The sequence below is a fragment of the Enterococcus spodopteracolus genome (assembly GCF_030441955.1).
Classification (GTDB): Bacteria; Bacillota; Bacilli; order Lactobacillales; family Enterococcaceae; genus Enterococcus_B; species Enterococcus_B spodopteracolus.
On sequence record NZ_JARJHD010000011.1, the window covers coordinates 1 to 57,671 of the forward strand.

The 57,671-nt window shown below is 39.0% G+C and carries 49 protein-coding genes and 1 pseudogene (1 of these 50 running past the window's edge); 40 read left to right on the forward strand and 10 right to left on the reverse strand.

The features are described from left to right. The 9 genes and pseudogenes from P3R27_RS11295 to rsiV form a co-directional block, all read left to right on the forward strand. On the forward strand, nucleotides 1-596 hold a 596-nt coding region (locus P3R27_RS11295), incomplete at its 5' end, for a DUF3324 domain-containing protein (RefSeq protein WP_301399079.1). Further along, nucleotides 583-6,120: a WxL domain-containing protein gene (locus tag P3R27_RS11300; protein ID WP_284592379.1), complete on the forward strand. Its 5,538-nt coding sequence runs from the start codon at nucleotides 583-585 to the stop codon at nucleotides 6,118-6,120. The genes P3R27_RS11295 and P3R27_RS11300, both read left to right, overlap by 14 nt. A gap of 361 nt (nucleotides 6,121-6,481) precedes the next feature. Then, a complete protein-coding gene (cls, locus tag P3R27_RS11305) occupies nucleotides 6,482-8,011 on the forward strand; it encodes a cardiolipin synthase (RefSeq protein ID WP_034690354.1) in 1,530 nt (509 codons plus the stop codon). A gap of 260 nt (nucleotides 8,012-8,271) precedes the next feature. After that, nucleotides 8,272-9,768, forward strand: coding sequence for a phytoene desaturase family protein (locus P3R27_RS11310; protein ID WP_034690352.1), 1,497 nt, complete (start codon nucleotides 8,272-8,274; stop codon nucleotides 9,766-9,768). Between the two features lie 15 nt (nucleotides 9,769-9,783). Beyond that, complete coding sequence (locus P3R27_RS11315) at nucleotides 9,784-10,863, forward strand: glycosyltransferase family 2 protein (protein ID WP_080693184.1); 1,080 nt, start codon at nucleotides 9,784-9,786, stop codon at nucleotides 10,861-10,863. Between the two features lie 9 nt (nucleotides 10,864-10,872). After that, on the forward strand, nucleotides 10,873-11,364 hold the full coding sequence (locus tag P3R27_RS11320) for a glycosyl-4,4'-diaponeurosporenoate acyltransferase CrtO family protein (RefSeq protein ID WP_126133898.1): 492 nt from the start codon (nucleotides 10,873-10,875) through the stop codon (nucleotides 11,362-11,364). Between the two features lie 88 nt (nucleotides 11,365-11,452). Continuing rightward, nucleotides 11,453-11,692, forward strand: a pseudogene (locus tag P3R27_RS11325) (type II toxin-antitoxin system RelB/DinJ family antitoxin); the annotation flags it as partial. 1,163 nt (nucleotides 11,693-12,855) lie between these two features. Further along, nucleotides 12,856-13,368 carry an RNA polymerase sigma factor gene (locus tag P3R27_RS11335; protein ID WP_034690344.1) on the forward strand — a complete coding sequence of 171 codons (513 nt, stop codon included), beginning with the start codon at nucleotides 12,856-12,858 and terminating at the stop codon, nucleotides 13,366-13,368. Nucleotides 13,369-13,386: 18 nt separating this feature from the next. Continuing rightward, on the forward strand, nucleotides 13,387-14,253 hold the full coding sequence (gene rsiV / locus P3R27_RS11340; RefSeq protein ID WP_126133899.1) for an anti-sigma-V factor RsiV: 867 nt from the start codon (nucleotides 13,387-13,389) through the stop codon (nucleotides 14,251-14,253). 149 nt (nucleotides 14,254-14,402) lie between these two features. Here the strand turns inward: rsiV and P3R27_RS11345 are convergent, their stop codons facing one another. From P3R27_RS11345 to P3R27_RS11355, 3 genes are read right to left on the reverse strand one after another with little or no spacing between them, the layout of a single operon-like run. After that, nucleotides 14,403-14,642, reverse strand: a complete 240-nt coding sequence (locus tag P3R27_RS11345; RefSeq protein ID WP_126133900.1) for a hypothetical protein — start codon at nucleotides 14,640-14,642, stop codon at nucleotides 14,403-14,405. Nucleotides 14,643-14,658: 16 nt separating this feature from the next. Then, the gene (locus P3R27_RS11350) at nucleotides 14,659-15,168 is read right to left on the reverse strand and encodes a hypothetical protein (protein WP_034690341.1); all 510 of its coding nucleotides are present in this window, start codon (nucleotides 15,166-15,168) and stop codon (nucleotides 14,659-14,661) included. Further along, a complete protein-coding gene (locus P3R27_RS11355) occupies nucleotides 15,131-16,522 on the reverse strand; it encodes a Y-family DNA polymerase (protein WP_126133901.1) in 1,392 nt (463 codons plus the stop codon). Before P3R27_RS11355 ends, P3R27_RS11350 begins: the two co-directional genes overlap by 38 nt. 553 nt (nucleotides 16,523-17,075) lie before the next feature. Here P3R27_RS11355 and aroF point away from each other — a divergent pair. The 11 genes from aroF (at nucleotide 17,076) to P3R27_RS11410 (ending at nucleotide 26,511) form a co-directional block, all read left to right on the forward strand. Then, entirely contained in the window at nucleotides 17,076-18,095 is a 1,020-nt protein-coding gene (gene aroF / locus P3R27_RS11360; protein ID WP_034690337.1) for a 3-deoxy-7-phosphoheptulonate synthase, read from the forward strand. A 14-nt stretch (nucleotides 18,096-18,109) separates the two neighbouring features. Beyond that, nucleotides 18,110-19,174: a 3-dehydroquinate synthase gene (gene aroB, locus P3R27_RS11365; RefSeq protein ID WP_126133902.1), complete on the forward strand. Its 1,065-nt coding sequence runs from the start codon at nucleotides 18,110-18,112 to the stop codon at nucleotides 19,172-19,174. Then, nucleotides 19,175-20,341 (forward strand): chorismate synthase, encoded by a 1,167-nt coding sequence (gene aroC, locus P3R27_RS11370; RefSeq protein WP_301356815.1) that lies wholly within the window; start codon nucleotides 19,175-19,177, stop codon nucleotides 20,339-20,341. Nucleotides 20,342-20,354: 13 nt separating this feature from the next. After that, nucleotides 20,355-21,434 (forward strand): prephenate dehydrogenase, encoded by a 1,080-nt coding sequence (locus tag P3R27_RS11375; RefSeq protein ID WP_126133904.1) that lies wholly within the window; start codon nucleotides 20,355-20,357, stop codon nucleotides 21,432-21,434. A 4-nt stretch (nucleotides 21,435-21,438) separates the two neighbouring features. Then, a complete protein-coding gene (aroA, locus tag P3R27_RS11380) occupies nucleotides 21,439-22,722 on the forward strand; it encodes a 3-phosphoshikimate 1-carboxyvinyltransferase (protein WP_126133905.1) in 1,284 nt (427 codons plus the stop codon). Further along, nucleotides 22,722-23,228 (forward strand): shikimate kinase, encoded by a 507-nt coding sequence (locus tag P3R27_RS11385; protein ID WP_034690324.1) that lies wholly within the window; start codon nucleotides 22,722-22,724, stop codon nucleotides 23,226-23,228. The genes aroA and P3R27_RS11385 overlap by 1 nt, the downstream gene beginning before the upstream one ends. Further along, a complete protein-coding gene (pheA, locus tag P3R27_RS11390) occupies nucleotides 23,225-24,091 on the forward strand; it encodes a prephenate dehydratase (protein WP_034690322.1) in 867 nt (288 codons plus the stop codon). Before P3R27_RS11385 ends, pheA begins: the two co-directional genes overlap by 4 nt. A gap of 138 nt (nucleotides 24,092-24,229) precedes the next feature. Further along, complete coding sequence (locus P3R27_RS11395) at nucleotides 24,230-24,403, forward strand: addiction module toxin, HicA family (RefSeq protein WP_080693183.1); 174 nt, start codon at nucleotides 24,230-24,232, stop codon at nucleotides 24,401-24,403. Between the two features lie 39 nt (nucleotides 24,404-24,442). Then, nucleotides 24,443-24,898 (forward strand): type II toxin-antitoxin system HicB family antitoxin, encoded by a 456-nt coding sequence (locus P3R27_RS11400; RefSeq protein WP_126133906.1) that lies wholly within the window; start codon nucleotides 24,443-24,445, stop codon nucleotides 24,896-24,898. A gap of 124 nt (nucleotides 24,899-25,022) precedes the next feature. After that, complete coding sequence (locus P3R27_RS11405) at nucleotides 25,023-25,532, forward strand: type 1 glutamine amidotransferase domain-containing protein (protein ID WP_010736264.1); 510 nt, start codon at nucleotides 25,023-25,025, stop codon at nucleotides 25,530-25,532. Nucleotides 25,533-26,178: 646 nt separating this feature from the next. Beyond that, entirely contained in the window at nucleotides 26,179-26,511 is a 333-nt protein-coding gene (locus tag P3R27_RS11410) for an arsenic metallochaperone ArsD family protein (protein WP_126133907.1), read from the forward strand. A 79-nt stretch (nucleotides 26,512-26,590) separates the two neighbouring features. Here the strand turns inward: P3R27_RS11410 and P3R27_RS11415 are convergent, their stop codons facing one another. Together P3R27_RS11415 and P3R27_RS11420 are read right to left on the reverse strand one after the other, a co-directional pair. Then, nucleotides 26,591-27,757 (reverse strand): galactokinase, encoded by a 1,167-nt coding sequence (locus P3R27_RS11415; protein WP_301356814.1) that lies wholly within the window; start codon nucleotides 27,755-27,757, stop codon nucleotides 26,591-26,593. Beyond that, nucleotides 27,754-28,794 carry an aldose epimerase family protein gene (locus P3R27_RS11420; protein WP_126133909.1) on the reverse strand — a complete coding sequence of 347 codons (1,041 nt, stop codon included), beginning with the start codon at nucleotides 28,792-28,794 and terminating at the stop codon, nucleotides 27,754-27,756. Before P3R27_RS11420 ends, P3R27_RS11415 begins: the two co-directional genes overlap by 4 nt. A gap of 228 nt (nucleotides 28,795-29,022) precedes the next feature. Here P3R27_RS11420 and P3R27_RS11425 point away from each other — a divergent pair, with 228 nt between their 5' ends. The 5 genes from P3R27_RS11425 (at nucleotide 29,023) to P3R27_RS11445 (ending at nucleotide 32,756) form a co-directional block, all read left to right on the forward strand. Further along, entirely contained in the window at nucleotides 29,023-29,928 is a 906-nt protein-coding gene (locus P3R27_RS11425) for an AraC family transcriptional regulator (RefSeq protein WP_034690316.1), read from the forward strand. A 68-nt stretch (nucleotides 29,929-29,996) separates the two neighbouring features. Beyond that, on the forward strand, nucleotides 29,997-30,674 hold the full coding sequence (locus P3R27_RS11430) for an NAD(P)H-dependent oxidoreductase (protein ID WP_126133910.1): 678 nt from the start codon (nucleotides 29,997-29,999) through the stop codon (nucleotides 30,672-30,674). Further along, nucleotides 30,674-30,841: a hypothetical protein gene (locus P3R27_RS11435; protein WP_010736259.1), complete on the forward strand. Its 168-nt coding sequence runs from the start codon at nucleotides 30,674-30,676 to the stop codon at nucleotides 30,839-30,841. The genes P3R27_RS11430 and P3R27_RS11435 overlap by 1 nt, the downstream gene beginning before the upstream one ends. A 118-nt stretch (nucleotides 30,842-30,959) precedes the next feature. Next, on the forward strand, nucleotides 30,960-31,859 hold the full coding sequence (locus tag P3R27_RS11440) for a LysM peptidoglycan-binding domain-containing protein (protein WP_126133911.1): 900 nt from the start codon (nucleotides 30,960-30,962) through the stop codon (nucleotides 31,857-31,859). 189 nt (nucleotides 31,860-32,048) lie between these two features. After that, nucleotides 32,049-32,756 (forward strand): GntR family transcriptional regulator, encoded by a 708-nt coding sequence (locus P3R27_RS11445; protein ID WP_126133912.1) that lies wholly within the window; start codon nucleotides 32,049-32,051, stop codon nucleotides 32,754-32,756. 430 nt (nucleotides 32,757-33,186) lie between these two features. On the opposite strand, the gene P3R27_RS11450 is transcribed toward P3R27_RS11445, so the two are convergent. Further along, nucleotides 33,187-34,386, reverse strand: coding sequence for an enolase C-terminal domain-like protein (locus P3R27_RS11450; protein WP_034690245.1), 1,200 nt, complete (start codon nucleotides 34,384-34,386; stop codon nucleotides 33,187-33,189). 273 nt (nucleotides 34,387-34,659) lie between these two features. On the opposite strand from P3R27_RS11450, the gene P3R27_RS11455 reads away from it, so the two are divergent. Beyond that, nucleotides 34,660-36,489, forward strand: coding sequence for a glucose PTS transporter subunit IIA (locus P3R27_RS11455; RefSeq protein ID WP_126133913.1), 1,830 nt, complete (start codon nucleotides 34,660-34,662; stop codon nucleotides 36,487-36,489). Nucleotides 36,490-37,085: 596 nt separating this feature from the next. Here P3R27_RS11455 and P3R27_RS11460 read toward each other — a convergent pair. After that, nucleotides 37,086-37,442, reverse strand: coding sequence for a winged helix-turn-helix transcriptional regulator (locus P3R27_RS11460; protein WP_034690242.1), 357 nt, complete (start codon nucleotides 37,440-37,442; stop codon nucleotides 37,086-37,088). 204 nt (nucleotides 37,443-37,646) lie between these two features. On the opposite strand from P3R27_RS11460, the gene P3R27_RS11465 reads away from it, so the two are divergent. The 3 genes from P3R27_RS11465 (at nucleotide 37,647) to P3R27_RS11475 (ending at nucleotide 40,590) form a co-directional block, all read left to right on the forward strand. Beyond that, complete coding sequence (locus P3R27_RS11465) at nucleotides 37,647-38,786, forward strand: S-(hydroxymethyl)glutathione dehydrogenase/class III alcohol dehydrogenase (protein WP_126133914.1); 1,140 nt, start codon at nucleotides 37,647-37,649, stop codon at nucleotides 38,784-38,786. Further along, nucleotides 38,767-39,609, forward strand: a complete 843-nt coding sequence (gene fghA / locus P3R27_RS11470) for an S-formylglutathione hydrolase (protein WP_284592383.1) — start codon at nucleotides 38,767-38,769, stop codon at nucleotides 39,607-39,609. The genes P3R27_RS11465 and fghA overlap by 20 nt, the downstream gene beginning before the upstream one ends. Before the next feature lie 384 nt (nucleotides 39,610-39,993). After that, complete coding sequence (locus tag P3R27_RS11475) at nucleotides 39,994-40,590, forward strand: YitT family protein (RefSeq protein ID WP_051536295.1); 597 nt, start codon at nucleotides 39,994-39,996, stop codon at nucleotides 40,588-40,590. A gap of 28 nt (nucleotides 40,591-40,618) precedes the next feature. Here the strand turns inward: P3R27_RS11475 and P3R27_RS11480 are convergent, their stop codons facing one another. Then, nucleotides 40,619-40,876: a VOC family protein gene (locus tag P3R27_RS11480; RefSeq protein ID WP_126133915.1), complete on the reverse strand. Its 258-nt coding sequence runs from the start codon at nucleotides 40,874-40,876 to the stop codon at nucleotides 40,619-40,621. A gap of 97 nt (nucleotides 40,877-40,973) precedes the next feature. Beyond that, nucleotides 40,974-41,768: a DUF6597 domain-containing transcriptional factor gene (locus tag P3R27_RS11485; RefSeq protein ID WP_126133916.1), complete on the reverse strand. Its 795-nt coding sequence runs from the start codon at nucleotides 41,766-41,768 to the stop codon at nucleotides 40,974-40,976. A 1,089-nt stretch (nucleotides 41,769-42,857) separates the two neighbouring features. Here P3R27_RS11485 and P3R27_RS11490 point away from each other — a divergent pair. The 7 genes from P3R27_RS11490 to P3R27_RS11520 all read left to right on the forward strand — a co-directional run bounded on the left by P3R27_RS11490 (nucleotide 42,858) and on the right by P3R27_RS11520 (nucleotide 51,834). Then, complete coding sequence (locus tag P3R27_RS11490) at nucleotides 42,858-44,333, forward strand: AcpB/EbpR/MafR family transcriptional regulator (protein ID WP_126133917.1); 1,476 nt, start codon at nucleotides 42,858-42,860, stop codon at nucleotides 44,331-44,333. Nucleotides 44,334-44,600: 267 nt separating this feature from the next. Further along, nucleotides 44,601-47,618, forward strand: a complete 3,018-nt coding sequence (locus tag P3R27_RS11495; protein WP_301356998.1) for a BspA family leucine-rich repeat surface protein — start codon at nucleotides 44,601-44,603, stop codon at nucleotides 47,616-47,618. A gap of 32 nt (nucleotides 47,619-47,650) precedes the next feature. Then, nucleotides 47,651-48,169: a hypothetical protein gene (locus tag P3R27_RS11500; protein ID WP_126133919.1), complete on the forward strand. Its 519-nt coding sequence runs from the start codon at nucleotides 47,651-47,653 to the stop codon at nucleotides 48,167-48,169. A gap of 25 nt (nucleotides 48,170-48,194) precedes the next feature. After that, nucleotides 48,195-48,776: a hypothetical protein gene (locus P3R27_RS11505; protein ID WP_126133920.1), complete on the forward strand. Its 582-nt coding sequence runs from the start codon at nucleotides 48,195-48,197 to the stop codon at nucleotides 48,774-48,776. A 41-nt stretch (nucleotides 48,777-48,817) separates the two neighbouring features. Then, nucleotides 48,818-49,168, forward strand: coding sequence for a hypothetical protein (locus P3R27_RS11510; RefSeq protein ID WP_034690236.1), 351 nt, complete (start codon nucleotides 48,818-48,820; stop codon nucleotides 49,166-49,168). 229 nt (nucleotides 49,169-49,397) lie between these two features. Further along, entirely contained in the window at nucleotides 49,398-50,543 is a 1,146-nt protein-coding gene (locus P3R27_RS11515; RefSeq protein WP_034690235.1) for a pectate lyase-like adhesive domain-containing protein, read from the forward strand. Between the two features lie 124 nt (nucleotides 50,544-50,667). Continuing rightward, on the forward strand, nucleotides 50,668-51,834 hold the full coding sequence (locus P3R27_RS11520) for a hypothetical protein (RefSeq protein WP_034690234.1): 1,167 nt from the start codon (nucleotides 50,668-50,670) through the stop codon (nucleotides 51,832-51,834). A 264-nt stretch (nucleotides 51,835-52,098) separates the two neighbouring features. On the opposite strand, the gene P3R27_RS11525 is transcribed toward P3R27_RS11520, so the two are convergent. Beyond that, on the reverse strand, nucleotides 52,099-53,616 hold the full coding sequence (locus tag P3R27_RS11525) for an AcpB/EbpR/MafR family transcriptional regulator (protein ID WP_126133921.1): 1,518 nt from the start codon (nucleotides 53,614-53,616) through the stop codon (nucleotides 52,099-52,101). Between the two features lie 265 nt (nucleotides 53,617-53,881). On the opposite strand from P3R27_RS11525, the gene P3R27_RS11530 reads away from it, so the two are divergent. The 4 genes from P3R27_RS11530 to P3R27_RS11545 form a co-directional block, all read left to right on the forward strand. Beyond that, entirely contained in the window at nucleotides 53,882-54,277 is a 396-nt protein-coding gene (locus P3R27_RS11530; RefSeq protein ID WP_126133922.1) for an EF2685/EF0750 family sortase-dependent surface protein, read from the forward strand. Further along, nucleotides 54,274-55,077 carry a WxL domain-containing protein gene (locus P3R27_RS11535; RefSeq protein WP_034690227.1) on the forward strand — a complete coding sequence of 268 codons (804 nt, stop codon included), beginning with the start codon at nucleotides 54,274-54,276 and terminating at the stop codon, nucleotides 55,075-55,077. Before P3R27_RS11530 ends, P3R27_RS11535 begins: the two co-directional genes overlap by 4 nt. A gap of 78 nt (nucleotides 55,078-55,155) precedes the next feature. Beyond that, nucleotides 55,156-56,238: a WxLIP family cell surface protein gene (locus P3R27_RS11540; RefSeq protein ID WP_126133923.1), complete on the forward strand. Its 1,083-nt coding sequence runs from the start codon at nucleotides 55,156-55,158 to the stop codon at nucleotides 56,236-56,238. A 13-nt stretch (nucleotides 56,239-56,251) separates the two neighbouring features. Continuing rightward, nucleotides 56,252-57,671, forward strand: the 5' portion of a protein-coding gene (locus tag P3R27_RS11545; protein ID WP_034690225.1) for a WxL domain-containing protein. Its footprint extends 3,452 nt past the window's final position; only the first 1,420 of its 4,872 coding nucleotides appear in the window; its start codon is at nucleotides 56,252-56,254; the stop codon falls past the right edge of the window.

Sequence of the window (57,671 nt, forward strand, 5' to 3'; positions counted from 1 at the left end):
AAGAAGTCAAAGAAAATACAACTGACGAAACAACTGATGAAGAAGGGGTCGCCATCCAGAATGAGTTTGCGTATATCATCGGTGTAGTTGTGAGCAACAAACAAGATGCTGTACAACCTGATTTAGAGTTGTTAGATGTTTTTGCCGATCAACTCAACTATCGCAATGTCATCAGTGCGAATCTACAAAACTTCACCCCAACATTTGTGAATCGCTTAGAAGTTGAAGCTACGGTTCAAAAAGTGGGGGAAGAAGAAATTTTATACCAAGCCAGTCAAGAACAGATGCAAATGGCGCCAAACTCCAATTTCAATTTTCCGATTTCTTTAGAAGGCGATCGTTTTCGCAGTGGTGAATATTTGTTAAAAATGACGGCACGCTCTGGAGAAGAGGAATGGCAATGGGAACGGAAGTTTACCATTGATGTGGATGAAGCGAGAGCATTGAATCGTGCAGATGTCACAATTGATACAGGTATTAATTGGTGGATCGTTGCAGCGATTAGTCTGATCATCCTATTGTTGTTGATCATTGTTTGGTTATTGTTGAAAAAGAAAAAAAATGAAAGGGATGATTCGGTTAATGACAACGAGTAGATATCATAAATTAGTTGTTTTATGTACAAGTATTTTTTGTGTCCAAACCGTTGCACTCCCTACATCTGTGCTATTTTCAACTTCTGTAGAAGCAGTAGATGTGCAAGAAGTTACAACAGACAGCAGTATGCTTGCGAATGACTATTTAGATGGGTTGAGGGAAGTGACGGAGGTCCCTTTACGTTTTTCTCCCAGCAACCTGCGAGTTACAGGTGAGGTAACAGAACCTGTATCCGTATCTTTTTATGCGAATAAACCAACACAAGAAGCCAAGATTCGTTTACCTAAAGAAGCAGTTGTGGATAAAGAGAGATTACCCGCTGGATTGACTATTACAGAAACAGTGGAAGAGAATCATTGGCTACTCCACTCAGAGGCTCCAAGGGAAACATTTACGTTACCACTTATTTTTCAAGAAGTAGGAACTTATGAAGCGTCTGTTGAAGAGGCGAAAACGACCATTTCTATCGATTCACCGACTACTTCTCTTGAACAAACAGAAGAAGAGCAAAAAAGTTTTGAACAAAAAGTTGATAATAGAACAGATGATGCTACAGAAGAGAGTCAACATGAACTATCAGAACCAGAAAATAATGATCCGTTTGTGGCGGAAACTGATGAACACGCAGATGATGAAGCTGAGTCGTCAATAGAAAAGAAAGAAGCAACAGTAAACGAGTTTTCCGGTCAGATAGCGGAAGTTTCGACAATGGTAGAATTTCGCGAAGCCATTGCTGATCCGGATGTTTCAACGATTTCTGTTCAAGCGAATTTGACTGAAAGTACAGCCAATATCATGACGATCGACCGACCAATCAAGATACAAGGAAACGGTCATACACTGACTTTTGGGAACAATGGTTTTTATTTTCAATTCGCAGAAGTGAGTGAACCTACGACCTTTCGGATAGAGGACGCAACCGTGACAAAAACCGGTGCTACTCCTTTAGTCAACGCAACAACAGAAGTTAGTCGCAATTGGACATTAGAAATAGAAGATGTGGCAGAAGTCAATGCCAATACGATGCGACTAGCATCAATTCCAGAAGGAACGGTTCAATTTACAGGTGGGACGAGTAACTTCACACGTACAAGTTCTGCACAAACTTTCATTGAAGCAAAAGAAGTCAAGGCAATCAATCAAGCGCAGGTGACGATCAGTCGTGGAAATGCCACGATTTTTCTAGCAGCTGCGACGGTTTCCGAACCTAAACTAACAATCGAAACCGGCGCAACTGTAACAATTACTACGACTTCGGGTGTAGCCAACGCGATTGATTTCAGAGGAGAAAATGCGGAAATCACACTCCAATCTGCTGGAAATTTAACGATCAATACAGTAGGAACGACTGCTACTCCTACTAACACAAGTAATAATACGATTGCTATGACTGGATCAGGACCGAAAGTCACCGTTCGTGATAAAAGTAATTTGACGACGACAAGTACTGCAGCCAAAAGAGGGTTACATCTATCCGGGAATAATCCCCAGGTAATTGTGAATGATTCGAAATTATCTGTGACCTCAGCCACACAGTCAGCCATGAATCTATCAGGGAATACTCCTCAAGTGATCGTGGATAGCTCAGAACTATCAGTTACCTCTACTACCCAATCAGCAGTAAATCTATCAGGGGAGGAGCCAACATTTTCTGTAACGAATAGTCATACTGATATTCGTTCTGAAACAGGAGCCACACTTGCCTTGACAGGTGTATCACCTAAAGTCAACTATGTGGGATCTACAGGGAGTTTAACAAGTACCACCGGACAACGATTGAATTTGATCGGCGATAATCCCCAGTTATCATTGGATCAGACCCAATTATCAATGGGAGCTACTAGTGGTCGAGGGATTTATTTACAAGGAACGACGCCACAAGTGTTACTAAAACAAAGTACGATTGAAATAACAGATAGCCAACCTTCACAAGGAATGATTTTACAAGGAGCAGACGCGCTGTTGGATTTAACAGAACACAGCGAACTGACAATTAATGGTGCCGGAACGGGAACATTTGAAAACATCCAAATTGGCGCCAATAACCCTCGTCCAGAACTCTCACTGACCGGTGCGTCTAAAGTGACGGTTGCTACTACGAGTGGTACAGGTGGTGCTTCGGATACGGCGAATAATGGGTTACATTTACGTGGTGAGCAACCAAAAATGACGCTATCAGAAGAATCAGAACTAAATGTTTCAGTTATTTCCAATGCGCGCCGAGGGGTCTATTTAAATGGTGCAGAGGCTGATCTGACAATCAAAGATAGCCAGCTTAATATAAATACACAAAGTGGGCAAGGGATTAATATAAATGGAAGCGATGCACGATTTCATGCGATAAACAGCAAAACATCCATCGAAACAGTGGCTGGTCAACGCATGAATTTGATTGGAGCTTCACCTGTCTTAAATTTGGATAACAGTCATCTGACGATGAAAACAATGACTGGTCGAGGAGTTTATTTGCAAGGAGCAACGCCACAAGTATTGTTAAATGAGAGTACGATTGAAATGACAGATACAGGTGCTTCTCAAGGAATGATTTTGGAAGGGACCGATGCTTTACTTTCTTTGAAAAAGAATAGTACCTTCACAGTTTCTGGTGGTGGAACAGGTACTACCGAAAATATTCAAGTTGGGAACAATAATGCGAGACCTAAGATAGACTTAGAAGGTGGTTCAAAATTAGGTGTAACCACTACCAGTGGAACAGGTGCAGGATCTGCTACAGCCAATAATGCCGTTCATCTCAGAGGAAATGAACCAGAACTAAATATAACAGATGGAGCGAGCATTTCAATTGATATTACTTCTGGCAATCGACGTGGAATAGTATTAACTGGAAATAATTCAACGACACTTGTTGATTCTAGTGATGTAAATTTAAAGCTAGAGGGTAGTGGCGTCGGTTATGCTGCAACAGGAACTACCAATAAATTAGCCATCTCAAAGAGCCAGTGGGAGGCGAACGGAGCCGCCGGACACAATATTCATATGGTCGGCAACAATAGTACAGTCTTACTTGATCACTCTGATGCTGTTTTTGAAGCAGCCAGCTCTGGTGGAAATATTTGGTTAGCAGGAGCAGATTCAGTACTTGCTATAGAAAATGGTGCCCGAGTAAATGCAACATCAGATAATGCGAACAGTATAGCCATACATGGCGCACGTGCATTATTACAAATGAGTGGGTCTGAATCAAAGATGGAGATTATTAGTAATGTTGCAGCAGCCGAATTAAACGCAGCCGTTTTTTTAGGTGCTCCGAGTACGGGTGGGGGTGCTACAAACTCTAATGCTGAAGTTAGATTGACAGAAGGCGCAAAATTGAACATCCATGCAAATCGTGCCTCGGCATTAAGTTTGCTCAGTGCCAATGGTCAATTTAACTTATTAGAGAAGTCAGAATTAAATTTAACAGCAGGCAATACTGATTCATCAGCTAATGGTGCAGTTGCTGTACTGCGATTTATACGTGTTGGAGGATATCAGTTTACGATAGATAATGCAAAAATGAATATAAGTAAATCTGGAGGCAGAACACCAGGTATTCGAATGAATGGTGGAAATAACCATATTGAAATCAAGAATAAAGGTCAATTTTTTATTTATAATCCTGGGAATGGTACACCTATAAATCAAGATACTTCATCTGGGTTAGCCAATCAAGGGGTACATTATCCTAATGGTGGAAATAATTCTTTTGTAGTCGATGGTTTAGGCTCAAATGTACAAATTATTGCCGATAACGGTGCAGCGATCGATATGGAAAGTCAGGTAGGAGCAATTGAAGCGCGTGATGGAGCCACTTTCATTGCTCAAGGAAGAACAGCTACAGACGCGGCAGGAATATTCAATGCTGGAAATTTAACTGTTGATTTTGATAATCCATTATTTATGGACTTTAGAAATACTCGCGTTGGTGGGGGGAACATATTTAACGTTAGTGGTGCATCGACACTAACTGCAACAAATAGTGATTTATCTGTTTGGCGAAAAGGCGCTGATTTGAATGGTGACCCCAATTTAGACTTCCGAAGCATGGATTATTCGTTTACTGGAACAAATTTTAATACGTTAAGAGAGACAAGCGACCCCACACAGCTAAATACGGAAGTGTTTGGAACTCTAGGTTTAACAGCATACAGTCGATTGAGTAGTAATAATGGTCGTTGGGCGATAGCAGATGAACTCAGAGTCCCAACCAATGCCGATACGAAAATTCATGGGCGAGTGAGCCTTCCAGTGGGATTAGATGATAGTCGACCAGCTTGGGATGATGAAGCCGTGGTTACCATAGAAGTAGAATCACCTGCAAGAGAGAAAAAAGAGTATAAGGCAAAAACGGTAGGACACTCAGATGAATCACCAGGGATTAGTATCTACAATGAAGAACCTCGTGGTGGACTGTTTGAAGTACAGCTGGATGAACCATTAGAAGCAGGTTCAAAAGTTCGAATCAGCAAGGTTGAGTTGAGTAGTGGGGAATTGACGACTGGATTTGACCATCAAATCTTGACAGAAACAGTAGAAGTCTTTCCAATTGTTCCACCGAAACCAGCAACATTTGCTTCTTCGATCATTTCAAGAAATAGTCAAAAGATTGAAGGAGTTTCCGAGAATCCTGATGTATCGGTGACAGCTACTCATAATGGACAAAAAATCGACACAGAAAATGTCGAGGTGGATGAAAATGGGAAATTTAGCATTGACCTTAGTACCATTCAGTTAGCAGAAGACGATGAAATCCAAGTGTTTTTAAGAGACAAGAACGGTTCCGCAAAAGCAGCTGGAATTGTAAATCCGCCACTGACAAATGATGAACAAGGGAATATCAATCCAGCACAACCATTAGATTTCCATGATGTGACTTTTGCTGAGGCAACTATTTTAACTGTTGGAAATTTTGATCCTGTTGCGCCAGTCGACCCATTAGACCCTGAAAATGAAGTTCTTCCGGAAAATCAACCAGAACTTCCAGAAGAACAAGGAGCATTAAGTATCGATTTTATTTCTCGCTTCAATTTTGGGAAACAGAATATCTCAGTGAAGGATAAAACCTACTATGCCCAACCCCAACGTTTACTGAACGAAGATGGCACGGTCAATGAAATACAAGAACGACCAAACTTTATCCAAATCAGTGATCGTCGACCGGACAATGAGCGAAGTGGTTGGCAATTATCGGTTACCCAGAATGGACAATTCAGTAATCAAAATGGTCATGAATTGATTGGTTCTGAGATCCAGTTACTCAATCAAGAACTAGTGACAGCTCAAGGCGGAACAGCGCCTGCGCTAAAAGAAGAAACTGGCCAAAAAATCATACCAAATACTAAAAGAATCTTATTACAAGCAGATGAAAAATCTGGAACAGGAACCTGGATCTATCGTTTTGGGAATGCAGAGACAGCAGATAAAAGTGTTGGTTTGTATGTACCGAAAGGAACGAATCCAGAAGCCAAAGAATATTCAACGACACTTACTTGGGAATTGAGTAGTGTTCCAGAAAATCAATAAAAAAAGAGTTGTGATAGCCAGATACAGCTCCAAAAAATAAGTCAGAAACCCCCAAGATTTTCGGGATTTCTGGCTTATTTTTGCTAACATTCTTTTTTTAAATACATTTACTCAGTTTTAGAGAGTATGAAATGACGAATAGTATTTCACTTCTTTCATCTTCTTAACACTGAGGGAAAAAAGTATTTTTCTATAGTAGAAAACTTTCTGTAAAAAAGTGCGAAGAAAACGAGAGATTTCTTTACACTAGAGTAACTATAACGTATATAATCTATATAAGGTGTGTTGTCACCATTAACGTTGATTGGCACAGAAAAAAGAAGCAACAAAAAAAACGAAGCGAGCGAATATGGAGATAAATATGATAAAGAATAAATTGCAACAATACAAAATATTATTGATATTATTGATTCTTGTAGCTGTTTCGCTGATTATTTTTTTGAATCAAATCATTTATGCGTGGCTGATCGTGGAAATTTTTGCCTTTCTTCTTTGTGGCTATTTAGTGATTTTTGATCAAAGAGAAGCAACCTCTAAAATTGCTTGGATCTTAGCGTTATTATTTTTACCGGTCGTCGGGATCATGCTGTACTATCTGATTGGTCGTGAGCCACGATTACGCAAGTTATCGAAACAGCAACTAGACAATGAACGAAACATACAAGAGACGGTGTCCAAAATTCTTCAGGAACATTCAGAAATCATCCATGCCAAGCACGATCTTTCCAATGAGATTTTCCATCTTTCCGCAAAGTATCCAACAAAAGATAATCAATTGTCATTGTTAAAAGAAGGAGCGGATGCTTTTGCTTCATTGTTGCACGATATCAAACAGGCAATACATCATGTCCATGTTTTCTTCTATATTATAAAAGGGGATGAAACTGGCGAAGAACTAGTTGCTGCTTTGATCGAAAAAGCACAACAGGGAATCAAAGTACGTTTTATGTATGACAGTGTCGGATCAATTGCTTTCCCGAATCGATTATTAGATACGATGCGAGAAAATGGTGTAGAAGTACGAACCTATGATCTCTTGAACTCACCGTGGCTGAGTAACAAAGCCAATTGGCGTAATCATCGGAAAATCGTGGTGATCGATGGGGAAATTGCGCACACTGGTGGTATGAACATCGGGAATGAGTATAGTGGGCGCGGAAAAAAGTTTTCTTATTGGCGAGATACGAATGTTCGAATCGAAGGGCCTTCTGTACTCGAGTTGCAGGAATGTTTCATTTATGATTGGTTATTTCTCGATGAAGGGACAGAAACGATTACTTATTTTATCAATCAGCAAGATCTGTATTTTCCATTACAAACGGAACAACCAAAAGGTTCAGAAATCGTACAGGTTGTTTACGGAGGGCCGTATGATCAAGAGAGGATCATCAAAGACTCTTTCAATGACTTGATTGGTAAAGCAGTTGATTCGATCAAGATTGCTATGCCTTATTTTATTCCAGATGAAGAAACACTTGGGGCGCTTAGACGAGCAGCTCGATGTGGGATCAAAGTGCAATTGATCATACCAGGAAAAGGCGATCGCGGGATTTCATTTCATGGGACGAACTCGTTTATTGATGGGTTGTTATCGGCAGGAGTTGAAGTGTCGATCTACGATACAACTGCATTTATCCATTGTAAATATATGATCGTTGATGATGTGGTCGCAACGATTGGATCGACTAATTTTGATATTCGTAGTTTTTATCTCAATCATGAACTATCAATGTTCATTTATGGTCCATCAAAAACGATCGATGAATTGAACGTCCATTTTACAGAAGATTTAGCCCACGCCGAAAAGGTCAAAAAAGACGAATGGCAACGGCGAAGTGCATGGACGAAAATCAAAGAGAAAATCAGTGGCTTGTTTGTGCCGATACTTTAATAGAAGCAACGGAATCAGCGCCTAAGAACGTGCCATTAATTTAAGACAGAATAGACAAAGCGTTTCTTACGTGTTTGTTTCTTCTGTTTTTTCTTTTATCCTTTCTTAGTGTTTTATAACAATACAATGCGCAATGAAATAAGTTTTTTTAGAGATATGCTACTATAGAGATAGATGTAAAGTGTTTTTTTACAGTTGGATCATACGAATTTACATCTGTGGAAATGAGCTTTAAGACTTAGAAAGTAAGAGGTGATTTTGTGAAAAACAAACAGAAATCAGTCATTGTTCTGGGAGGTGGACTTGGTGGTTTGTCTGCTGCAGTTTCCTTAGCCCAAGAAGGATTCGACGTATCGCTATATGAAAAGAACGATCATTTAGGGGGGAAATTGAACCGTTTAGAAGCAAATGGATTTGGCTTTGATCTAGGTCCATCGATTTTAACGATGCCCCAAATTTTTGAAAAACTGTTTCTCACGAGTGGCAAACAGATGGCAGATTACATTCCGATCGAACGATTAGATTTGCAGTGGCGTTCTTTTTTTCCTGATCACACAACGATTGATCTATACAGTGATTTAACGAAAATGGCTCAAGAAAATCCTTTGCTGACTGTAAAAGACATGAGGGAGTATCAAGATTTTTTAGACTATGCGAAGGAAATCTATGCGGCCACAGAAGTCGGTTATTTTGACAAAGGGCTTGATTCGACCATGGAGATTTTAAAAGAACATGGTGTGATCAAAGCGTTGAAAGGATTTGATTATTTTTCTTCGATGCATGATGGGATCGCTAAACGTGTGAGTCATCCTAAAATGCAGGAGATGCTCGGTTATTTTAGTAAGTATGTTGGTTCGTCTCCTTATGATGCACCTGCTGTTTTGAATATGATGATCTATATGCAACATGCGCAAGGGGTTTGGTATGTACCAGGTGGGATGCACAAGATTGCGGAAGGAATCGTGAAACTTGGGAAAGAGATTGGCGTGACATTCCATACCGGCATTTATGTTGAAAAATTAAATGTAGAGGATGATCAGATCCGTTCGGCACGACTAGCAGATGGGACGGTGATCGAAGCAGATTATTTTGTTTCGAATATGGAAGTCATCCCGGCTTATGAACAGTTATTAGATGAAAAACCAGCGTTTACTGAGAAGTTAGAAAAGAAATTTGAACCAGCAAGTTCAGGGTTTGTCTTGCATTTAGGTGTTAATAAAGAATATCCGCAATTAGCCCATCATAATTTTTTCTTTTCAAATGCAGAGAAAGAAAATTTTGATCAAAACTTCCATCAGCACCAGTTGCCAGAAGACCCAACGATCTATTTGGTGAATGTGAATAAGACTGATCCTTCCCAAACGATCGAAGGGCATGAGAATATCAAGATTTTACCTCATATCCCTTATCTACAAGATCAACCATTTACAGAAGCAGAATATGATGCTTTTCGTGAACGTATTTTGATCAAATTGGAAACGATGGGGCTAACGGATTTGAGAAAACATATTGTCTATGAAAATCGTTGGACCCCGGAAGATATCCAAAAAAATTATTTATCACATCGTGGAGCAATCTATGGGACTGTATCTGATCGCAAGAAAAATCATGGATTCAAACATGCAAAACATAGTGAGTGCTATGACAACTTATACTTTGTAGGTGGGACAGTCAATCCAGGTGCAGGTATGCCCATGGTCACTTTGAGTGGGCAACAAGTGAGTGACAAGATTGCCCAAAGAGAAGCAGATGTATAGGAAGGAAGGCTTATTTTGGTACTAATAATGATCGTCCTTTTTGTCGCTTGGCTTTCAGGTTGGTGTATCTTTTATCGACTGCCATTCATCACAAACCTAACCTCTGCAAAACGTTTTGATACAAATGTTTCAATCATTATTCCTGTACGTAACGAAGCAAATACGCTCCCAAAATTACTACAATCGATCCAAAGGCAAACGATCCAACCACGAGAAATCATCGTCGTGGACGATGCTTCCACTGACGATACAGCAAAAATCGCCAAGAACTTAGATGCAATAGTTTACTCAAATGATCGTGAGCAGCATGGCAAGGCGGCTGCCTGTTGGTTAGGTGCAACAAAGGCCCAAAGTGAGCATTTCATATTTTTAGACGCAGATACCTTTTTTCAGACAGACAATAGTTTGGAAAGACTATTGAAGGAATACGAAAAAAGAGGGAATAGTGGCTTGCTGTCGCTTCAACCGTTTCATCAAACTGTTCGCTTTTATGAACAGTTCTCGTTTGTTTTCAATGTGGTCATTCTAGTAGGGTTGAATACTTTTTCTGTGCTGGGTGAAAAATTAAAAGCAGCGGGGGCGTTTGGGCCGTGTATCTTATGCTCGAAAACCGATTATTTCCAAGTCGATGGGCATAAAGATATGCCTCGTGGGATCTTAGATGATATGGCTTTAGCCAAACGTTTTCAAAAGGCAGGATTTCCCATCCATTTATATGGTGGGAAAGAGTTGATTGCTTTTCGCATGTATCCTGAAGGTTTCAAGCAATTGATCCAAGGGTGGACAAAGGATTTTGCCACAGCTTCTAGAGCAACCAATCCCTTTATTTTGTTAGGAGTCATCCTCTGGATAAGTGGTGGAGTTGGCTCAGTGTTGGCTTTTGGTATGGAACAATGGCCGCTCGCACTGGTCATTTATTGCCTGTATGTGCTCCAATGTATTGTATTTGCCAAACGTGTAGGAAATTTCAAGCCGCTTTTCTTGTTCGTTTTTCCGTTCTTTTTTATCTTCTTTCTTTTCTTGTTTTTGTGGTCGTTGATCCAAACCTATCTTTTGAAATCAGTGACTTGGAAAGGAAGAAAAATCAAACTTTAGGAGGTTTTTATGCCACTGATCCATTTGACCACTGGAGTATTAGTGATGCTCGACATTCTTGCCTGGTTTATTTTTCATTTGGGTATATCCTTTGGTGTACGTCAAATTTCTGACTCTTTTTTTGAAAGAAAGCGTCGTTGGTTTCGTTCTTTTTCTTTTGAAAAGCAAGGAGTTATTTGGGAGAAAAAATTTCAGATCAAAAAATGGAAAGACAAGCTGCCAGATGGTACTGTGATTGCCAAGAGTGGATTCGATAAATCAAGACTTGGTAAGACTGATTCTGCCGCACTGAAAAAATTCATCATTGAAACACAAAGAGCAGAGCTGACACATTGGCTATTGATCGCGCCAGCGTTCCTTTTCTTTTTGTGGAATCCCAAATGGGCGGGGTGGGTCATGGTTTTTTATGCGCTTTTTGTCAATATCCCATTTATTATGATCCAACGCTATAATCGGCCACGATTGGAACGAGCGTTCATTAGAAAAATGAGGAATAAGTAGCTTCTTAAAACGGATTTATGTTTCTTTTATGTTGTTTATATGTTGTCTTGGTGTTAATTATAAGTTGAAAAACAGCAGAGGTGATGACATGGAAACGACAAAAAAGAAACCAATCCATATCTCAATTGATGAGGATTTGAAAAAGGATGCTGAGCAATTATTTGCTGAGTTGGGTATGAATATGACAACCGCAATTACAGTTTTTTTAAAACAGTCTGTAACTAAACTGGCACTTCCTTTTAAAATTGAAAGGGGAAATCCGGCTACTTTGCAAGCGAGAAAAGATGCTGGAGATGGTAATATTCATGGTGGATTCAGCTCTGCTGATGGTTGCTGGAGGACTTTTTATACTTCACAATTCAAGCGAGACTATAAAAAAGCGAAAAAGCAGGGAAAAGATTTAGCAAAACTAAGAAAGATGCTATCTCTTTTGCAAAGGCAACATAAATGACCCGAACTGTATCGTGATCATTATTTGACCGATAGTTATGTGGGATTTAGAGAATGGTATATCAGTCCTGATTAGCTATTAGTATATAAGCTTGATAATGATCAATTAATCTTGATACTTGCTAGGCTGGGATCTCACAGTGAATTTTTTTAAAGAAGTTGTGAAATAAATGGACAACTCAGAAAAATAAACGAGAAAACCCAAAACTTGTTTTTAAAGTGTTTGGATTCTCTCGTTTATTTTTTTCTAGAAGCTATTAGAGAAATGGTGTAATCGTTTTTTAGGAAGAACAATCAAACTTTAGGAGCATTTTATGCCACTAATCCATTTGACCACTGGAGTATTAGTGATGCTTGACATTCTTGCCTGGTTTATTTTCCACTGGGGTATATCCCTTGGTGTACGCCAAATCGCTGACTTTTTTTTTTGAACGATATTATCGTTCGTTTCGTTCCTTTTGAAAAGTGAAGAGTTATTTGGGGAAAAATTTCGGATAAAAAAATGGAAAGATAAGCTGCCAGTTGGTACTGTGATTACTAAAAACGAATAAATGGCTTTCTAGAAGTGAACACTACATAAATAAGCACCAAAATCCATTGATGAATAATTGTGGGGTTTTGGTGCTTTTTATCGGAGCTTAATACTTTTATCAGAATTTCACAAACCTGTCTTTTGTGCAAAGTTAGTGATTCAAAATGTAGGAATGCTCAAAATAAAGTGGATCTTTTTGAAACTTTTCTTAGAAAACGATCGTCTAATTAAGTATAAAAAAAGAAAGTGGAGTGAGCGTATGAAACATGAAAAAAACTATTCATTTTTAACGATAGAACTAATTTTCCTAGTCTTATTGTTCCTGTTTACCAGCCTTTTTTTATGGATGTATTCAATGGATACATTTTCGATCCGAGAAGAAAAGCCACAGGAGATAGGGACAAGCGAGTCGACTAGAACGAAAGATACACAACTACGTAAGGAAGCAAACAAGGATTTTATGCGAGAACTGGGTGAAATTTATTATTTGAGATAGGGAGGGATCTAATATTTTTAATCGGATAGCAAAAAAGCAGCGAGTCAGACATTATGAATCTCAGTTAGAACAGCTGATTGAGACACAATATCAAAAAATGTATCGAATCGCTTATAGTTATACACACTGTTCGGAAGATGCACTAGATGTTATCCAAGATAGCTTTCAAAAAGCGCTGATGGATTTCTCAAAGGTAAAGAAGATCGATCATTTTCAAGCTTGGTTTTATAAAATCCTAGTCCGCACAGCAATTGATTATTGGCGCAAGAATAAACGAATGCCTTTGAATTTTGAATTGGAAGACTGTCCAGGACTTGAATTCATCGATTTTCAAAATGATGTTTCTTACATGGAATTACGAGAATTATTGAGCCAAACACCTAGCCCAGAACGCGAGATCATTATCTTGAAATTTTTTGAAGGATTTACATTGAAAGAAATTGCTCAGATTTTAAATTTAAATGAGAATACAGTGAAAACAAAAATGTATCGCTCACTAGATAATTACAAAGAAATTTTAAAATAAAGGAGAGTGGATAGCGAAATGGGAGGAACAAAGAAAAAAATAAGTATGATGAATCAGGCGTATCAAGCGGGGGAAATTCCTGAACAGCTAGAAGATGAGCTATTCAAGCGTTTTACGATTGCCAAGAAAAAAGTGAAGGTGAAACGACAAGTAAAACATGCTGGCCATATCGGTTTGGGGATCGTCTGCTCTGTAGTTATTTTGTTCGCAGGTGTTCAAAATAGAGACTTTCGCGTATGGGCGACAGAAATCCCTGTTCTAGGAGAATTGGTTTCGATCATTACTGGGAAAACCTATTCATTCCAAGAAGAGGAATCGGGTATCAGGATTGCTGTTCCAAAAATAATTGGAAAAGAAGAAATCCATGACCAGTTGAATCGAAAATATCTCGCAGAGGGACAACGAGCTTATGAGGAAGGAGTGAAAGAAATCAAGAAAAATGGGCAACAGATTGATACAACAGGTGGATATCGCATATTGGTCAATGATGAGCGATTTTTAGTGATTGATCGTTCAATCGAACAGACAATTGCGAGTACGCAAACGAACAATCAATTTGACACGTTAGATAAACAAAATGAGGTACTTGTGTCTTTGCCTTTATTATTTAAAAATGATGATTATCTCATTGCTCTTTCAAAGGAAATTGAAGAACAGATGAAAAATCGTATGGAAAAAGATCCAGAATCAACTTATTTTGCTCTAGAGGATAATGGCTCATTTTTATTAAAAAAAGATCCTAGTTTTTATATCAATAAAGAACACCAGCTGGTTATCTTCTTTGATAAATACGAGGTAGCACCTGGTGCTATGGGGACACAAGAATTCGTTATTGATAAAAATAAAATCCAATCTTTATTGGCTGACCCAAACTATTTGAATTAAAGCTTTCAAACTTTACAAATAGAATCGTTCTTTGCTGAGAATAATAGCATCAACCGGTAGAATCTTTTGTACATGTTTACCGGTTGACGCTTTTTAGGTTGAGAGAAATAGCATTCAATAATGGCCGAAAAATCCAATGCTTATCTGAATTATTCAACCGCTTGCTTGACGATTTCTTGCCAAAAATGAAAATATTCCTCTTCTAAATCGATCGAATCAAGTTCATCCCAAGCAATAAAGCCCTCGTTTACATAAAAGCCATCTTCTGTCATCTTTTTTTGAATCGTTCCTCTATAGTTTTCTCCCTTTTTTGTTTGGATCGTAATTTCTTGTTTGGCAATATAGGCAGTGATTATGACAGTTTCGAAATGATTCTTTATCATTGTCATCGGTAGCGCCTCCCTTTTAGTCATTTTCCTCTTCAAAATATTGATAAAATTCATCTTTGATCAATTGCAGTTCAGCTTGTTGCTTTGGCTTGTTCCAATCGATTGATCGTGAAATTTGTTCGTCATATGTCTTGTTGGTACTAAACTCAAACCATTTTATTTCTTGTTTCAAACCAACGTGACGAATGTTCTCCCAGAGAATCTGGTGCTGGTCAATCGTCAGATATTCTTCATCACATTCGCCTAAGAAAACACCCTCGATATTTTCTCTATATCGACCAAATTCATCTTTTGTGTTTAATTGGATGGTCACTTTTTGTCGGTAGAGAAAAGACTGTAATAGTACTTGGTCGATTTCCTCTCTCGTCATTTGCGATTGGGGAGGGAGGTCTTTTAAGGCGGCTGCTGCATTTTCTTCGATCCCTTTAACTAGCTCATCCATGGCAAAAGCGGTTCCCCACTTCAAGCCAAAGGGGCGATCGCGGTATTCATTGTAATCGAGAAATTCTTTTTTCGTGCGTCGCATGTCCTTCACCTTCAATACCAGCCATTCCGCCAGCATGACCGCCTACAAGCGAACTGCGGGCGATTGCTCGACCACCTTCCAGTAAACTATGTGCATGGACGATTGCTTTGAATCCATACTTTTGTCGAATCTTATCCACGACAAAGTCAATCTTTGCCGCATTGACTTGCTCGTTAGGATCATCGAATAGATTCAATTGCAAGCCAGTCGCATAAACTAAGCGAGAACAGTTGACGCCGATACTTCGGATATCTTGCCGTTGATAATGTCGATCAAAAATCATCAATAGTGCTTCTGCTAAGACATGACTGGCATTGGCCGGTTCGATTTTCATCTGTTGGTGAAACCCAGTTTTTCCTGAAATATCTGTGTAGCCCAAAGAAAAACCGACCCACAGACTAACTACTTGTGCTTTTGCTTCTTCTCGACGTAAGCGTGTGCCTACTTGATCCGCCATTTCCTTGATCACGATTTCAATCTCTTCTCGACGGGTATAGTCCTTATTGAGGATTTGACTATTTCCGATGCTTTTTGATTTAGGGGTGTAGACTTCACCAAGAAAGCTTCGATCGATTCCCCAGGCATGGGCATAAAGTTGTGTACCAATTACCCCCATTGCACTTTTTAAACGATAGTAATCCGCATGTGCAAGCTCATAGATGCTATGGATGTTCATTTTATTTAAACGAATCGCTGTTTTTCGACCGATCCCCCAAAAATCTGTCAGCTGAGGAATCCGCCAAAGTTTTTCAGGGACGTCTTCATAACGCCATTCGGCGATCATGTCTCGGGTATCCTTCGCTTCATTATCCAGAGCTAATTTTGCCAATAGTGGATTATCACCGATACCGATCGTGGCATAGATCCCTGTCTGATCATAAACGTCTTGACGAATCTTTTTTGCAAGTGTCCGCGCATCAGGAGCATCGAACAAATTCAAACTATTTGTGATATCCAAAAAACTTTCGTCGACCGAATAGACATGATGATTACTCTCGTCTGCATAGGTTTTATAAATCGCATTGATTTCTTTGTTCTTCTCCATATAATAAGCCATTCGTGGTGGGGCAATATATAAATCACTGGGATAAGGAAAGGGCAAATCACGCGCACGACTGATATTCGTGATCCCGTAGGCTTTTTTTGCAGCTGGACTAGAGGCAAGGATCAGCCCGCTACCACGTTCTTCCCATGAATTTCCGGGGTACGACATAACAACTAGTTTGGTTGTTAAAGGGTCTAATCTAAGTGAGACACATTCAACAGAAGCATAAAATGACTTACAATCAATACATAAAATATCTCTAGAAGGTTCTTTATGATAGTCAAATACAGGATTTTGATTTTTAAACATAACAGTCACCTCTTCTACATGATTAGAACACATGTTCGTATTTTTTGTCAACGAAAAAATCAATAGGAACTTTAAAAAAAACATCGCTCTTCTAAAGGATCATTAGCATAAAAAGAAAAAGATTTGAAAAAGTAGTTGACTTATTTCAGAAAGAAATCTATACTTAAACCAATCTTAAATCAGTTTGGAGCGATTTCTTATGAAAATCACATTGAATTCACAACTGAATACGTATTACTTTAGCTATTTTAGATAGGTTTGTATTCATGACATTCATGGGTGCAAACACAACGTTTGTATCTATGATGGCTAAGGATGTTTGAGATGACTTGTCCGCCACATAGATGAAAATCTATAGTGGCTTTTTTGTTAGAATTGGTGAAGGCCCACTGTAGATTTGTCTACGGCGGGCTTTTTTTATACCTAACGAAAGGAGAACCACAGTAGTTCATTTTCCAACGAGTTATTTTAAGTAAACAACGAACGATTTCCCATTGTCGATCAAGTGTTCAAACAGAGATAAAAAAATAAAAATAAAAAAGGATGTTATCTTATGATTTTGATTATTAAACCAGGAATTGAAGTAAACCAACTAGAACCAGTACTTTCACGTATCAAGGAAGAGGGCTTGGATGTCCAGATCAACTACGGCAAAGATCGTCTTGTTTTAGGATTGATCGGTGATCCAAAAATTATCCAAGGTGTACCATTTGAAAGATACGACACGGTGGAGCGTGCAGTAAAAATCTCTAATACGTACAAACTGACTTCTCGAGAATTTCATCCGCAAGATACAGTCGTTGATGTGGATGGCCTGAAAATCGGTGATGGTAGTTTTGTGACGATGGCTGGTCCTTGTTCAGTAGAAGGCGAAGAACAAATCATGGAAACTGCTCGTATGGCAAAAGCTGGTGGAGCAACGGTCCTACGTGGAGGAGCCTACAAACCTAGAACATCACCATACGCTTTCCAAGGATTAGGAGAAGAAGGACTGAAAATGATGCGTAAAGCAGCGGATCATTACGGCTTAAAAGTCATTACCGAAGTCATGGATGAAGCCCATATCGATGTCGTTTGCGAATACACAGATATCATTCAGATCGGCGCCAGAAATATGCAAAACTTTCGTCTATTAGAAGCTGTTGGGAAAACAGGAAAACCAATTGGCTTGAAACGCGGGATTTCAGGAACGATCGAAGAATGGTTAAACGCGGCGGAATACATTGCGGTACAAAACAATCCAAACATCATCTTTATCGAACGTGGTATTCGTACTTACGAAACAGCGACACGCAATACCTTCGATCTAAGTGCTGTACCGATCATTAAAAAATTAAGTCATTTCCCGATCATCGTTGATCCAAGTCATGGTACAGGGGTTTGGGATCTCGTATCACCAATGGCAAGAGCCGGTGTTGCTAGTGGCGCAGATGGGATGATCGTAGAGATCCACCCTGATCCAATCCACGCATGGTCAGATGGACAGCAATCATTGAATGAAAAGAACTACCTACGAATGATGGAAGAAGTCGAGATTTTAGTTGAAGCAATGAATAAAATCAAAGCCTTATAGAAAAGAGGAGCGTCATGTTAGAAGTTGTCTTACCAGAAAAAAGCTATGAGATCATCATTGAACGAAATGCTCTCGATCATGTGTCTGAGTGGATTGAAGGAATCTGGAAAAATAAAAAAATCGCGATTATCAGTGATACGAATGTTTTTCCGATATACGGCGAAAAAATTTGTCAACAGTTGCGGGCAAGCTACGAAGTCGTCCATTATGTTGTTCCAGCTGGGGAGAGTAGCAAATCACTCGACATGGCAGCTAACCTCTATGCGTTTTTAGCAGAAGAACAATTTACGCGTAGTGATGCGGTGATCGCACTTGGAGGGGGAGTGATTGGCGATTTAGCCAGCTTCGTTGCTTCCACCTATATGCGAGGGATTTCATTTGTCCAGATTCCGACTTCCCTACTGGCACAGGTCGATTCAAGCATTGGCGGAAAGACAGCAATCAATGCACCCATGGCGAAAAATATGATTGGGACATTTGCACAACCAGACGGGGTATTGATCGATCCAGAGACGTTAATGACGTTATCAGAGCGTAGAATCCAAGAAGGGATCGCTGAGATCATCAAGTGTGGGGCAATCAGTGATGAAACGCTATGGCAAGATTTGGCAAGCTTAACAGGAGTTGCTGACTTACTGGCTAATAGTGAAAAAATCATTGAAAAGGCGTTGCGTGTGAAGAAACAAGTTGTTGAAGAAGATCAATTCGATAACGGGAATCGTTTGTTACTGAACTTTGGCCATACGATCGGACATGCCATCGAAAATACTGCTGGTTACGGTCAGATCAGTCATGGCGAGGCCGTAGCGATCGGTATGGTGCAAATCACCAAACAAGCCGAAAAGCTGGGACAATCACCAGTGGGTATCACTGCGCAATTGATCCAAATGATCGAAAAGTATCAGTTACCGATCAAGTACCAACCGTGGGAGGAGCAATCCCTTTATGATGCGATCACCCATGATAAAAAGGCACGTGGAAAGACATTGAAAATCATTTTATTAGATACGATCGGACAAGCAAGAATCCAAGAAATCCCGCTTGAATCCGTGAAAGATTATTTAGAGGAGGGCAACTAAATGCGTTTTTTAACAGCAGGAGAATCTCATGGTCCACAGTTAACTGCCATTATTGAAGGTATCCCAGCAGGTTTAGAAGTTTCACTTGAAAAAATCAATGAAGATCTTGCGAGGCGACAAGGGGGGTACGGTCGTGGTGGCAGAATGAAGATTGAGAAAGATCGTGTCCAAATCACCTCAGGTATTCGACATGGTAAAACGCTTGGTTCGCCAATCACAATGATCGTGGAGAATAAAGACTGGAAGAATTGGCAGACGGTGATGTCAGTCGAGCCAATCGAAGAAAAACATGTCACACGTCGTCGAGTAGAAAAACCTCGTCCAGGACATGCGGATCTAGTTGGTGGAATGAAATACCAACATCAAGATCTTAGGAATGTGTTAGAACGGTCTTCAGCTAGAGAAACGACCATGCGTGTGGCAATCGGCTCTTTAGCAAAACAGATCCTAGCAGCACTAGATATTGAAATTGCCAGTCATGTAGCAGTTCTTGGAGGGGTCAAAGCAACGATTCCTGAAGTGCTACCTGTGGCGGTGATCAAGGAAAAAACAACGATCTCCGAAGTCAACATGGTCGATTTTGAGATTGAAGAACAAGTCAAAACATTGATCGATGAGACAAAAAAAGCAGGTGATACCTTAGGTGGTGTCGTCGAAGTCCGGGTTGAAAATGTACCGGCTGGTTTGGGTAGTTATGTCCAATGGGATAAAAAATTAGATGGAAAATTAGCACAAGCCATGCTGAGTATCAATGCCTTCAAAGGGGTAGAATTTGGGATCGGTTTTGATGCAGCGACTTTACCAGGTTCTAAAGTGATGGATGAAATCACCTGGGATCAAGAACAAGGCTACCGTCGGACAACCAATCATTTAGGTGGATTTGAAGGTGGGATGACAAATGGGGAACAAATCATCGTTCGTGGTGTGATGAAACCGATCCCTACACTTTACAAGCCGTTGATGAGTGTGGATATCGACACAAAAGAAGCCTATAAAGCAAGTGTCGAACGTTCAGACAGTACCGCTGTACCAGCAGCTTCTGTGGTAGCTGAACACGTCATTGCAACAGCACTTGCCGTGGAGATCCTTGAACATTTCCCAGCCGATAACATGAGTGAGCTGAAAAAATCTGTTGCCAGTCATCGGCAGATGATCCAAGACTTTTAGTGAGGAGATGGATATGAAGAAAAAGGTATTTGTCTTAGGTTTAGGTCTGATTGGCGCTTCGCTTTGCCGAGCCATCAAAGGATCGAATGTGACTCTTTATGGATGGGATCATTCAGCAGAAACAAGAAAAATTGCAGAAGAAGTCCAATTAGTGGATCATCTGGTGTCTGGGATCGAAGAAGCGAGTCAAATGGACGTCATTTTATTAGCGGTTCCTGTACAAGTTAGTTTGGACTATTTGCAACAATTAGCGACACTTCCGCTAAAGGAAACTGTATTGGTCAGTGATACTGGCAGTACGAAAGCAGCAATCATGACAGCGGCTAAGGAATTACCTTTTACTTTTATTGGTGGACACCCAATGGCAGGCTCGCATAAATCTGGAGTCAAAGCCGGCAATCCCAATTTGTTCGAGGAAGCTTATTATATATTGACCAATGATCATGAGAGTGATCGTGTAGCTGAACTGATGGAACTATTAGAACCGACTCGAGCAAAATTTGTGTTGATGGAAGCCAAAAATCATGACGAGATCGTTGGCGTATTAAGTCATTTGCCTCATATCGTGGCTGCTGGTTTAGTGCAAATCAGTGATGAACTCAATCAGAAACATCCAAGAGCATCCCAACTTGCAGCCGGAGGGTTTCGAGATATTACTCGTATTGCTTCATCTGATCCTAAAATGTGGACAGATATTTTATTGACAAATCAAGAAATCATGTTGTCCTTGTTAACAGAATGGCAATCCTCCATGGAATCATTGAAAACACAACTTGCGAAAAATGATGAAGATGCCATTTATCGATTTTTTGCACAAGCTAAGCAGACAAGGGATCAGTTGCCGAAAAAACGACAAGGAACGATTCCAGCGTTTTATGATCTATACGTTGATATTCCGGATATTTCCGGTGCAGTTGCTAAGGTAACAACGGCTTTGAGCCAAGCAGACATTTCAATCATCAATTTAAAAATACAAGAAACTAGAGAAGATATTTTCGGAGTCCTTGAACTGTCCTTCAAAAATCAAACCGATTTAGAAAAAGGACAAGCATTGATTCAAGCGGAAAATTTTCACTGTTGGATCAGGAGTTGAGACAATGAAATTACTTAACGCGACACATGGAATCAAAGGTGAGCTAACGGTTCCAGCAGATAAGTCGATTTCTCATCGCAGCATCATGTTTGGTGCAATCAGTCACGGAAAAACGACGATAACGAACTTTTTAAAAGCAGAAGATTGCTTGAGTACGATGTCCATATTTAGACAATTAGGTGTGAGAATAGAAGAGGAAGAGGAGGAAATCCATGTCTATGGTCATGGCATAGAGGGATTACAAACACCAACAGAACGTTTAGATGCAGGTAATTCTGGTACCACGATCCGTTTACTTTTAGGGATTTTAGCTGGAAGTAAGATTTCGGCAGAAGTGTCTGGAGATGACTCATTGAATCGTCGCCCGATGGGGAGAGTGATGAATCCTTTACGTGAAATGGGAGCGGATCTTAAAGAGATCGAACATCCAGATCTACCACCTTTACGAGTGACTGGTGGGCCTTTGAAACCAATCGAATATGAGATGCCAATTGCCAGTGCGCAAGTCAAATCAGCAATTTTATTCGCAGCACTGCAAGCAGATGGTGAGACAACGATCATCGAAAAAGAACGATCACGGAATCATACAGAAGAAATGATCAAACAATTTGGCGGAGAGATCAGAGTAGAAGATAAAGTGATCACACTTGCTGGCGGGCAACGGTTAGTTGGACAAAACGTGGCGGTACCTGGGGATATTTCGTCAGCAGCCTTTTATCTAGTCGCAGCAAGTATTTTGCCAAATAGTGAAGTGCTATTGAAACAAGTGGGGATCAACCCGACACGAACAGGGATTTTAGATGTGTTGAATGAAATGGGGGCTTCGATCCAAGAAATGCAGATCGATCAACAAAATCAAGCAGCTGACTTAATGGTGCGTTCTGCCAACTTGCAGGCGTGTACGATCGAAGGAGAAATCATTCCTCGCTTGATCGATGAATTACCGATTTTGGCATTAGCTGCAACACAAGCACAAGGCACGACGATCATTCGGGACGCGCAAGAATTGAAAGTGAAAGAAACCAACCGAATCGATGCGACAGCGGAAGAATTGTTAAAAATGGGCGCAAACATCGAAACAACAGATGATGGGTTGATCATTCATGGTCCGACACCTTTACATGGGGCAACTGTTGACAGTCATGGGGATCATCGCATTGGCATGATGTTACAGATTGCCGCGTTATTGACCGCTGAACCAGTTGAATTGAACCATCCAGAAGCAGTAAATATTTCTTATCCTGACTTCTTCACTGATCTAGCTGGTCTGATCAAGGAGAAAAACTAATGGCTGCAATTGTGCTGATTGGTTTTATGGGCGCCGGTAAAACAACAATCAGTCGCAAGCTTGCTATGCAGTTAAAGAAACCATTGATCGATATGGATACAAAACTAGTCGAGGAGTTTGGCTGTTCAATCAGTCAGTATTTTGAATTACATGGCGAAGCTGCCTTTCGACAGGAAGAAACGAAGCTATTGAAAACCTCGTTGCAAGAAGAAGGGATCATTGCGACAGGTGGGGGAGTTATCCTACAAGAAGAAAATCAACGACTGCTGACAGATCATCTGGTGGTTTACTTAAAAGCTGATCCTAATCTTCTGATTAAACGTATCCGGCAAGATCACAAACAAGCCCGTCCGTTGGCACTCGATAAAGATGATACAGAGTTAAAAGAATTATTTTTTTCGCGGAAAAAACACTATGAAAGATTAGCAGATCTTACGATAGAAACAACTGGTAAATCACCAGCAGAAGTTGTCTCAGAAATCATAAAGCAGGTGATGAATCGATGAAAATTGGTTATCTAGGCCCAAAAGGTTCCTTCACATATAGTGCAGTAAAGAATTATTTCAAAGAAGGCGATTGGTCTCCGTATCAAGCTTTAACACATTTGATTGATGCCCAGATCAACGATGCGATCGATTATGCGATGGTACCGATCGAAAATTCCATCGAAGGTTCTGTATTGCCCACATTAGACCATGTCTATGAAACCTTACCGATGATCCAAGGAGAAATCGTTTTACCAATCAAGCAACAATTGATGGTGCATCCTGAGCATCAACAGACGTGGCAAGAGGTAACAAAAATCTGTAGTCATCCGCAAGCGTTGGCACAATCGCAAGTATTTTTGAAACAACAGTTTCCTGATGTGGAAATCGAGCAAATGGGTTCGACTGCCCAAGGTGCCCAACAAGTTGCTGAGCATCCTGAACAAAAAATGGCGGCAATCGGACCTAAAGAAGCTGCGGAACAGTTTGGTTTGACCATCGTTCAGCAAGATATCCAATCGATCCGCAACAATGAAACCCGTTTTTGGCTACTAGGTTCCTCACCGATGTCATCTCAGTTACCAGTCAGTACTTACAAAGCAACGCTATTTGTAGACTTGCCAGAAAATCGCCCAGGTGCGTTATATCAAGTACTTGCGGTATTTGCAGAACAAAAACTTAATTTGACCAAAATTGAGTCTAGACCGCAAAAAACCTCGTTAGGTGAATACTTTTTTGTGATCGAAGTAGAGATTGAACAAGCAGATACAAAATTGAAGGAAGCAATCAAGCTACTGGAACAGCGAGCATTTCCGGTCCAATTGATTGGAGAATATCCAGTGTACCGTAGCCGTGAGGATAAAAAAGCGACATGCAGAAAGTAAATCAAAGCAGCTGAACCTAGATAGCTGCCTTGGTTTATTTTTTATTGAATAATTTTTCTATATTTGCTTTTACACGTATAGCACGTATTTTTCTTTTCTTCACGTGTTAGTGTAGCCATGTCAGGAGGTATTGTAACAATGCCAATGGCACAACAGGGAATGGTCAAACTCTTGATTTCCATAGGTGGGTTAAAAGTTAAAGGTGGAAAAGGTTCTCATATAAAAGTGAAACTACTAGGAGTAAATCGACTAATCATTGTTCCTTCCAAGCTACCTAAAGGGACAGAACATGCGACACTGAGGCAGGGTTAAAATAGCTCTGTTCCTCCTTCTTGAGAGAGAAAGAAAATCATGCTTGTTTCATATCCGGTATTATTCTATTTAGAAACAAGTGAAGACTATGCCTCGGGATTTTCTGTTTTCTTTCCAGATTTTCCGGAGATGTCTGGTACAAGCGGATCTGATATTCCTGAAGCGCTCGAAAATGCCTCTGATTACTTAGATATTTTTTTGGCGGCTGAGATAGCAGAAGACCGAACATTACCTAATCCATCTCTTATCAGTTCATTGTCACTTCTAGAAAATAATCCTATTAAAAGTGGTTCCGAGTTCACATTAGAATATGATGCTGAAAAATCATTTATTTCAATGGTCTCTGTAGATCTAACAGAATATTTAGGCTCAGAGGAACCTATAAAAAAGACGGTAATGATCCCAAAATGGGCAGATAAGTTAGGTGAAGAAATGCATCTAAGTTTTTCAAAGACATTGACCGAAGCCATTGTTCGTGAAAAACTAGGTGCTTAATTTTAAAAGAGAAAATATCATTTTTCTTTTAAATAAAATAAGTTATAAATCATAAACAGATGATTTGCACACTTTCCTGAAATCCTTTAGGCTAGAATCAAGCGATAAGAAAGGAAGAGGAAAAATGGCAAAAAAAATTGCAGCAATCGTAACTGATTTAGTCGAAGATATTGAGTTGACTTCACCAAAAGAAGCATTGGAAAATGCGGGGAATGAAGTGACAACGATTGGTTTTGAAGCAAACCAAACGATCAAAGGCAAAAAAGGTGGCGAGTTCACGATCGATCGCAGCATTGATGAAGTTTCTCCTGAAGATTTCGATGCGCTCTTGATCCCTGGAGGATTCTCACCGGATCAATTACGTAAGGATCAACGTTTTGTTGACTTCGTTACTTACTTCTTGAAAAATGACCAACCGTTATTTGCTATCTGCCATGGCCCACAATTGTTTATCCAAACAGGTCTAACAGAAGGCAGAACGATGACTGCTTACGACACGGTTCGTCCAGATGTGGCTTACGCTGGCGCCAATGTCAAAGATGAAGCAGTGGTGATCGATAATCAATTAGTTACTAGTCGTACACCAGATGACTTGCCTGAATTCAATAAAGCAATTGTTGAGATCTTAGGTTAAACGATTGACCACTTTGTAGCGTTGCAAGTCAAAATAGTGATACGAGGAATAAAAAAATTTAGAATGATTGGGACAGAAAGAATGCAGATACATTCTTTCTGTCTTTTTGTTGTGAAAAAGAAATCTGATCAACTTTCGCTATTCTTCGAGTGACTAAGTATTTTAGTTAATAATACAATGGGGGGATCAACGCTAAGAAAATGAAGTGTAGTAGAAATGATATATATCGATACTAATAGTCCATTTCCGCCAGCTTTTTGATTAAACCTTTGAAGAATAGTATATTTTGCGTATAACCCTCTCGGAGGTGCCGCTGTTGATGCCAAAAAAAGAAAGAATTCACGTTTCTATCGAAAGTGAATTGAAAGTGAAAGCTGAAGATATTTTACAAGAATGAGGAATCACTCCTAGAACGGCAATTACTGTTTTTTATAAACAATAATTGAAAAGAAAGGTTTGCCTTTTGAAGTGAATTTGCCTGAATAAACAAAACAAGTAAGAAGAATGGTTAGGCTAGCAAAAAGTCACCTAATATCACTAGAATAGAAGACATCGAGACTTTAGAAGCTTGGTTAAATGTTGATGAATAAAGTCGTATCACTGTATGATGCCGGGATAAGAAATGAAGGAGAGTGTCAATAAAAGGATGATTATTTCATATTATGTATTTGAGCAAGTTGATGATGAAGAACTCTACGTTTTCAAATCCTTACATGAAGATTTGGCTACAAAAGAGTTTTATAGTCATACAAAGGGAAAGAAACTAGAAACAAATTTATATTTTTTGAGTCATTCGATTTTGCCTTTTCTTGAGAATTCCCAAGTTTTAAATTTATTGCGCACAGGAGATATAAAACGTTTACCAATCATTGAAATCGATAACCAAATTGTAAAAACTGGTAGTTACTTAAGCTTGACTGAATTGTCTGAAATAACTGGTATAGGAATATCTATGCAGAGAACCGATTATTTAATCTAGATTCAAAATCACGATTCAATAAAATATGCGCCTGAGACTGGTTGTTTGCCAAGCCCAGACGCATGTTTCTGTTTTTTAACTAAATTTTCGTCGTACCGCTTCCGATATGTGCTACATAAAATTCAGGCTCATATCCGACAACCTCTAAATGACGTGCATGGACATTTTCTTTAAAGGCAGGGATTTCCTCTTCTTTGACTAGAGCGATGGCACAGCCACCAAATCCTGCTCCTGTCATACGTGCGCCTAATACACCGGGTTGCGCTTGTGCAGCATCTACAAGTGTATCTAATTCGATACCTGTGACTTCGTAATCATGACGGAGTGAGTAATGAGAGTCATTCAATAATTGACCAAATGCTTTTAAGTTTCCTTGCTCTAATTCAGCTTTTGCTTTTAATGTTCGTTGATTTTCAGTGACTGCGTGACGTGCACGACGGATCAAGGTATCATCACCGATCAAGTCCGTATTCGCTTCGAAAGTCGCTTCATCTAATTCGCCTAAAGCGTTGATGTCTAGCTTCGTTTGTAGACGTTTCAAGGCTTCTTCACATCCATTGCGGCGTTCATTATACTTCGATTCTGCTAATTCACGTCGCTTATTCGTGTTCATGATAACCACAGCGTAGCCATCTAATTTAACTGGGACCATTTCATAGTGTAGTGTATTCGTATCTAGCAAGATGGCATGGTCGATCTCACCAAAACCAATCGCAAATTGATCCATGATCCCTGAGTTGACACCAATGAATTCATTCTCTACTTTTTTTCCAGTTTGAACGAGTGTCAAACGATCGATCGGTAAATCAAACAAATCTTCCAGAACAACTCCCACTAATAATTCTAACGAAGCACTGCTAGAAAGTCCGGCACCATTAGGGATCGTTCCTTCAATCACCAATTCAAAACCGCTTTCGATGGTATAGCCAGCTTCTTTTAGTTTCAAGATCATTCCTTTGACATAATTTGCCCAATTATCTTTTTTAGCAAATGTTAGGTCATCAAGCCTAAATTCAATGATACCGATTTCTTCGAAATTTGTTGAGTAGACCAATACCTTGTTGTCTTCTCGGCGAGCAGCAACTCCGTAAGTGCCGTAAGTGATCGATGCAGGAAAAACGTGTCCGCCGTTGTAGTCCGTGTGTTCACCGATCAAGTTGATTCGCCCAGGTGAAAAATAGTTTGTTGTTGGTTTTTCTCCAAATAATTCGTTGAATTTCGTTGTTAAATGTGCTGTTTTATTCATCTGTCTTGTTCCTCTCTTGCTTCAAGTTTGAATTCTGTAATCGTCTCAAATGGTGTTTTCGGTACCAAAGATATGTCGCCGAAAGAAGGGTAACGTTCTGCTCCTGGAGCGATTTGTGTTTCAAAAGTGATGCCGCCATGGTTCGCTAAATGTTGCCCGCGCATTTCAGGTGTATCTTCCCCAAAGTTGGCAGTGAAAATGACGATACTCGATGCATCCGTCCTGACACTGACTTTGATTGTTTCATCTGGACTTAAAAGAGAAGCGGCTGTTTTATCTAAGCCTGTTTCCTTTAAGAAGAACGGATGATCGATTCCATTAAATAATTCTTTTTGTGGAAAGTCACTGGTGAAAACGGTCGTTAGTTTTTTTGGTGTTTGAAAATCAAAAGGTGTTCCGGTCACTTCTATTTGTTCACCTGTCGGAATGCTGTCTGGTCGTAAAGCAGCAAAGACTTGACTGTTGACCCACAAAGTATGGTCATCGATTGGTTGCGTTACATCACCACTCAAGTTGAAATAAACATGATTGGTTGGGTTGAATAGTGTCAATTGATCACTGACCGCTTTCGTTGTTACACGCCAAATATTATCTTCTGTAAGGGTATAGCGAACTTCTACGGATAAATTCCCTGGAAAACCACGTTCTTTGTCGGGACTAGTCGTGGTAAAGATCACAGTGGCTTCTTGTTCGCCATCAATGATTTCGTATTGCCAGATTTTTTCTTCAAAACTTGGCGCACTACCATGTAAGGAGTGACCAGTTGCGGGATCGACAGGTAGTTGATACGTCTGGCCGTCGAGGGTGAATTTACCTGCATCGATCCGCCCAGCGGTTCGTCCGATCGTTGCTCCGATAAAGGCATCTTTTTCGAGATATTCTTCTGCTGAATCAAAACCTAGAATCAACTCTCTATCCATGAATGTCAAACTGACGATCCGTGCGCCTAAATCAGTAACAGCGAGGGTCGTACCCTGTTGATTGGTTAAAGTAATCAAATGTGCAGATTGTCCAAATGTTTTTTTAGTAATGTCCATTTAAGTAGTCCTTTCTTGGTGCTGGATTAGTAGTTGGTGTAGGCGCAGTTTACGCCTAATCAAATTAACTATACCATTAAATGAAGCGTTTACAATGAGATGGTTACTGTTTTTACCATTCAATCATATCAAAGAAGAGCACTTACTTGAATGTATTTCTGTGAGCAGTATTTAACTTTTTGTTGCATCTATAGTAGAATAAAGAAAATATGAAAGAGGGGTACGACAATGGAAAAAGCGATTTTTTTGAAAAAAGAACATCAATCCATCTCACAAGAATTATATTTTGATTTTTGCGGTTTTTCTAAAACATTGCCCTTTCATTCATTTGGACCAGCTATTCGCCAAGATTATATTTTGCATATCGTGATGGAAGGAAAAGGGGTCTATCGCGTAAAAAATCAGCAATATCAATTAAAAAAAGGTGATCTTTTTTTGATTAGACCGGGGGATTCTACTTTTTATTTGGCGGATGGTGAAGATCCTTGGGTCTACTGTTGGATTTCCTTCGGTGGGTCAGTAGCGGATAAAGTCATTCAACATTCTTTATTCAAAGATGATCAATACACGATGGTTTCTTCAGAAATTGCTAGATATGTGGAGATTATCTTAGCATGTATGAATTACTCGACAAAAAATCTAGTCGATGAGCTGCAATTAAATGCGTTGACGTATCAATTGCTCGCGCTTTTATTAGAAGATGGTGGCTATGTTCATTTAGGCGAACAAAAAAGTTATTCAGCACTCGCTGTTGATGCGGTACAGTATATCGAAGAACATTACAGCGAGCGTTTGACTGTTGAGGAGATCGCTAAAAAATTATCCGTTAACCGAAGTCATCTATCTCGTGTGTTCAAAAATCACATGGGGATCAGTATCAAAGAATATATGATCGGTGTTCGCATCAATCGGGCAGCATTTCTCTTATCTCTGACGGAAGAATCCGTTGAAGCAATCGCTTACCAAGTCGGCTTCAATAGTTTGGTCGTATTTAGCCGCATGTTCAAGAAATTCACTGGTGAGACGGCGACAAACTATCGTAGACGAATGAATAACGAAAAGATCAAAGGGGTTTCCGCAGAACAATTGAAAAATCAATTAGAAGAACAAGCCATCATTTCTTGGGCAACCTAAGACATAAAGGCATCTTCTACTGGGTTTTTCTAAGGATATGCTAGACTAGGAAACGGGAGGAAAAAGCTATGAAAACATTGATTATTGTCAGCCATCCGACAATTGACACATCGTTGAACCAACAGTTTTTTAAAGAAGCATCCAGCCAGCTATCGACTACTTGGCATCATCTAGAAGCTTGTTATCCAGATGGGGAAATTGACCTTCAAGCAGAGCTTGCTCTATTGAAAGAGCATGACCGGATCATCTTCCAATTTCCTTTCTATTGGTATAGCGCGCCAGCCCATTTGAAAATGTGGCAAGACCAAGTGTTAGAAGCGGCAACCGAAGTCTTATCGGGCAAAGAATTAGGAATCGTCTTAACAACCGGCGTGAGTGAAAAAGAATACCAAGCAGGTGGGAAAGAAGAGTATACGATCTCGGAGTATTTGCGTCCGTATCAACGAATTGCCCATAAATTCCAGATGACCTTTTTGCCTCCGTTTGTTTTAGCACAGTTCATGTACTTAACTCAAGAACAACGGTTTGAACGCTTGATCAGTTATCAGCAATATCTAACATTAGTCGAAAAACCTTCACTGATCAATCGGATCGATTGGTTTATCGAACGATTTGCGCAAAATGAACGCATCAAGGAAAAAGCACCGATGAAGCAGCAGATGATCGAAACGATGTTAGAAGAAGCCAAAGAAAACATTGAAGATCTGACATTTATACTACAAGAGATGAAAGGAAGGACCTTATAATGGATCAATGGTTGACAGAACAATTAGCCGAATTGAGTACGCAAGCGGATTATGAGGGCAAAGCCTTACTTCATGAAATGTCACGCTTATTTGTCGAAATCAATGAACGGATCGAGCAGTTGCAAGGAGAAATCGATGGAGAATCTTGGAATCATCAAAAATGGTGATTTTTCTTCAGTAATAACATAATAAAAAATGTTCATAACGCTTATTATTTGCTACAATGGAACTACAAGAAAGCTGGTAACGCTATTTTTTTTACAGAAATAACAGGTGGTGAATAAAATGAATGAAGAAAATGAACAGCGTGGCAATGTTCGATCAGCTCGAAGACAACAACAGAAACAAGCATCACGCATGCGTATGATGAAAATCGGTACCGCTGTTGCAGTAGTCTTACTACTGGTTGGTGCAGGTACTGGATTATATCTCCATAGTAGAAACAATGCTAGTGAAAACTCGGTAGCAAAGACGAGTGAAACGACGCAATCGTCCACAGCTTCAACTACTGCTTCATCTGAAACTGAAGCAACACAAGAAAGCAGCGAAGCAACAGAACCTTCAGGAGCTATTTCTGAACAACTACAAGCAGTCGTTGCAGATTATTCAAAGAAAATCGAAGATAAAACTCCAGTGTTGATCGAAGAATACCAAGCAGAGATCCAAAACAATCAAGACGGTGTCAATGGTCTTTCGGTCATTGCCAACCGAAAAGCAAGAGAACTTCAAGCCTTATCGGATGAAGGAATCAGTAAATTAAGAGGGATGTACCAAGATGCTTCCAACAAGGAGGATATCGACCTAGATACCATGATCAATCAGCTATCTGCAAGTTACACGGCGCAGGTCGCTCGGATCTCCGACATTTATCTGCGAACAAGTGCGGAACTTCAAGCAGCAACACCTAGTAGCGAATCTTCTTCGGAAGAGACGTCACCTTCGACGGAAGCGACACCAGAAACAACAGAATCGTCGGAATCACAAGCCAATCAGTACACGGCACAGTCCACAGAAGATACGAGCAATCAAGCCAATCAAGCAACTACAACCGTTGTACGTGAAGGCGAAGGTCCAAATCAAATTGCGCAACGGACTGGCGTGCCAGTTGAGACGATCTTGTCCTTGAATGGCATGACGATGGATGATTTCTTCTTTAACCCTGGTCAAGAATTACGTTTGAATTAGGAAGATCAAGAAGAACGATTCAATTTCAATCGATTAGATGAAGTCACAAAAATGGCTCTTTTTGCCAATTTTTGTGACCTTTTTGTTCTAAATACGTTTCGTTCTCTACTGGCTCGTCATGAGTGGGTTGTGATTGGTTGTTTTTTTGTTAAGATAAAGAAGTGAATGTCACCCGTAAAGGAGAAGATCATGAAAAAACGAGAATTCATCGTCCAAGATTTATTGAGTAAAATCTATCAAGAAGAATTTAAAGATGGAAAATTACCGAATCAACGAAAACTAGCGGAAATCTATCATGTTTCTCGCTTTACGATCCAACAAGCGATCAAAAATCTAGAAGAAATCGGTATTGTCCGTGTCGTTCAAGGATCAGGTATCTTTATCCATGAAAAATGGGTCAAAAATCCCTTGATCTTCAATTCTTTGACACGTACCCCTTATGATCGAATCCATTCAAAAATGATCGGTTTAAACCAAGCACCAGCAACGGCTGATGAGCAAAAAATCTTTCAACTTGATGAAGGCGCCGACGTTTGGACATTTGAACGTATTCGAATCGTTGATTATAAAATCGAGCAGTTAGAAATGTCAAAAATGCCGGTAGCAATGTTTCCCGACCTGTCCCAAGAAGTCATCGAGCATTCCATCCAAAGATATGTGGAACAAAAAGGCTATCGCATTTCTCACTATATCACGAGTTATGACCCAATCACGACTTCCAAAGAACAATCAAAAATATTGCTATGTAAACGCGGTACACCAGCCATGCAAATCACGAACCGAGCTATATTAGAAGATGGACAAGTCTATGAATACAGCAGTATCATTGCCATCGACTACTCAGTGACTTATATCCGCCCGTTTGACCGTGAGATCCATCGGTCGAGGATTGATTGAGGAGTTGAGTAGAAGTCAAAAGTTGTTAAAATATCAGTACTAGGAAAATCGTTAATCGAATTTAATGTTCTTCAAACTGGCGATAAACCTTTTGCTGCTATAACTAGAATGAATGGAACTTTCAACAGAGCGACAAATATAATTTACTTAAAGCCCTAGTTAACTTTGATTTGAAGTTACTATCAGAACAAGGTATGTGTATTAAAAAAGACTCGATTATCAATCACTCGTTGAGGAATATGTTCGGAAGAATAACCTTGATAATAAGATGTAGGATTTTGAATAGACAAATTAGAGTATATAATTTATTATACTTGCTATTTTCCATATAAACATTTCAATTATTGGAAATACTATTTTTATATTATTTTAGTTAAAACCAAAAAAAAGCTATCCTTACATGTTTCGTGTAAGGATAGCTTTTTTTGGATTACGGTGTCACGATCGTGCCGTCTGGTGTACGGCTTTGTGTCCATTCGTGTGGACGATAGACAACTGGAAATTCTGCCGCCTGTTTTTCATTGAATGTGACACCGATCCCACTTTGTTCGATTGGATAGAAAAAGCCTTTTTTTGGTGTAGGGATATTTCCGAAAAGTTGTTTCGTATGTTCCGGAACATCGATGTTTTCTTGGATCGCCGCATTGTGCAAGTGGATGTTCAAATGCGTATTCACTGCTAAGCCGATTGGTGTGATATCAGATGGCGTATGCCAAGCGATCCGTATCCCCATCGCTTCGCAAAAGTGTGCCAATTTCAAGGCAGGAGTAATCCCGCCGATTTGTGAGACATGGGCACGCATATAGTCGATTTGGCGATTGCGAACTAATTCTTTCCATTCCATTGGATTATTGAACAATTCCCCAGTAGCAATCGGGGTCGTTGATTGACTTCGCAATTGAGCCAACCATTCATTTTGGTTTGGCGGTAAAATATCTTCTAAAAAGAAAAGATTGTACTTTTCTGCTTTTTTTGCAAAACGGATCGCTTGGTTAGGATGCAAGCGTTCGTGAACATCATGTAACATTTGGAAACGATCACCATATTTGTTTTGGATATGTTCAAACATGGATAGCGTAGTGCCCATGTATTCTTCTTGATCGAAGTAAGAGCCTGCAAGTGGCTGTTCAGGTGTTGCTAAATTCGTTGGATTGCCCCCATAAAAACCTAATTGACAACGAATATAGCGATACCCTTGTGCGAGAAATGTTTCGATTTCACGATCGAGATCCTCTAGATTATCTGCGACAGCATGCGTATACGCAGGGATTGCTGTTCGAGCTTTTCCGCCGAATAACTGATACAATGGCATATCAGCGATTTTCCCTTTGATATCCCAGAGCGCCATATCGACACCTGAAATGGCATTATTTGTGATTGGCCCATTCCGCCAGTAAGAATTGACATTCATGACTTGCCAAAGGTCTTCAATTTGATTCGCATCCCGTCCAACCAGTAAAGGTTTTAAGTATTCTTCAACTACGGTTTGGACAGCCAAAGGACGAAATTGGAAAGTGCCGCAACCGAAGCCGGTCACGCCTTTATCTGTTTCAACTTTTACGACTAACAAGTTGTGACGATCTGGTTTGATTGCGTAACTTTTTATATTTGTAATGATCGTTGGTGTCATTTTATTCACTCCAATATACATAAATATGAATCATGTGCATCCTCATTGAAACATGGGGAAGAACATCCTGTCAATTTGGTCTAATAAAAACATCTAAACCAACTAAAAATCAGTCCAATTTTACTTTATTGTTTTTTGAAACATTGATATGCAAGCTTTTTTAATGTTTTTATACTAAAAAGGACTGGTTTTACAAGTAGCGTTCCACATGCTACTATTTGGGTGAAAGCGGAAACAAGAATCATTGTTTGATGAGAATAAGGGGGAGAACAAGTGAAGCATGAAGAAATAGCAAAACAAATCATACAACATGTGGGTGGAGCAAGTAATATCAACAACGCTTGGCATTGTATGACACGATTACGGTTTGATTTAAAAGATGAGAAAAAAGTGAATTATGCTGCATTAGAAAAAACACCTAAAGTGGTGGGGACAAAATATCAGAGCGAACAACTGCAAGTCGTGATCGGTACAGAAGTCGCTGACTATTTTGCGCCAATTGCGAAAGAATTAGGGTTAGATGAAACAAGTGAACGAAGTGAAGGAGAGAAAAAAGGAGTCGTATCCTTATTTATGGATACTGTTTCCGGTGTATTTGGTCCAATCGTACCAGCGATAGCTGGGGCAGGAATGATCAAGGGTTTGATGGCCGGTTTAGTGGCATTGAATGTCATTTCGAATCAGACGGATACGTATTTGATCATTGATATGATTGCGAGTGGCGTGTTTACTTTCTTGCCATTTTTCGTTGCTGCTTCTGCCGCTCGGATCTTCAAAACGAATCCATATTTAGCGATTGCGATTGCTGCAACGTTACAATTTCCCACCATGACGACAGCGGTTGCTGAAGGTTCGATCTCTGCTTTCCAACTGTTTGGTATCATTCCAGTTCCGGTCTTTAATTATGCAGGAACAGTTATCCCAATCATTTTTGCGGTATTGGCATTGAGTTATATTTATCGTTGGGTTGACAAAATATTGCCTCAAGTTTTAAGAACAGTGTTCACACCAACGATTTCATTATTTGTTGCTGGGTTAGTGACACTAACAGTGATTGGTCCGATCAGTATCCATTTGGGGAATCTGCTAGCAGAAGGCGTGGCATGGTTGTTCTCAATTTCACCAGTGTTAGCTGGTATCGTGGTCGGTGCGATCCGTCCAATTGCGATTTTTACTGGGTTACATCACGCAATGACTCCGATTGCCTTACAAAATTTTGCGAATCAAGGCTATGACATGTTGATGCCGATGATGTTTATGGCAAACATGGCGATCACTGGGGCGACAGCGGCTATTTATTTGAAAGTGAAATCAAAAGAAGAAAAATCATTGGTTCTATCTTCTGCTGTTTCTGGTCTATTAGGAATCACTGAACCTGCGCTTTTCGGGATCTTATCAAAATACAAGAGAGCGTTTATGGCAGCTACGATCGGTAGCTCGATCGCTTCAGCGTTTATCAGTTTCTTCGGTGTTCGGATCTACGGTTATATTTTATCAAGTATTTTTAGCTTACCCGCCTATATTGGTCAGTATTTTATGTTTGCGGTACTTGGGATAGTGATTGCCTTGGTTTCCTCTTTTGCGATTACTTATTTCTTAGTACCAAATGAACAAGCAGAAGATACGGAATACACGAACGAAGTGAATCTACACGCTGTGACTAAAGGGGAATATATTCCTTTAGAAGATGTGCCTGATGAAGTTTTTTCAACGAAAATGATGGGTGATGGTTTTGCAATCGAGTCAATCGATGGTGCCATCTTTGCACCGGTCAACGGAAAAGTCACTACGATTTTCCCTTCCAAACATGCGTTAGGAATCAAAACAAATAATGGCGTAGAAGTCTTAGTCCATATGGGGATCGACACTGTTAACTTAAAGGGTGAAGGATTTGATGTCCTTGTCAAGGTTGGTGATCAGGTGACAGTGGACACCAAAATCGCTCAAATGGATTTGCCTTATATCCATAGTCAAGGGAAAAAGAGCATGGTCATCGTTGTGATCACGAACATGGATCGTGTGTCGAAATTTTCGGGTGAACGAAACTTAGAAGGGCAGCACCAAGCTGGAGCGCTCGTGGAACGTGCTTTGTTAAATGGGTAAAAAAATAGCATGAGAAAGAGAACATACATCGTCTTCAACGGGCGTTGTATGTTTTTTTCTATTAATAAGTTCAAGGAGAAGATGTGACGAATGGTTTGATGGGTTCATAATTCCAAACTCATCAGATTACTGATAAATACAAGAAACTGGTGGAAGAAGCGCGTACAACGTAGATGGACAGCAGTGAAACGACAGCTTTTATACTATTGGAAACATCAGTAGTAGTTGGAAAAAACGATTGGTCTTGGGCAGAGACAACAGCTTAGTTCCTACACAGAGTGAAACATTAGTAACTGACAATATCAACAAAAAATCTATCAGATAAAGTAACATTTTTAGAAACGGCGACATCCGAATTTTGCGCAAGTTAACTTTCTAGAAAAAATGGCTCATGCAATTGAATTTCTGCCAATGGCCTTAGTCTATTTGTACTTGAAGTGATGGCATATGCCTAAGGAAATGTTAGTCAAACTTCCTCACGCTTTATTTCCTGATAAAGCGAATGTGTGCATGCTAATACCAAGTTTATCGAAGTTTTTGTGTTTTCAAAAAACAATACTATAGCGTTGGAGAGAATTCCTTTTTTGTTTCTCAGCTCAATCGACATCGTCAATTGTAAGACTCGCCACAACTTCATAATAATGGTCGCCCCAATCGCATATATGTTGGACGATCGTTGAGAGTTCACGCCCGATCTCGGTCAATTGATACTCTACTTTTGGCGGGACTACGGGATAGATTTTACGTGTGAGTAAATGATCGCTTTCTAATTCTCTTAATTGCCGAATCAACATCCGTTGGTTGATATCTGGTAACATTTTTTCGATCTCACTTAGGCGCAAAATTGGTTGTTGTAAAAAGCACCAAATCAAGACGATCTTGTATTTTCCACTCAGAACATGCATGGCTAAGTCTTTCGTATTGGTAAACTTTTTTTCATGGTATTGATACATAAAGGACCTCACTTTGTTTTATTTATTCGACAGCAATAGTTGCTATTATACAAATCTCACCAATGGAAGTAAAGAAATTGAGGATACTGACAAGTTTGTCAGTTTTGTTTCTCAGCACAGCCTATGATACGATGAAGTGGAAAGATTGCGGATTCGCTCGCTAACTAAGAACCAGACGAGCGGAATAAGAAAGAAGGAAGAAAAATGAAAAGTAGAGCTGCCGTAGCATTTGAACCCGGAAAACCGTTAGAAATCGTTGAAATCGATGTTGCTGATCCGAAACCGACGGAAGTCATGGTGAAAATTTTGTACACTTCTGTCTGTCATACAGATGCGTTTACCTTATCAGGGGAAGATCCAGAAGGAGTTTTTCCTGCGGTCTTAGGTCATGAAGGCGCCGGTATCGTTGTTAAAGTTGGTGATGATGTGTCATCTGTTGAAGTGGGGGACCATGTGATTCCTTTGTATACCCCAGAATGTGGGAAGTGTGAGTTTTGCTTGTCAGGAAAAACCAATCTATGCTCTGCTGTCCGTGAAACGCAAGGAAAAGGTCTAATGCCAGATGGTACGACACGTTTTTCTTACAAAGGCGAACCGATTTATCACTATATGGGTACGAGTACATTTAGTGAGTATACTGTCGTCAATGAAATTAATTTGGTGAAAATCACAGAGGATGCTCCTCTAGATACCGTTCCACTATTAGGGTGTGGTGTAACAACAGGATTAGGCGCCGTGGAAAACACTGCAAAAGTTGAAGAAGGTGCTGTCACAGCTGTCTTTGGGCTAGGAGCGATTGGTTTAGCAGTAATCCAAGGCTTGAAAAAAGCCAATGCTAAACGAATCATTGCAATCGATATGAACCCTGAAAAATGGCCGTTAGCTAAAAAAATGGGCGCAACGGATTTTGTTGATCCTAAAACACACGATCGTCCGATCCAAGAAGTCATCGTAGAAATGACCCAAGGTGGCGTAGATTATAGTTTTGAGTGTATTGGCAATGTGGAAGTGATGCGTTCCGCGCTTGAAGCATGTCACAAAGGCTGGGGCGAAAGCATCATTATCGGTGTAGCCGGAGCTGGAAAAGAAATCCACACGCGTCCGTTCCAACTAGTGACTGGTCGTGTCTGGCGTGGTTCTGCTTTTGGCGGTGTCAAAGGGCGAAGCCAATTGCCAGGTATGGTGGAAGATTACTTGAACGGTGGAATTGATTTAGATTCATTCATCACCCATCGTTTAGATTTTACACAAATCAATGAATCACTTGAGCTGTTGAATCGTGGAGAATCAATTCGTACCATGCTCACTTATGGAGGTGATACTGATGGAACTACAGAAAATTGAAACACATCGGTCGTTTGGCGGGCAACAAATCAAATACCGTCACCTGTCAGAAATGCTACATTGTGAGATGACATTCAGCGTATATTTACCAGAAACCACCGTTGAAAATCAAGAAATCCCACTCATTTGGTGGTTAGCTGGTTTAACAAGTACAGATGATAACTTCAGTATCAAAGGTGGATTCCAACGCTATGCAGCAGAACAGCAAATCGCCTTCGTCATGCCGGACACATCGCCTCGGGGGGATGTTGCTGACAGTGAAGATTGGGATCTCGGTCAAGGGGCTGGCTTTTACTTGAATGCAACACAAGAACCTTGGAAGAAAGACTTCCAAATGTACGACTATCTCACGAAAGAGCTGACTGAGATCATCTACTCCTTGATCCCAAATCTTTCTGGAAAAGAAAGTATCATGGGTCATTCCATGGGTGGGCATGGTTCGTTAGTGATCGGTCTGAAAAATCCAGCACACTTTGCTTCGATCTCTGCTTTTGCACCGATTTCGAATCCCTCAAACGTACCATGGGGACAAAAAGCATTCACCGCTTATCTAGGTGCTGACCAAGCGACCTGGAGTGAATGGGATGCCACTGAGTTGATCAAAAAAGAAACAACTAATCAACCGCCTATCCTGATCACACAAGGAACGGCTGATCCATTCTATGAAGTCCAGCTCAATGAAGAAGCTTTTTTAACAGCAGCAGAATCAGCAAAACACGAAGTATTCTATCAAAAAGAAGAAGGCTATGATCATAGCTACTTCACCATTGCTACATTTATAGAACAACATATTGCTTTTCATGCAACCTATCTAAAACAGTGAAAAGACCATTGTAAGAGATGGAATATGAGTCAGATGAACAAGCAACTAACTGAAAAATCAGAAGAAGTCAGAAAGATGCAACTATAAGCAATAAGCAGTGAAATCTGAAAATGTTTTTTGAGAGATACCTATTTAGTTTGACAAGATCGTGTACAGAGCTACAAAAGCCAATTAGTAAAAGGAGTTCTGCCGGATACTAGTTTCAATTGTTTATATGGGTGTAATTCTGTGAGTCAAAATTAAAAAATAAAATTAATAGGTTTACTTTTTAGAATAGTTGTGTTATCATAATTAAAGTTTCGGAGGATCCAAAGGGATTAGATAAGAATATTCTTATCTAATCCCTTTTTGTGTTCTTGCATTAAAAAATATTAGGAGGCGCATATGAAAAATCTATTCAAATATTTAACGATTACTTTGGGGCTATTGATACTATCAATTAGTATCAATATGTTTTTTGGCCCACATTATATTGCTGCTGGAGGAACGAGTGGTCTAGGAATATTACTTGAATACCTTGTTCAAGTAGATCGTTCACTCATCGTGCTGGCATTAAATTCAGTTATGTTGCTATTAGCAATCATTTATTTAGGTAAACAAGTATTTATGAAAGTTTTATATGGTAGTTTAGTTCTACCGTTATTGTTAACCTATGTACCTAAAATAATGTTTACTGAAAATAAAATTTTATCCATCGTTTTGGGGAGTTTAATTTTTTCTGTAGGTATGTCCATTGTTTATTCACAAAATTCTTCTAGTGGAGGAACGTCCATTCCACCGATAATTTTAAAAAAATATTTCAATATAAAACTCTCTACAGGCTTGTTTTTCATAGATGGTATAGTCATACTGCTAAATTGGAGTATTTTTGGTTTTGATCAATTTTTACTTGCCTTAACTTCGAATATTCTAGTTTTTCTAACGATGAATCTATTCTCTAAGATATCCTATCAATCTATTGAGAACAGACAAACTTCTTAGAGGTAGATAATTTAGTTATTCTTGGAGCTTAGGAGATGCTGTAACGCTTTTTGACAATTTCTAGTGGGTCACCGAAGCGTTCAGCGATTTCTGGAAGGCTCAACCCTTGCGCATATAGACGATTGAAGACACCTTGAATGCTTTCTGAAACTTCGACGATATGTTTATCGTAGTCGTAAAAACGAAACACTTTTTGTCCCCAGGCATAGGTCAATGTATCGTGGATCACTTCGATTTCTGAATCAGAAGTTGTAAGTAAAAAGCCTTTCCACTTGATTTTATTCATGATTTCATCTCCCTGAACTTGATCGAGCAACTATAGCATGAGAATTTTAGACTGTATTGTAAATACACGACATCTCACTTTGCTCACGACGTATCATCTAATCCAAAGGTTGTGCTTTGAACTCTTTACAAAGCTGGACAAATTCGAGTGGTGTGAAGCCGATATGTTTTTTGAAATCTTTGATCAAGTGAGACTGATCGTAGTAATGCAACGCAATTAACTTTTTTTCACTAGCGTGAGGATCGGTTAGTATTTTCAAGCAGTACTGAAAACGCAATGTAAGCAACATCAGTTGCGGTGAAATGCCATAATACTTCTTAAATAACTGTTGGCATTGCCGTGTGCCTACAACTAAATCCTGACACAAATCTTGAATTGTAGAAGCAGGGATTTGGCTAAATCGATCAATCAATTTGATAAACTGGTTTGGTGTATGTCCTTCAATCAATTGATGGAGGTAATCAATAAAATATTCTTTTTGTTGAGAATAGGATAGGTAGAAGAAATAGTTGAGGTTGAAAGGTATCTTAAACTCACTAATGGATAGAAAAGAATCCATTACCTCAGTCGTCGGTCGTCCAGTAAGTTGTCCAAAAGCGCCAGGTTTCAGTGTAGCCGCTAAGTAAGATTCAGACGTATGGCTATAAAAATCATATTCTGTTTTACTGATACCTGAAAATTCGATCGATTGTTTTTTGAAATCAATGAAAAGATCGATACACCCATCTGGAATGATCAAATCATTCACTTCGTAGGAATCCTGAGTCAAGGATTGGTGTTCCCATAGACAAATCACAAAGTCTTGTAATGAGGGAATGACAATTGCTGGATACTTGAAATATTTCTGATAGATCGGGTTGACGATATAGGGTACTTGAATTGGAGAATACATAGATCACCTACTTGTTTATGATTCTATTCCTTTTTATCAATTATAGCATGTTGATGAGATGTATCTGTCTATATCACTAAAGTAAGTACGCAATTGGGATTGTCGGTGATAGTGTCAGCGTATCTAGGCGAAATGAAAAAAGGCGTTGGATTGCTATTTGTCGCTAAATAGGATGCCGGTGTGAAAAAATCAAAGAGATAAGCACAGATCTGTTAATTGGTAGAGGGATAAATGAGTGGATTGGCTAAGGGAAAAAATATGTATGCTCAAGCTAGATAGTAAAAACCTAGGATAGATACCACAGTGATCGCTGGTTCTTCTCCTAGGTTTTTGACTATTCTGACTGGTTATAAGGTTACGCATTTACCGTTCTGATTTCTCATCTTCTATTCCATAGGTAAGTGATTGTTAAAGTGAATAAAATAGTCGTTTTTAATGTTAACAGTATTGGTGAAAGAGAAAACTCTCCACGTTGATCCCAATAAATTATTTAATTGGATATGAACAAAATATTCAACATGTCTTTCTTCTACGTATTATCTGACGAAGGAGAAAGACATGTTTTTTTATTTATTGGATTTGTTTTGTAGGATACTAGAGCAAGGAAGACAAAAGACGATAATAGCAAATGGATTTTAAGGGAGATCAAGAACTTGAGTTTATGGATAATAAGCAAGAATACATGAACAAATTGTTATAAATAAGTTGGTTCTATGTAAGGTGTATCAGCTTTTTTGGATCATACATGGTTAATAACTAATAAGATTGGTCAGTTAGCAAAAATAGTCCTTTTTATTTAAAGAATGACTTTGTTGGTAATGCTGTTTATAACAGTAGGATTCATTTGGAATCCTGAAAAAAATATAAAAATGGGTACAAATGATCATTTAGAAAGCGTTGTGTAACTATTGAATAAATCATAACTACCATAAGGATAAGGTTAAGAAGCAAAATAGAACGTTAAAATCTGTCACTTTTACGTTCGTTTTTTCTTTCAAGGAGAAACAATATAGTTTATCATTCCGATTGGTTGTGTTATTTATATGTAAGTATAAAGAAAAGTGTTCATTTAAAAAATGAGGTGGAAAATTGAAAGACTTACAATTGGCATTTATCAGTAATCGAACGACGAGTCGTTTGTTTCGAATATTGAGTATGATTGAACGAAGACGATTGTTTACGATTGGAGAATTGGCCGAAAAACTGCAAGTGACAGAACGAACGATTGCCAATGATATCAAGTACATCAAAGACTATTTTGATGATTGTATCAGTTTAGATTCAGGAAATAGTGGAATCTTTTTTGAAGAAAAAAAAGCTTCGATGTATCAAGAAAAAAAGCAGAAATTACTTGAGAATGAGTGTCTATTTGAAATCATCGGGAATATTTTTTTAGGAGAATTATCAACAATCGATGAACTTGCCCATCACTATCATTTTTCAGAGAGTACCTTTCGCCGGCTATTGAATCGAACAACCACAGTATTGAAGAGCTATGGATTGCAGTGGGCATCTAACCCGTTGTCGATTGAAGGGAGGGAAGCTAATTTACGAAAATTCTTCAAGGATTTTTATTATGAAGGGGTAGAAACGCCCTATACGCTTGTTCCTGATATTGAATTACATGAATTGGTTTTAAAAAAACTAAGCAATAAATTGGGCCAAGATGAGGTTGGATCTGGAACTACGCCGGCAGCCTTTTATTATACTTTTTATATTGCAATCAAACGTGCAGGGCTTGGTTTTTCTATAGAGATTCCTAGAAAATTGGCGAAATTAGCATACAAAGCAAAGAATTTCTCTCTCCTTCATTCTTTGAAAGATGATATCAAGAAACTTTATAGGGTCGAATTATCAAAAGAAGAATTCGCTTGGATTTATTTAGTCACTATCTGTAAACGTACCCTAGATCATGAAGAATCAGAGAAGAAGTTTTATAAAGATTTTCATGAAGGCACAGAAATTTCTCAACTCACGAATCGATATCTAAAGGAATTTGATTTCCCCCAAAATATTGATCAAAAAATCACAACATTCTTACGTTCGTTTTTTCTCTCTAGAAAAATAAATGATTTGTTATCACCTGTCTTAAATAAAGAGGCGATAGAAATAAAAAAAGCAGTCATACGCTCAGATAATGAGAATTATCAGCGGAATTTAGGTTTTTTAAAAAAAGAAAGGAAAAACTACTCTATTTCTTCAAAATACATGGAAGATATAAGTGTGAGTTTAACGATTTATAGTAATTTGATTTTCGATTTTTATTTACCAAATAAAACAATTTACTTTCTTCTGGAAGGGGATCATTTTGTCTGTCAACAAATTATAACTCGTGTACGTCAACAATTTGGGAGTAAACATACATTAGTTTTTTTACCGCTTTATTATCTAGCAGAAGAAGTATTGAACGCCGCACATATTGATTTAATTGTGACAAATTATAATCGCTATCTTTTAGATTACATTATTGAAAGCGATTTTCTTTTGTTAAAAGCTGTCCCAGATGAACATGATTGGCAACGATTGGAAAGAAAAATAAACCCTTATCGTAAAACCTATAATTAATGTTTTTCTACAGTTGCTAATAAAAATAGCGACTGTTTTTTTTTATCTATTTCAGTCGTTTATGAAATAGATGATTTTATTTTATTAAAAAATCAATGTAGTCTTAGTGAAGTAATAAACATGCAAGTTGACTTACAGTATTTTTGAAAAAAAGATTTAGCTTCGAGCCAAGAAAAAAATGACAGTTGACAAAAAGAATATCTAAACTTTGTTCGCTTAAGTTTCAGATAAGAAGAATACAGTAGGTCAAATACTAGGAGGAGTGGTATGAAAAGAAATACAATTAGACGAATCATTGGGAAGTTATTGTTGATCATGGTTTTACTTTTACCCAATCTCCCGTTTCAACTAACCTATGCACATGATTATTCAAGTTCTTCTGATAATCATGAAGTAACAGTGACTTCAGAATATCCAGAAAAGCCAGGTGATTCTGAATTAAATTCCTTACACGAAGAGTCGAATCAAGAAGCAAACGATTCAATATCCGTTCAACAAATTAGTGATAGCCCAGAGGCAAAATCAAGTACGGAGAGTAAAGTACTTACAGATCAAGGTGTATGGGGGACCGTTCCATGGTCTTATTATGAAGATGGAGTAGGAACAATTGTATTAGGTGGAGGAACAGCAGGCTCAGCAAGGGAGGCGCCATGGCGATCGTATTTTCAAATCAGCAAAATAATTTTTGAAGATCAAGTGATTTTACCTAGTGACTCATCGGGTATGTTTAGGAGTTTGACTTTTTTAGAATCCATAGAGAATGCAGATAAACTCGATGTTTCTAACGTTACGAATATGGAAAGTATGTTTCAAGTTACATGGCGGTTAAGAGAAATAGATGTTAGTAATTGGGATACGTCAAATGTGACGAATATGCGACTCATGTTTGGAAATTTGGCTGCCACACCTGCTTCATTTACTACGTTAGACCTTACCTCATGGGATACATCAAGTGTTACGAATATGAGTCAAATGTTTATGAACGCTCAAAGCCTTACCACCTTAGATCTAAGAGGATGGGATACATCAAATGTCACAGATATGAGTGATATGTTTTTTCAAGCCAATAGTCTTACTACGTTAGATTTAGGAACATGGAATACATCAAAGGTTACAAATATGAGCCGAATGTTTCATTTAGCCCGATCTCTCACACAATTAAATCTTAGTTCATGGGATACTTCCAGTGTCACGAATATGAGTCAGATGTTTAGTAATACTAATTTAAAATCATTGACACTCAGAGAAAAAAGCTTTTTTTCTGCTGCTACTCAGCTTCCAGCGATTCAACAAATAGACGGTTATACTGGTGGATGGAAGTTGGAACCAGGTACAGAAAATCTTGGGATCAGGTATGCCAGTTCGAGTGAATTCATGACAAATTATGATGGCCGTTTTCCAGGTACGTATACATGGGAAACCTTTGGCATGTGGGGCACTGTTCCGTGGATCTATGATGGTATTTTGGAGACAATCACATTATATGGTGGAGAAGCTGGCGCAGTAGCAGATGCTCCATGGAAAGTATATTCCTCTGTAAAAGAAATTATAGTTGAAGACACGGTGGTCTTACCCGAGATATCATCTAGGTTATTCAGCGGATTGACAAATTTAGAAGTGATAGAAAATGCTGGGAATTTGGACGTTTCAAATGTAACAATGATGGATCTTATGTTTGCACGTGCAAACTCTTTAAAAAAAGTAGATGTCAGCAATTGGAATACTTCACGTGTCACAACTATGGTTTTTATGTTCAATCAAGCAAGCTCATTACAGGCTTTAGATGTTAGCCAATGGGATACTTCTCTAGTAACAAGCATGGGTGCTATGTTTCAAGAAGCACGTGAACTTAAAGAATTAGACGTCAGCAACTGGAACACATCCCAGGTAAGGAATATAAGCTTTATGTTTTTCAATGCTAGGTCCTTAACAGAACTAGATATGAATAAATGGGATACTTACCAAGTAACTAATATGAACAATATGTTTACTGGAACAAATAATTTGAAGAGGATAAGCCTAGGTGAAAAATCAATTTTTGATTCTTCAGTCAATTTGCCAAATAGACGACAAGATAACCTATACACGGGTAGATGGGTCTTAGAAGAAAGTTTAACTAGTGGATCTGGGGTTATAGCATTTGAGAATTCAACCGACTTTATGACTAATTATGACGGCTCCAATCCAGGTACGTATATCTGGGAACCAGTTCCACCTGAACAACTCATTGCCAAATTTGACCCTGTGAGTGATCAATCTGTAGCGATTCACGGTCATGCCACAGAATCAGTTGACCATTTGACGATTACCTATAAAAATACAGAAGGAAGTACAGTGGTTCTTGAAAAAGATTCTCCTCGCATCCTCTGGGGAGATTATCAGGATTCCCAGGAGAAGGTTCGCTCGTTCCAAATCAATTTGGCAGAAAATGAACGGCTTGAAACGGGGTCAACGGTCGAAATCAAACTGTCCAAACCTTCAGGAGACACAACTGGTGATGTAGCTGAAGAGCAAACAGTTATCAAAGGGATTGATTATCGGAGCAATAACTTTACGTTAGATCGTTCTAAGCTCAATGAGTTAGCTACTGTCGAAGAATTACATGCGCTTATTCTTCAAGAAAGTCGTGCACAAGCAAAAAATATCTTATCTGAAGAAGACATGACCAATGATTTTCGCATCGTTGAGACCGATCTTTCGTTAGATAGCGAAGAAGACGGAAGCTATTACGCTATTCTTGAAGTCGGCAATAAAGCGTATCAAATGACGATTGGTATCGATCTGACATCGAAAGTTGAACATTTGCGGGTAACGATCCCTGTCAAAATGGTTTTTGAATCATTGTATGACGAAGAAGAGTCAAAACGTCAGTTTGAGAGCCAAACCTATGAGATCCACAACCAATCTTCGGTAGCTGTCGATACGTATATCAATCAAGTTGCGATTGATGATTCTGCTGGAATCGTTCTTTTGAAGGAAGGGGAAGATCCACTGGATTATGCAGAAAGTGCAGTGGAAGATCCTAGTTATGAGGATATTACGAAGCCATTGTTGCGCTTGAATCTCCAAACGCAAGAGACTAAAAAACAGTTATACGCAACGATGCCAGAGCAACATCTGATTCGTTTATCCCAAGGAGATCGTACACCCCTTTCCTTATCGGGAGAATTTTATGGGGATTATCCACGGTGGGTTGATAACCCTGATATTGAGCAAGGAGGCTATTACGAGCACATGCTCGTGCCTAATTACCGAATCGTGTTGCGATTCGTCCCACGAACTTAAAGAAAAAAATAGTTAACAAGGAGGTGAAGCCATTGGAGGAAATGAACCAAGCACAAAATAAAAATAAGCGTAAATGGCTCTTGTGGTTTTTGCTATTTTCGTTGATTGCCGGTGGTCTCGCCTATTATTTTAATCAACCAAAAGATCACGTTCCATTGGTCAGTGCGGATCTTTTACCAGCGGTCGGCGATGCCTCTGATCAGGAATTGGCGGATCGAGCGCAAGAAGTAGCTGATGCTAATTATTTTACATTACAAATCAATCCAGAAGCCGTCTTTGAGAACGGACAGAGTGAAGGATCGATCGAGATCGTCAATCCTGGGACGAATGTTTATCCGATCGCAGTAGATATTTCTTTAATGTCTAGTGACGAGCTGATTTATTCTTCTGGTGCCATCTATCCGAACCAATTCGTAGAAAATGTAAAATTGGAAAAACAACTAGCTAAAGGGGAGTATCCCGCTAAAGCCACCGTTAATATTTATGACCCTGAAACAAAAGAAAAACAAGGGGTCACTGAAGCGGAAATAATGATTATTGTTAAAAACTAAAATAAAAGAAAATGAGGGAATTTAGATGAAAAAAATAGTAGCAGCACTTTTGAGTACAGCAACAATCGTAGGGATCATGGTAACTGGGACAATCGCAGGTGCAGAGCAAGTGATTGATGGACGTGAAGGCGAGACGTCAGGAGACGTGACTGTACGGGGAATCATCGGTGAGTTTGATAATACGACACCTGGTCCAAATCCTGAGGAATTGGATCAATGGATCAATGTGACGATTCCGACAAACGCCTTGTTTTACACAACCAAAGCCTCAAATCATACGACAATCACATCACCCGAACATACGATTACAAACAACTCTGCAGTTGGTGTGATTGCTTCAGTTTCTGACGTAGAGACGCCAGTGAATATGAAAGAAGTAGATTTATTGAGCATAAATACGGTGGGGATACCGAATGTGACGACAATTGATTTGTTTGAAGATGGCGAACCAACGATAACGGCATCAGAACTTTTCAGACTTCAAGGAAATGCCGGAGTGAATGAAGGGAAATTTAGATTCACTGGTAAAGCAACACCCGTGAATGCTTCAGCGGAATTAAATCCCACGTTTAAATTAGTTTTGAATTTCTCACCTAACGTAGCATAAAAAAGAATCACTGAAATCCCAGAAAAGAAGGGATAAATCAAATGAAAAAAAAAATGAAGTTGTTTTATATTCTGAGTCTTCTCCTTGTTATCTCGAACGGTTTGCGGACTAAAGTCGTCGTCGCAGATACGACAATGGGACAAATAACTGTTACTGGACGAATCGGGGAAGGTGCTAGTACAAAAGAAAAAGATGCAGTGATCAATGGATCACATGGAAACGAGGACAAAACCCATACCCTTGTTGCAGATATTTCCCAACTAAAACAAGGGAATCTGCCAAAGACAAATGCTTTGAGTGGTTACCGTTTCTTGTGGCTGGGCTACTTGCTTGTGACAGGGTGGCTTGTTATTTCAACTAGAAAGAATTATCGCTCAGGTAACAAGCGTTGAAAAAAGAGTAGTAATTAAAAGTAAAACAATAAAGAAGAAACAAACCAATAGGACTCCGGAATTGAAAGGAGCCTGTTGGTTTGTTTGTTTCATAGTGGACGTATGTGCGGAATGAGAATATTTGCTAGTTGTAGCAACAGAAAAATTCTTGTTTTGCAGAAAAAATATTTTTGATATTCTATTTTGTTTTCAGGTATGATCGCTTTATAAAAAGGAAGGGATGTTAGATATGAAAAAAATTATGCAGATCCATTTGGTGTTTTTTTTAGGAGGAATAATGGGCTTACTCTTTGGATGTTCAACAACGAGTGGGGCGACAATGCAAGATTTTCAAACAAATCTTGCGATTGGAGTGGAGGAACCGGTCAATGGAATTTTGCTGGAAGATGGTGAGTCATTAGCTGATCATGTCCATCATTTTGTCAGTGAAGATGGTGCATATTATGTCGTAAATAAGGACAACCGTACAACAGCGGAGGTAAGAACGTGGCACCAATTTCGAAATGCAATCAACAATCAAAATGTTAGCGTTATCAACGTTGTGGCTAGCTTCAATACGACCTTTCATTCCTTGGATACAGTTGATCGTCCCTTGAACATCAATTTTATCAATGCCGCTTGTATAGATTTAGAAAATGATCATGCGCTCAAACTGGCAAAGCATTCGGCTTTAGAAATCACAGCGAACGCCAAGTCTCCTATATTTATTAGTAAAAATCAATTACAGCAACCGTTTATCCAAAGTTCTTATGGGAGTGCCATTCGTTTAAAAGGAGAAGTTGTCATTGGAGATGGCTCAACCGAGGTGAGAGAGCAGCCTTTTATTCGAACAGAAGGATTGATCGAGGTTTCCTCTGGCGCTAAAGTAAGGATACATGAAGCAGTGGAAGCAAATGACTTGTTTGTGATCAACTATGGTCATTTAGAATTACATGCGCATGAAGTCACTCCTTTGAAAATGGGAATCAATGGGACGATCACAGTGAGCGAATTTTCTTCGTTAAAAGTGATACATGGTGGGAGACACTCAGTGATCCAAATGACTGGTGGTGAGATTTTTTTTGACAATCCATACAGTATACATCTAAAACAGACTGGCTTCGGTGGACTTGTCGCACCTTTGATCGATACTTCTGCTGTACTCATAGAAATCAATGCCGTGAGAAATGCCTTTTGGGAGGATTATAATCTAAGTTTTCATCCCACCCATGTTTGGAATAGTCAATTACAGGCACGACTTGGTGGGCCACATGGTTCGCAAGTTCTTCGTTCTAATTTAGTTAGTTTTGAAAAACATTTTTTAGGATTTGGTTCCTATCGGGAATACACTGCTGGAGTGGATATGCCATTATTTCCTGATACATTTCCAGAGTAGCAAAAGCTAGTGAAGAATCTTGAAAGAATCAATTGAAAAATTTCGTATAGTCCCGAAAAAACACTTTTGATTCAATGTGAGTTCTTCGTTAATCTTAAACTATCAAATGAATGGAGGAAAGAAAATGAAACGAATGACTCTGATGAGCACCTTATTATTAAGTGGTATGTTCCTTACTGCCCCTTTGTCAGTGACAACTGTCGAAGCGAGTGAAGTCGTACCAGAAACGCAATCCCTAACAGAAGACGGAGATGTCCCTGGTATTCATCTGAAAGACGGAGAAACGTTATCGATGTACGGGGAAACAATGACAAATGACGAGGAAGTAGAACTCTTTGTAGATGGTCGAAGTAATCACCAAACTGCATCTGTTAATTCGTGGTCCGGATTTAGAAGTGCCATCAATAATAACAATGTTTCAGTGATCAATGTCACGTCAAGTTTCAATAGCGGTTTAAAAAATCTGAATACAGTCAATCGAACGGTGACAATCAATTTTATCAATAATTCGACTATCAATATGAATAACAATCATTCCCTACGTGTAGGGTATGGTGGACATGTTCATTTTACCTCTAACTCGAATCGACCAATTATTACCAACGGAAACCAAGTTAGACAACCATTTGTGCAAGGTGTCTCTGGTTCAACAGTAAGTTTTTCTGGGAATTCGGTGGTTGTTGGTAATGAACAAACGAGACAGAGGCAACAACCCTTTATTCGAACAGATGGTTTAATCCAAATCGACTCTGGCTCCCAAGTAATCATGAATGAAGCCATCGTGGCGAATCAATTGAATGTGATTAATAACGGTAGTTTAACAGTCAATTCAAACTATTTGTCTCCTGTACAAATTTCAACAAATGGCCGAATGTATGTTGGAGAGTTCTCAACCTTTAAAGCAGATCACAATGGTCTTGAGCCAGTAGTAAAAGTTCTTGGTTCTGGCCACTTATTGATTGATAATCCTTATCAACTCCATTTAAGACAAACAGGTTCTGGGGCTCTGTCTAGCCCATTAATCCACACATTAGGAACAAATATCCAAGTCAATGCCGTTCGTAATGCTTTCTGGGCAAATAATAATTTTGGGCCATCACCTACTCATGCTTGGACTGCTCATTTACAAACGCAATTAAGTGGAGCCAACGGAAATCAAATCATTTCTTCGAACATCAATAGCTTTACACAGAATTTCTTAGGATTCAATGGCTATCGAGAATATACTGCTGGAACTGGAAGTCAGGCATATCCAGATACTTTCCCACCGACTGAATCGATGAATGACTAAAATTATCATAATCTTTCTCCCTCAAAAGTTGTATCAATTTGGGGGAGTTTTTTCTATCTGAACGATCGTATATCTTATAAAATAGCCATTCCATTGTTTTTTTAACAGAATAAAATGATAGGAAAGGGGATGTAAGTAAATATCTGAGCAAGGGATGATTATGATAAATGAGATTAAGGAATCATCATGCGTTGAGATCAACCATCAATAGAATAAACTCAAAGAAGAGGCGTTTGAAAAAGTTAAGCATATGTTTGGAATAGATCATTCATACAAGTATGAAGAAAAATTGGTTTTGTCGGCTAAGAAATATTGATTAGTGATTTTTGGATTGATCTTTTCAAGTAAACGATTCCAATCGGAAGCAGAAGGAATTGATCGAAAGAGAATACATTCTGCTTCCGATTGGAATTCTTCTACATGTTCAGGATAATTAGTAATCAAAATATCTATTTTATTTTCAATAAGATACTTCTTATTCACTTCACTAGCATTTGGATAGAATACACAGTGATCGTCCATTAAATAGTTATTTGATGTTGCTTCAATGAATTGAATGATATGATTATTGCCTTCGAAAATAAAGGCAATATTTTTTTTGTTTTTCCAATATCGCTCTCTGATGGTTTCAATATGTAGTACGAGGCTACAAGAGAAATCAACTAAAAATTCATCAGAGTAGAGTGAGTGATAGTTCTTATTACTTTCAAGAAATTTTTGGTACATGTGACACTCATAGGGAAACATTTTTTGAATAAATCGATTGATATCCTGCGTATTCCGGTTAGCAGATATACAAAGGTATTCTTTCAGCTTCGCCGTAATAAAAAAAGCTTCTAAAAAAATCAAAGTAATTGTTTTATTTTCATAGCTACTATCTAGGATATTAAGAAATTCTTCAGCAAGAAGTTTGCTTTCTGGCCATTGATTGTAAGTGAAACAAAATTGTTTTTCAACAGTGATATCACTCATTTTTCTTTGTGAGATGATGCAGCAAAATAAGAAAATCAATTCATCGTCAGGCAAACGAATGTCGTAAAATTTTTCGATAACGTCATTTATTTTTTTAAAATGGACTTGTTGCATACGATCATTTAAAGCATTACGTAACTGGTTATTTACTTTAACCGTATTTCCCTGCATGAATCGTTCAACCGAGATATAAAGTAAGTAAGTGTATAAGAAAAATGAGGTATTTCGGTAGCAGTCATTCTTAAATAGAGAACCGATCTCATTCACTGTTTGTTGTGCGGAAATGGAAGGAAAGACGGTGTGAGGAGTAATTTCAGATTCATAAAAGAACGTACAAAAAAAATGGCGTTTGTCCGCTTCTTGTCCAATGATATTTACGGGATCATACGTGATGTCCAAATCAAAATAAACTAACTGTGATTGGATCTTTTTGAGGTATTTCAAGAGTGTCGTTTTAGAGAGATGTAATTGATCGGACCAATCGTCAAGGGTATATAATTCAGCAAAAAAAATTTTCTCAAGGATTAAAAAAAGTGGCTCGTCTATAAGTAAAGCAGTTTTTTTCTCTTCGTAAGTGACTAATTTTAGTTGTTTGAATACATACCCCTGATGGGTAGATTCAATCGTGATCGAATCCTCAAAATAATCTCGGATCTGACAGATATCTTTACCGATTGTTCTAGAAGTGCTCTCCGTAAGTATTGCTAAGTCATTCGCGTTGCAACAAGTATTCTTTTCAAATTCATTGAGGATCTGAAGCCATCGTATCAGGGGTTTATTGGTGATGAAATTCAGTTGGAATGTTTTCAATGTACCCACCTCTCATAGATCAGTTTAGTTTAGGGAAGTTGATTCTTTATTTTAGGTGTAGCTAATTTTAATTAAATTATATCTATTAAGTATAATTAGTAAATAGTAATAATTTCAGAGTATGGTGAAAAACGCTAATTGCTAAGGATGACGTGTGTTGTTTAAAGTATAAAATGTACTCTTCTAAAAAACAAATTTGAGTCATAAAAATGTTATTTAGAAGAAAATAAAAGCAGTTATCTAGAATAGGAGGAATGAAATAAATGTGAAAAAGAAGTCTCGGTATTTGTTATGGACCATTTTATTGTTTTTTGGGATGTTTCATCAATCCGTTCCACTTTTCGCAGCGGAAGGACAAGCTATAGAATCGAATAAGAATGTAGGCTTTTACGGAGAAATCGATTATGAAGGGGATCCTAAACCACAACCACCTTCCGAAGAGCAGGCTCAACCTTCAGATAGAGACGAATATGTACAGGTAAATGGACAATTACCAAAATTAAATCAAGTGATACCAAGCTATGGGTTACTGGGTCTACTGATTCTTTTATGGGTCATTCGAACTTGGTTAATACGAAGAGACAAGAGAATAAGTAGACAAGTTGCACTATCAAGTGAATGTGATACAAAAAATAAATCAACAGGGAGAACGAATAAATGAAAGCATTAAAACTAGTATCAATGTCAGTATTATTAGCAAGTCTAGCAACAGGAAGCATGGTTGTTCATGCAGACGACACAGCACAGGATGGCACACTAAAAACGAATGGACAAATTGAATATCGTGAAGCGGACGAGGACAACGGTGAAACAATTGATCCAAACCCAGGACCAGAAGAAGTCATCGTACCTCCTACTCAAGATGGGGCTTTTGCTATTGCTTACGTTGGGGATTATGATTTTGGGTTACGTCAAAATTCAGCATTAGATCAATCTTACCCAGCTGCCGCTTGGTGGTTTGATATCGATGAAGAATCAACTGACTTTCCTAATCCTGATATGAGTAGTCCGTGGGTCAATGAAACGACAAAAAAAGCTGCACGTGCGCAATTTGCACAAGTACGTGACTTACGTGCAGATCTAACGGGATGGAATTTGGTATTGAAACAAGAAGCACAATTTACGAATGGAGAACGAAGCTTAAATGGGGCACAAGTCACTTTTGCGAATGGGACAGCTCAAAATACAAGTGGTGAATTACCAACGGTAAATCCAGGCTTTACGTTGACTCCGGAAAATAGTCACGTCATCATGACTGCTGGAAGTAACATTGGCTATGGACTAAGTACTGCAATGTGGGGAAATAAAGCAAATCTAGTGCAAGACTCTGAAGTAGATGGTGGGGTAGCTAATCCTTCCGTACAATTAAGTGTACCAGGTGTAACCCGTACAGATGCAAATTCAAAATATACGACGAATTTAGTTTGGACATTGACAGCAACACCAGCTAATCAAGTTTAATCATTTAATGCATGAGATGAATGATAAAAAAGAGCAACGATGCAGTCGGCATCGTTGTTTTTTAGAAAGGAGCTAACTATGTCTTTATTGAACAAGTTCACAGTCTCTTTCCTTGTTATTGTTTATGTAATGATTGGGTTTGTTGGTGTTTCTCAAGAAGTATTTGCCAATGGTGAACTAAATTTCAGTGTTCGCACAATTACACCTGAAAGTCAATTTGGAGAGGACAAAGGCTACTTTGACGTGGAATTGCAACCCGGAAAAACAGAAGAACTCACATTAGTGGTGAAAAATGTTAGAAATATTCCGATCGATCTCTCGATCACAGCTCATACAGCCTACACAAATATCAATGGTGTGGTTGAATATGGCGGAGAAGCTGACCAACCCGATCCTACATTAAAAGTAGAGATGAAAGATTTACTGGATGTCGAAGATGAAACCATTCGGCTAGAAGCCGGAGAGGAAAAACGAATCGTGACAACCCTCACCATGCCACAGGAAAAGGTGGAAGGGTTATTAGCTGGTGGCTTACAACTAAGCGAAGTGGTACAAGAAGAGAAAGAGGAATCTGAGGATAAAGGAATGCAGATCATCAATTCTTTTTCTTATGTGATTGGTATCGTAGCAAGCAATGATCGCACACAAACGATTGTTCCAGAATTGGCACTTTTAGATGTATTTGCGGATCAAATCAATTATAGAAATGCCTTTAGTGCAACAATCCAAAATTTCTTACCTACTTTTGTGAATGAACTAAGTGTGGATGCTTCAGTACGTAGAGAAGGATCTGATAAGATTTTATATCAAGCATCAGAAGAAATGATGCAAATGGCACCGAACTCCAATTTTAATTTTCCAATCTCGCTCAATGGCGAACGTTTTAGAAGCGGGACATATGTGTTGAATATGACGGCTCGCTCTGGCGAGCATGAATGGTCTTGGGAAGAAACTTTTGATGTGACTGCAGATGAAGCAAGGCGCTTGAACCAATCAGATGTGTCTGTTACTGATACGAACTGGTGGTTGATTGCAGCCATCGTGCTAATCGTGATCATTATTAGTCTACTCGCCTATACGACATACAAAAATAAGAAAAAAGCAAAACTGATGCAAGAAAAATACTTGGATACCCTTTCGGAGAATAAAACAGATGACTAGAGGAGGAGGACCAATGCATCGAAAAGTATGTAAAATGATGACGAAAATAAGTATTTCAATCTTTGCACTATATACTTTGGGTATACCTTTCCTCGCTGTTGCGGAGACAATCGATCAAGGGGGCCAATTTTTAAATACACCAAACAGTAATAGTCAATCAACAGAATCATCTGAAGTGAAGGATACCCAATCGTTGACGCCCTCCTTTTCTTTTGAGCAAGCAGTAATCAAAGGAACTGAACAGACGGTAACTTCCCTTTCTTTTATAAGCACAGAAGAAGTGGACAACGTAGCAATCAAATTTCCGTCAACTGCAAAGATCATTGAAGCGGAATTGACCTCAGGGATGAGTAGCAGTTATGATGAAACGACCGACCAGTGGCTTCTATCATCAGAAACTCCGAAAAAGGAATTTACTGTACCAGTGATGTTTTCAGAAGCAGGAATCTATTCAGTAACTGTAGGAGAAGTGGCAACTGTTAAAGTAGAAATCACGAAGGCTGAGCCGAATCATTCTTCAGGAGGAGAAAAGTCAGAAAACAACGAACCAAAGGAAAGAAATCGCTCGTTAGAGAAACAGAACGAAGAAAATGTCTTTCAAGGAGCAACGGTACCGGTTTCGACTCGTGCAGAATTTTTAAGTGCACTCGCCAATCCAGAGGTTTCTATCATCAATTTGGAACGTTCAATCGATATAGGTTCAGTTATCAGTCCAGAAAACTTGGACATTGATCGTTCACTAAAAATCAATGGGCAAATGAATACCTTGAATATTGGCACCGGACAAGTGCGTTTATTGACGACTACTGAGAGCAAAACATTAAGGATTGAAAATACTTTTCTTAATAAAACAGATACCAATCCCTTTGTTATCGGTCAATCGTCTGGTGAAAATTGGACCCTTCAAATGGAAGATGTTGCAAGAGACAGCTCATCGATCAATTATTTTAGAGTAGCTGATATCTCAAGCGCAGTGGTACGAATAACTGGCGGTGAGTTAACCATAGATAATAGGATTAATCTACCAAGCGCGCTGTTTACGATAAAAGAATTTATCGTAGAAAATCAAGCAGTCGTGAAGCTAGGGAATACTCAAAACTCTGCGTTAGTATTTACGAGTGCGAATGCTAAACTGACCGTCACAGACGGAGCAGAACTGGTTATTACGAACAGTGGAACAACTGCTTTGCAAAATTCCGTCTATTTTATGGGGAGCAATGCGTCAGTTTCTGTTAAAAATAACGGTAACTTACAAATCCAAGCGGATGGTGCAGCGTCTACTTCGACAGATGCTACAAGTAGGAATGCGCTCTCGATGACAGGGAATCAATCAAGCATTGAGCTGGAAAATGGAAGGTTAAATGCGACAACTACAGGTGGACAGGCAATTATCATGACAGGGGAAAACCCAACAATCGATATGGCATCAGGTA

What these genes read in the sequence shown, in the direction of transcription:
- P3R27_RS11300 (WP_284592379.1), top strand. Translation starts at nt 583, where the DNA reads ATGACAACGAGTAGATATCATAAATTAGTTGTTTTATGTACAAGTATT.
- cls (WP_034690354.1), top strand. Translation starts at nt 6,482, where the DNA reads ATGATAAAGAATAAATTGCAACAATACAAAATATTATTGATATTATTG.
- P3R27_RS11320 (WP_126133898.1), top strand. Translation starts at nt 10,873, where the DNA reads ATGCCACTGATCCATTTGACCACTGGAGTATTAGTGATGCTCGACATT.
- rsiV (WP_126133899.1), top strand. Translation starts at nt 13,387, where the DNA reads ATGGGAGGAACAAAGAAAAAAATAAGTATGATGAATCAGGCGTATCAA.
- P3R27_RS11345 (WP_126133900.1), bottom strand. Translation starts at nt 14,642, where the DNA reads ATGACAATGATAAAGAATCATTTCGAAACTGTCATAATCACTGCCTAT.
- P3R27_RS11350 (WP_034690341.1), bottom strand. Translation starts at nt 15,168, where the DNA reads ATGCGACGCACGAAAAAAGAATTTCTCGATTACAATGAATACCGCGAT.
- P3R27_RS11355 (WP_126133901.1), bottom strand. Translation starts at nt 16,522, where the DNA reads ATGTTTAAAAATCAAAATCCTGTATTTGACTATCATAAAGAACCTTCT.
- aroF (WP_034690337.1), top strand. Translation starts at nt 17,076, where the DNA reads ATGATTTTGATTATTAAACCAGGAATTGAAGTAAACCAACTAGAACCA.
- aroB (WP_126133902.1), top strand. Translation starts at nt 18,110, where the DNA reads ATGTTAGAAGTTGTCTTACCAGAAAAAAGCTATGAGATCATCATTGAA.
- aroC (WP_301356815.1), top strand. Translation starts at nt 19,175, where the DNA reads ATGCGTTTTTTAACAGCAGGAGAATCTCATGGTCCACAGTTAACTGCC.
- P3R27_RS11375 (WP_126133904.1), top strand. Translation starts at nt 20,355, where the DNA reads ATGAAGAAAAAGGTATTTGTCTTAGGTTTAGGTCTGATTGGCGCTTCG.
- aroA (WP_126133905.1), top strand. Translation starts at nt 21,439, where the DNA reads ATGAAATTACTTAACGCGACACATGGAATCAAAGGTGAGCTAACGGTT.
- P3R27_RS11385 (WP_034690324.1), top strand. Translation starts at nt 22,722, where the DNA reads ATGGCTGCAATTGTGCTGATTGGTTTTATGGGCGCCGGTAAAACAACA.
- pheA (WP_034690322.1), top strand. Translation starts at nt 23,225, where the DNA reads ATGAAAATTGGTTATCTAGGCCCAAAAGGTTCCTTCACATATAGTGCA.
- P3R27_RS11395 (WP_080693183.1), top strand. Translation starts at nt 24,230, where the DNA reads ATGCCAATGGCACAACAGGGAATGGTCAAACTCTTGATTTCCATAGGT.
- P3R27_RS11400 (WP_126133906.1), top strand. Translation starts at nt 24,443, where the DNA reads ATGCTTGTTTCATATCCGGTATTATTCTATTTAGAAACAAGTGAAGAC.
- P3R27_RS11405 (WP_010736264.1), top strand. Translation starts at nt 25,023, where the DNA reads ATGGCAAAAAAAATTGCAGCAATCGTAACTGATTTAGTCGAAGATATT.
- P3R27_RS11410 (WP_126133907.1), top strand. Translation starts at nt 26,179, where the DNA reads ATGATTATTTCATATTATGTATTTGAGCAAGTTGATGATGAAGAACTC.
- P3R27_RS11415 (WP_301356814.1), bottom strand. Translation starts at nt 27,757, where the DNA reads ATGAATAAAACAGCACATTTAACAACGAAATTCAACGAATTATTTGGA.
- P3R27_RS11420 (WP_126133909.1), bottom strand. Translation starts at nt 28,794, where the DNA reads ATGGACATTACTAAAAAAACATTTGGACAATCTGCACATTTGATTACT.
- P3R27_RS11425 (WP_034690316.1), top strand. Translation starts at nt 29,023, where the DNA reads ATGGAAAAAGCGATTTTTTTGAAAAAAGAACATCAATCCATCTCACAA.
- P3R27_RS11430 (WP_126133910.1), top strand. Translation starts at nt 29,997, where the DNA reads ATGAAAACATTGATTATTGTCAGCCATCCGACAATTGACACATCGTTG.
- P3R27_RS11435 (WP_010736259.1), top strand. Translation starts at nt 30,674, where the DNA reads ATGGATCAATGGTTGACAGAACAATTAGCCGAATTGAGTACGCAAGCG.
- P3R27_RS11440 (WP_126133911.1), top strand. Translation starts at nt 30,960, where the DNA reads ATGAATGAAGAAAATGAACAGCGTGGCAATGTTCGATCAGCTCGAAGA.
- P3R27_RS11445 (WP_126133912.1), top strand. Translation starts at nt 32,049, where the DNA reads ATGAAAAAACGAGAATTCATCGTCCAAGATTTATTGAGTAAAATCTAT.
- P3R27_RS11450 (WP_034690245.1), bottom strand. Translation starts at nt 34,386, where the DNA reads ATGACACCAACGATCATTACAAATATAAAAAGTTACGCAATCAAACCA.
- P3R27_RS11460 (WP_034690242.1), bottom strand. Translation starts at nt 37,442, where the DNA reads ATGTATCAATACCATGAAAAAAAGTTTACCAATACGAAAGACTTAGCC.
- P3R27_RS11465 (WP_126133914.1), top strand. Translation starts at nt 37,647, where the DNA reads ATGAAAAGTAGAGCTGCCGTAGCATTTGAACCCGGAAAACCGTTAGAA.
- fghA (WP_284592383.1), top strand. Translation starts at nt 38,767, where the DNA reads ATGGAACTACAGAAAATTGAAACACATCGGTCGTTTGGCGGGCAACAA.
- P3R27_RS11475 (WP_051536295.1), top strand. Translation starts at nt 39,994, where the DNA reads ATGAAAAATCTATTCAAATATTTAACGATTACTTTGGGGCTATTGATA.
- P3R27_RS11480 (WP_126133915.1), bottom strand. Translation starts at nt 40,876, where the DNA reads ATGAATAAAATCAAGTGGAAAGGCTTTTTACTTACAACTTCTGATTCA.
- P3R27_RS11485 (WP_126133916.1), bottom strand. Translation starts at nt 41,768, where the DNA reads ATGTATTCTCCAATTCAAGTACCCTATATCGTCAACCCGATCTATCAG.
- P3R27_RS11495 (WP_301356998.1), top strand. Translation starts at nt 44,601, where the DNA reads ATGAAAAGAAATACAATTAGACGAATCATTGGGAAGTTATTGTTGATC.
- P3R27_RS11505 (WP_126133920.1), top strand. Translation starts at nt 48,195, where the DNA reads ATGAAAAAAATAGTAGCAGCACTTTTGAGTACAGCAACAATCGTAGGG.
- P3R27_RS11510 (WP_034690236.1), top strand. Translation starts at nt 48,818, where the DNA reads ATGAAAAAAAAAATGAAGTTGTTTTATATTCTGAGTCTTCTCCTTGTT.
- P3R27_RS11515 (WP_034690235.1), top strand. Translation starts at nt 49,398, where the DNA reads ATGAAAAAAATTATGCAGATCCATTTGGTGTTTTTTTTAGGAGGAATA.
- P3R27_RS11520 (WP_034690234.1), top strand. Translation starts at nt 50,668, where the DNA reads ATGAAACGAATGACTCTGATGAGCACCTTATTATTAAGTGGTATGTTC.
- P3R27_RS11535 (WP_034690227.1), top strand. Translation starts at nt 54,274, where the DNA reads ATGAAAGCATTAAAACTAGTATCAATGTCAGTATTATTAGCAAGTCTA.
- P3R27_RS11540 (WP_126133923.1), top strand. Translation starts at nt 55,156, where the DNA reads ATGTCTTTATTGAACAAGTTCACAGTCTCTTTCCTTGTTATTGTTTAT.